Source organism: Thiothrix lacustris DSM 21227, from assembly GCF_000621325.1.
Lineage (GTDB): Bacteria > Pseudomonadota > Gammaproteobacteria > Thiotrichales > Thiotrichaceae > Thiothrix > Thiothrix lacustris.
In genome coordinates this window covers 1-55,372 of sequence record NZ_JHYQ01000029.1, presented here as the reverse complement: position 1 = coordinate 55,372, position 55,372 = coordinate 1, and the positions used below count along the sequence as shown (strand labels likewise).

The 55,372-nt window shown below is 51.9% G+C and carries 53 protein-coding genes and 1 rRNA gene; 32 read left to right on the top strand and 22 right to left on the bottom strand.

Features of this window, described 5'->3' with window-relative positions; all coding sequences use genetic code 11:
• The first annotated feature begins 1 nt into the window (after position 1).
• Together Q394_RS23115 and Q394_RS0114185 are read left to right on the top strand one after the other, a co-directional pair.
• Positions 2–139, top strand: a complete 138-nt coding sequence (locus tag Q394_RS23115) for a transposase (protein ID WP_084260302.1) — start codon at positions 2–4, stop codon at positions 137–139.
• Between the two features lie 189 nt (positions 140–328).
• Positions 329–820: an SEL1-like repeat protein gene (locus Q394_RS0114185; protein WP_028489848.1), complete on the top strand. Its 492-nt coding sequence runs from the start codon at positions 329–331 to the stop codon at positions 818–820.
• A 6-nt stretch (positions 821–826) separates the two neighbouring features.
• Here Q394_RS0114185 and hisH read toward each other — a convergent pair whose 3' ends face one another.
• From hisH to Q394_RS0114150, 7 genes are all read right to left on the bottom strand, one after another.
• Positions 827–1,465 (bottom strand): imidazole glycerol phosphate synthase subunit HisH, encoded by a 639-nt coding sequence (hisH, locus tag Q394_RS0114180; RefSeq protein ID WP_028489847.1) that lies wholly within the window; start codon positions 1,463–1,465, stop codon positions 827–829.
• Positions 1,465–2,058: an imidazoleglycerol-phosphate dehydratase HisB gene (gene hisB / locus Q394_RS0114175; RefSeq protein ID WP_028489846.1), complete on the bottom strand. Its 594-nt coding sequence runs from the start codon at positions 2,056–2,058 to the stop codon at positions 1,465–1,467. The genes hisH and hisB overlap by 1 nt, the downstream gene beginning before the upstream one ends.
• 91 nt (positions 2,059–2,149) lie before the next feature.
• On the bottom strand, positions 2,150–2,917 hold the full coding sequence (locus Q394_RS0114170) for a hypothetical protein (RefSeq protein WP_028489845.1): 768 nt from the start codon (positions 2,915–2,917) through the stop codon (positions 2,150–2,152).
• A gap of 10 nt (positions 2,918–2,927) precedes the next feature.
• On the bottom strand, positions 2,928–4,097 hold the full coding sequence (locus tag Q394_RS20505; RefSeq protein WP_051543461.1) for an ABC transporter substrate-binding protein: 1,170 nt from the start codon (positions 4,095–4,097) through the stop codon (positions 2,928–2,930).
• Positions 4,090–5,064 (bottom strand): PQQ-dependent catabolism-associated beta-propeller protein, encoded by a 975-nt coding sequence (locus tag Q394_RS0114160; RefSeq protein ID WP_028489844.1) that lies wholly within the window; start codon positions 5,062–5,064, stop codon positions 4,090–4,092. Before Q394_RS0114160 ends, Q394_RS20505 begins: the two co-directional genes overlap by 8 nt.
• A 73-nt stretch (positions 5,065–5,137) precedes the next feature.
• A complete protein-coding gene (gene ubiD / locus Q394_RS0114155) occupies positions 5,138–6,601 on the bottom strand; it encodes a 4-hydroxy-3-polyprenylbenzoate decarboxylase (RefSeq protein ID WP_028489843.1) in 1,464 nt (487 codons plus the stop codon).
• Between the two features lie 135 nt (positions 6,602–6,736).
• Positions 6,737–7,231, bottom strand: a complete 495-nt coding sequence (locus tag Q394_RS0114150) for a cache domain-containing protein (RefSeq protein WP_028489842.1) — start codon at positions 7,229–7,231, stop codon at positions 6,737–6,739.
• A 184-nt stretch (positions 7,232–7,415) separates the two neighbouring features.
• Between Q394_RS0114150 and Q394_RS0114145 the strand changes: the two genes are divergently transcribed.
• The 4 genes from Q394_RS0114145 to gdhA are packed head-to-tail and all read left to right on the top strand — an operon-like array spanning position 7,416 to position 11,609.
• Positions 7,416–8,351: a prenyltransferase gene (locus tag Q394_RS0114145; protein WP_028489841.1), complete on the top strand. Its 936-nt coding sequence runs from the start codon at positions 7,416–7,418 to the stop codon at positions 8,349–8,351.
• A 7-nt stretch (positions 8,352–8,358) separates the two neighbouring features.
• A complete protein-coding gene (truD, locus tag Q394_RS0114140) occupies positions 8,359–9,411 on the top strand; it encodes a tRNA pseudouridine(13) synthase TruD (RefSeq protein ID WP_028489840.1) in 1,053 nt (350 codons plus the stop codon).
• Between the two features lie 12 nt (positions 9,412–9,423).
• A complete protein-coding gene (locus tag Q394_RS0114135; RefSeq protein ID WP_038141628.1) occupies positions 9,424–10,257 on the top strand; it encodes a putative RNA methyltransferase in 834 nt (277 codons plus the stop codon).
• A gap of 14 nt (positions 10,258–10,271) precedes the next feature.
• Positions 10,272–11,609, top strand: coding sequence for an NADP-specific glutamate dehydrogenase (gene gdhA / locus Q394_RS0114130; RefSeq protein WP_028489838.1), 1,338 nt, complete (start codon positions 10,272–10,274; stop codon positions 11,607–11,609).
• A 167-nt stretch (positions 11,610–11,776) separates the two neighbouring features.
• On the opposite strand, the gene Q394_RS0114125 is transcribed toward gdhA, so the two are convergent.
• The 3 genes from Q394_RS0114125 to Q394_RS0114115 form a co-directional block, all read right to left on the bottom strand.
• Positions 11,777–12,154 (bottom strand): diacylglycerol kinase, encoded by a 378-nt coding sequence (locus Q394_RS0114125; protein ID WP_028489837.1) that lies wholly within the window; start codon positions 12,152–12,154, stop codon positions 11,777–11,779.
• Between the two features lie 2 nt (positions 12,155–12,156).
• Entirely contained in the window at positions 12,157–12,690 is a 534-nt protein-coding gene (locus tag Q394_RS0114120; RefSeq protein ID WP_028489836.1) for a phosphatase PAP2 family protein, read from the bottom strand.
• Between the two features lie 110 nt (positions 12,691–12,800).
• On the bottom strand, positions 12,801–13,616 hold the full coding sequence (locus tag Q394_RS0114115) for a DUF2189 domain-containing protein (protein ID WP_028489835.1): 816 nt from the start codon (positions 13,614–13,616) through the stop codon (positions 12,801–12,803).
• 121 nt (positions 13,617–13,737) lie between these two features.
• Here Q394_RS0114115 and Q394_RS0114110 point away from each other — a divergent pair, with 121 nt between their 5' ends.
• From Q394_RS0114110 to Q394_RS0114075, 8 genes are all read left to right on the top strand, one after another.
• Complete coding sequence (locus Q394_RS0114110; RefSeq protein ID WP_028489834.1) at positions 13,738–14,544, top strand: TatD family hydrolase; 807 nt, start codon at positions 13,738–13,740, stop codon at positions 14,542–14,544.
• Positions 14,545–14,743: 199 nt separating this feature from the next.
• Positions 14,744–14,962, top strand: coding sequence for a hypothetical protein (locus Q394_RS0114105; protein WP_028489833.1), 219 nt, complete (start codon positions 14,744–14,746; stop codon positions 14,960–14,962).
• Between the two features lie 113 nt (positions 14,963–15,075).
• Complete coding sequence (locus Q394_RS0114100; RefSeq protein WP_028489832.1) at positions 15,076–17,166, top strand: type I restriction-modification system subunit M; 2,091 nt, start codon at positions 15,076–15,078, stop codon at positions 17,164–17,166.
• On the top strand, positions 17,163–18,368 hold the full coding sequence (locus tag Q394_RS22025) for a restriction endonuclease subunit S (RefSeq protein WP_084260487.1): 1,206 nt from the start codon (positions 17,163–17,165) through the stop codon (positions 18,366–18,368). The genes Q394_RS0114100 and Q394_RS22025 overlap by 4 nt, the downstream gene beginning before the upstream one ends.
• A 58-nt stretch (positions 18,369–18,426) precedes the next feature.
• Positions 18,427–18,828, top strand: coding sequence for a hypothetical protein (locus Q394_RS0114090; protein WP_028489831.1), 402 nt, complete (start codon positions 18,427–18,429; stop codon positions 18,826–18,828).
• Entirely contained in the window at positions 18,821–19,246 is a 426-nt protein-coding gene (locus Q394_RS0114085) for an HNH endonuclease (RefSeq protein ID WP_028489830.1), read from the top strand. The genes Q394_RS0114090 and Q394_RS0114085 overlap by 8 nt, the downstream gene beginning before the upstream one ends.
• Positions 19,247–19,369: 123 nt before the next feature.
• Complete coding sequence (locus Q394_RS20495; protein ID WP_084260486.1) at positions 19,370–19,795, top strand: endonuclease domain-containing protein; 426 nt, start codon at positions 19,370–19,372, stop codon at positions 19,793–19,795.
• A 37-nt stretch (positions 19,796–19,832) separates the two neighbouring features.
• Positions 19,833–23,168: a type I restriction endonuclease subunit R gene (locus Q394_RS0114075; protein ID WP_211248819.1), complete on the top strand. Its 3,336-nt coding sequence runs from the start codon at positions 19,833–19,835 to the stop codon at positions 23,166–23,168.
• Here Q394_RS0114075 and Q394_RS20490 read toward each other — a convergent pair.
• From Q394_RS20490 to Q394_RS0114050, 5 genes are all read right to left on the bottom strand, one after another.
• Complete coding sequence (locus Q394_RS20490) at positions 23,165–25,228, bottom strand: hybrid sensor histidine kinase/response regulator (protein ID WP_084260485.1); 2,064 nt, start codon at positions 25,226–25,228, stop codon at positions 23,165–23,167. The genes Q394_RS0114075 and Q394_RS20490 overlap by 4 nt on opposite strands.
• 13 nt (positions 25,229–25,241) lie before the next feature.
• Complete coding sequence (locus Q394_RS21620) at positions 25,242–26,939, bottom strand: glycoside hydrolase family 26 protein (RefSeq protein WP_028489828.1); 1,698 nt, start codon at positions 26,937–26,939, stop codon at positions 25,242–25,244.
• Positions 26,940–27,031: 92 nt separating this feature from the next.
• Positions 27,032–28,807 (bottom strand): N-acetylglutaminylglutamine amidotransferase, encoded by a 1,776-nt coding sequence (locus tag Q394_RS0114060; RefSeq protein WP_028489827.1) that lies wholly within the window; start codon positions 28,805–28,807, stop codon positions 27,032–27,034.
• Positions 28,808–28,858: 51 nt separating this feature from the next.
• A complete protein-coding gene (locus Q394_RS0114055) occupies positions 28,859–29,974 on the bottom strand; it encodes a helix-turn-helix domain-containing protein (protein ID WP_028489826.1) in 1,116 nt (371 codons plus the stop codon).
• On the bottom strand, positions 29,967–30,569 hold the full coding sequence (locus Q394_RS0114050; RefSeq protein WP_028489825.1) for a hypothetical protein: 603 nt from the start codon (positions 30,567–30,569) through the stop codon (positions 29,967–29,969). Before Q394_RS0114050 ends, Q394_RS0114055 begins: the two co-directional genes overlap by 8 nt.
• A gap of 233 nt (positions 30,570–30,802) precedes the next feature.
• Between Q394_RS0114050 and Q394_RS0114045 the strand changes: the two genes are divergently transcribed.
• The gene (locus Q394_RS0114045; RefSeq protein WP_028489824.1) at positions 30,803–31,054 is read left to right on the top strand and encodes a type II toxin-antitoxin system Phd/YefM family antitoxin; all 252 of its coding nucleotides are present in this window, start codon (positions 30,803–30,805) and stop codon (positions 31,052–31,054) included.
• Entirely contained in the window at positions 31,051–31,305 is a 255-nt protein-coding gene (locus Q394_RS0114040) for a Txe/YoeB family addiction module toxin (protein ID WP_028489823.1), read from the top strand. The genes Q394_RS0114045 and Q394_RS0114040 overlap by 4 nt, the downstream gene beginning before the upstream one ends.
• A gap of 33 nt (positions 31,306–31,338) precedes the next feature.
• Here the strand turns inward: Q394_RS0114040 and Q394_RS0114035 are convergent, their stop codons facing one another.
• Positions 31,339–32,463 carry a peptidase associated/transthyretin-like domain-containing protein gene (locus Q394_RS0114035; protein ID WP_156946881.1) on the bottom strand — a complete coding sequence of 375 codons (1,125 nt, stop codon included), beginning with the start codon at positions 32,461–32,463 and terminating at the stop codon, positions 31,339–31,341.
• Between the two features lie 140 nt (positions 32,464–32,603).
• Here Q394_RS0114035 and Q394_RS0114030 point away from each other — a divergent pair, with 140 nt between their 5' ends.
• The 11 genes from Q394_RS0114030 to Q394_RS0113980 all read left to right on the top strand — a co-directional run bounded on the left by Q394_RS0114030 (position 32,604) and on the right by Q394_RS0113980 (position 46,584).
• Positions 32,604–33,293 (top strand): ABC transporter ATP-binding protein, encoded by a 690-nt coding sequence (locus tag Q394_RS0114030; protein WP_038141626.1) that lies wholly within the window; start codon positions 32,604–32,606, stop codon positions 33,291–33,293.
• A gap of 26 nt (positions 33,294–33,319) precedes the next feature.
• Complete coding sequence (locus Q394_RS20480; RefSeq protein WP_211248818.1) at positions 33,320–34,504, top strand: PDC sensor domain-containing protein; 1,185 nt, start codon at positions 33,320–33,322, stop codon at positions 34,502–34,504.
• 1 nt (position 34,505) lies between these two features.
• The gene (locus Q394_RS0114020) at positions 34,506–36,911 is read left to right on the top strand and encodes an ABC transporter permease (protein ID WP_028489820.1); all 2,406 of its coding nucleotides are present in this window, start codon (positions 34,506–34,508) and stop codon (positions 36,909–36,911) included.
• Positions 36,901–38,010, top strand: a complete 1,110-nt coding sequence (locus tag Q394_RS0114015) for a lipocalin-like domain-containing protein (protein WP_028489819.1) — start codon at positions 36,901–36,903, stop codon at positions 38,008–38,010. Before Q394_RS0114020 ends, Q394_RS0114015 begins: the two co-directional genes overlap by 11 nt.
• A 110-nt stretch (positions 38,011–38,120) precedes the next feature.
• Positions 38,121–38,705 (top strand): superoxide dismutase, encoded by a 585-nt coding sequence (locus tag Q394_RS0114010; protein WP_028489818.1) that lies wholly within the window; start codon positions 38,121–38,123, stop codon positions 38,703–38,705.
• Positions 38,706–38,899: 194 nt separating this feature from the next.
• On the top strand, positions 38,900–39,958 hold the full coding sequence (locus tag Q394_RS21615; protein ID WP_051543459.1) for a glycine-rich domain-containing protein: 1,059 nt from the start codon (positions 38,900–38,902) through the stop codon (positions 39,956–39,958).
• A gap of 98 nt (positions 39,959–40,056) precedes the next feature.
• On the top strand, positions 40,057–41,286 hold the full coding sequence (locus tag Q394_RS21610) for a LuxR family transcriptional regulator (RefSeq protein WP_028489817.1): 1,230 nt from the start codon (positions 40,057–40,059) through the stop codon (positions 41,284–41,286).
• A 196-nt stretch (positions 41,287–41,482) separates the two neighbouring features.
• A complete protein-coding gene (locus Q394_RS0113995; protein WP_028489816.1) occupies positions 41,483–42,676 on the top strand; it encodes an aspartate aminotransferase family protein in 1,194 nt (397 codons plus the stop codon).
• A complete protein-coding gene (gene argF / locus Q394_RS0113990) occupies positions 42,673–43,623 on the top strand; it encodes an ornithine carbamoyltransferase (protein WP_425426774.1) in 951 nt (316 codons plus the stop codon). Before Q394_RS0113995 ends, argF begins: the two co-directional genes overlap by 4 nt.
• Positions 43,620–44,444: an exodeoxyribonuclease III gene (locus tag Q394_RS20465; RefSeq protein ID WP_051543458.1), complete on the top strand. Its 825-nt coding sequence runs from the start codon at positions 43,620–43,622 to the stop codon at positions 44,442–44,444. Before argF ends, Q394_RS20465 begins: the two co-directional genes overlap by 4 nt.
• Positions 44,389–46,584: a patatin-like phospholipase family protein gene (locus Q394_RS0113980; RefSeq protein WP_028489814.1), complete on the top strand. Its 2,196-nt coding sequence runs from the start codon at positions 44,389–44,391 to the stop codon at positions 46,582–46,584. The genes Q394_RS20465 and Q394_RS0113980 overlap by 56 nt, the downstream gene beginning before the upstream one ends.
• 37 nt (positions 46,585–46,621) lie before the next feature.
• On the opposite strand, the gene Q394_RS0113975 is transcribed toward Q394_RS0113980, so the two are convergent.
• The 3 genes from Q394_RS0113975 to Q394_RS0113965 are packed head-to-tail and all read right to left on the bottom strand — an operon-like array spanning position 46,622 to position 48,470.
• Entirely contained in the window at positions 46,622–47,182 is a 561-nt protein-coding gene (locus Q394_RS0113975; protein WP_028489813.1) for a YceI family protein, read from the bottom strand.
• Between the two features lie 22 nt (positions 47,183–47,204).
• Positions 47,205–47,756, bottom strand: a complete 552-nt coding sequence (locus tag Q394_RS0113970; protein WP_028489812.1) for a cytochrome b — start codon at positions 47,754–47,756, stop codon at positions 47,205–47,207.
• Entirely contained in the window at positions 47,757–48,470 is a 714-nt protein-coding gene (locus Q394_RS0113965) for a pirin family protein (RefSeq protein ID WP_038141624.1), read from the bottom strand.
• A 104-nt stretch (positions 48,471–48,574) separates the two neighbouring features.
• Between Q394_RS0113965 and Q394_RS0113960 the strand changes: the two genes are divergently transcribed.
• Positions 48,575–49,465, top strand: coding sequence for a LysR family transcriptional regulator (locus Q394_RS0113960; protein ID WP_028489810.1), 891 nt, complete (start codon positions 48,575–48,577; stop codon positions 49,463–49,465).
• Here the strand turns inward: Q394_RS0113960 and Q394_RS0113955 are convergent, their stop codons facing one another.
• From Q394_RS0113955 to Q394_RS0113945, 3 genes are read right to left on the bottom strand one after another with little or no spacing between them, the layout of a single operon-like run.
• The gene (locus Q394_RS0113955; protein WP_028489809.1) at positions 49,466–50,068 is read right to left on the bottom strand and encodes a DedA family protein; all 603 of its coding nucleotides are present in this window, start codon (positions 50,066–50,068) and stop codon (positions 49,466–49,468) included.
• Between the two features lie 47 nt (positions 50,069–50,115).
• Positions 50,116–51,537 carry a PhoH family protein gene (locus Q394_RS0113950; protein ID WP_028489808.1) on the bottom strand — a complete coding sequence of 474 codons (1,422 nt, stop codon included), beginning with the start codon at positions 51,535–51,537 and terminating at the stop codon, positions 50,116–50,118.
• 20 nt (positions 51,538–51,557) lie between these two features.
• Positions 51,558–52,031 carry a peroxiredoxin gene (locus Q394_RS0113945; RefSeq protein ID WP_028489807.1) on the bottom strand — a complete coding sequence of 158 codons (474 nt, stop codon included), beginning with the start codon at positions 52,029–52,031 and terminating at the stop codon, positions 51,558–51,560.
• A gap of 115 nt (positions 52,032–52,146) precedes the next feature.
• Between Q394_RS0113945 and dapA the strand changes: the two genes are divergently transcribed.
• From dapA to Q394_RS0113925, 4 genes are all read left to right on the top strand, one after another.
• Complete coding sequence (dapA, locus tag Q394_RS0113940) at positions 52,147–53,028, top strand: 4-hydroxy-tetrahydrodipicolinate synthase (RefSeq protein ID WP_028489806.1); 882 nt, start codon at positions 52,147–52,149, stop codon at positions 53,026–53,028.
• Positions 53,029–53,048: 20 nt separating this feature from the next.
• Positions 53,049–54,167, top strand: a complete 1,119-nt coding sequence (gene bamC, locus Q394_RS20460; RefSeq protein WP_051543457.1) for an outer membrane protein assembly factor BamC — start codon at positions 53,049–53,051, stop codon at positions 54,165–54,167.
• Positions 54,167–54,931 carry an MBL fold metallo-hydrolase gene (locus Q394_RS0113930; protein ID WP_211248817.1) on the top strand — a complete coding sequence of 255 codons (765 nt, stop codon included), beginning with the start codon at positions 54,167–54,169 and terminating at the stop codon, positions 54,929–54,931. The genes bamC and Q394_RS0113930 overlap by 1 nt, the downstream gene beginning before the upstream one ends.
• Before the next feature lie 364 nt (positions 54,932–55,295).
• Positions 55,296–55,372: ribosomal RNA gene (locus Q394_RS0113925) — 16S ribosomal RNA — on the top strand; the annotation flags it as partial.

The following is a 55,372-nucleotide window of genomic DNA, read 5'->3' as shown; positions in this document are numbered from 1 at the left end:
CGTGTTTGGGAACTTGCGCGGCAACAAACGCCTGCACCGCTTCACCTTGCGCAGCAAAGCCAAAGTGGACGGGCAATGGAAACTGTTTTGCCTGATGCACAACCTCGAAAAGCTGGCACATTACGGGTATGTCGCATGAAGGGGGAAATGATGCTGCCAAACACGCAAAAATGCACCGTATTGAGCGTATCAGGTGGCATTCAGGGCGTTATGGGGAAGCAGGAAGTCGGCAACGCTGAAAAAAACGCCCGGTCGTTTGGGATGTTCAAAAAAATGACTGCCCGATCTGGATGGGATGATCAGATTCGGGTTTTTCTACACCCTCGTTATGAGAATTACCCGTTTTTGGATTATCCAAATCCTCATTATCGCATCACTATTTAGTATCCTGATCGGTAGCTACCTGTTTTCGTTTGGCTGGTTTGCCAATAAACCCACGCTGGAGCAACAGGCTGAATTCAGCCCGCCAGCCAGCGTTGCACTAACCGAACCCACACCTGCTCTGGCACCAACACGGAGTGCAACATGCAGCACAGCAGAGGGAATTCCCTCGCTAAGCGACATTGAGGACAGTTTGGGCAGTCATGATACGGAACGGCAAGCAAGCTGTTTCAGCTTCTTACAAGCCGAAAGCATGGCAGGCGACAAGGGTGCGGAGTTGTGGCTGGGGCGGGCATACCATAATGGCTGGGGTGTAGCGAAAAATCTGGCAGAAGCCGCCAACCATTATCAACAGGCAGCAACGGCTGACGACGCCGCTACCCGTGATTCTGCTCGGCAATGGTTGTTACAGTTGCAGCAAGAACAGCGGCAACCTTAACCAGCTTTAAACCTGCCAGTTAACAAAGTTTTCCAGCAGTTTCAGGCCATCATCGGCGGACTTTTCAGGGTGCGCCTGAATCGCGAACACATTCTCGTGGGCAATCGCTGACGCATAGCTGATGCCGTATTCGGTAGACCCGGCAATCAGATCCGGCGTTACTGGCTCGACGTAGTAGCTGTGCACGAAGTAGAAGCGTGCCCCGTCGGGGATGCCTTTCCACAGCGGGTGTTCCATCTGCTGCCACACCTGATTCCAACCCATTTGCGGAATCTTCAGACGCACACCGATTTCCTGATGCACGGTGCCGAAATAGCGCACGTTACCTTCATACACACCGAGGCATTCGATACCGCTGTTTTCTTCGGAATGCTGCATCAACACCTGCATTCCCATGCAAATGCCGAGGAAGGGTTTGGTCTGGATGACTTCGCGCACCACGTCCGCCATGCCACGGGTTTCGAGTTCGCGCATACAGTCACGCGCCGCACCTTGCCCCGGAAACACCACTTTGTCGGCTTGCAGGATCATGTCAGGGTCAGCGGTAATCACCACGCTGGCAGATGTTCCGGCAGCGTGGGCGACGGCGCGTTCCACCGAGTGCAGGTTGCCCATGTTGTAGTCGATGATAGCGATTTTTTGCATTACAGCGACCCTTTGGTGGATGGCATGATGCCCGCCATGCGCGGGTCGAGTTCCAGCGCCATGCGCAGCGCCCGCCCGAAGGCTTTGAAAACGGTTTCGGCAATGTGGTGAGAATTGCGCCCTTTGAGATTGTCGATGTGCAGCGACACTAACGCGTGATTCACAAAGCCTTGGAAAAACTCGTAAAACAAATCCGTTTCAAAAGAACCAATGCTGGAACGGGGGTATTCCACCTGATGTTCTAGCCCCGGTCTGCCGGAAAAGTCGATAACCACGCGGGAAAGCGCTTCATCCAACGGCACATAGGCGTGCCCGTAACGGCGGATGCCTTTCTTGTCGCTGACGGCTTTCGCAAAAGCCTGCCCCAAGGTAATGCCGATGTCTTCGACACTGTGGTGGTCGTCGATGTGCTTATCACCCTTGCATTCGATGTCGAGGTCGATCATACCGTGGCGGGCAACCTGATCGAGCATGTGTTCGAGGAAGGGGATGCCGGTGTCAAAGCGGGCTTTGCCGGTACCATCGAGGTTGATGGTGACGCGGATTTGGGTTTCGAGTGTGTTGCGTTCTACGCTGGCGGTACGTGCGGTCATAGCTAAACCTGTAACAGTGAGTTTGCCCAGATTCTAACACAGTGGGTGGCTTGCTCTCTATGTTGCGTAGTGACCCACGTGATGCCAATCATTAAAACTCGTAATTCACGCGGGTAAGCAGGCGTTGTCCATCGGTATTCCCCATGCCGAAACCGATAGCTGTCCCGACTTCCAGCCCCTTGGCGGGTTTCCAGAAAATGCCCTGTGTTAGCTGCTGTTCTTCTTCGCTCCAGTTGTATTCGCCCGTCACCACTTTATTGCCGATAGTATGAAATACCGCCAGATTAGCAAAACCTTCATTTTGCCCCGCGCTGCGTTCATTACCGATTTGCAGAGATGCTTGAGTGTTACCCGCTTTATCCAACTCACGTGCTACAGTGACGGACATTTCATCGCTATCGCTGAATTCTTCAGCGTCGTCGTCCGCCATCACTTCCGCATCATCGTTGGCAAAAGTGTGTTCGTAACCTAGCGCCACACTGGTTAATGAATCACCAATGTGCATCCAGCCTTTTTTCAGTCCCACCGATGTATTGCCTTGTCCGCTGATGTTCTCTTCCGCATCATCCTTGGGCTTGATGTGCAGGTAAGGCATATGTTCCAACGCAATTTGTACACTGTTGGTGATACCATATTCCAAACCAGTGGATAACTCAGTGGTTTTGTGTGCGTCATCGTTGGTGAAATCTGTACCCACGCTCACTTGCCACTCACCCGCTTCCTGCATAAAGACCGATTCCGTCTGGAAAAAGTCATTCAGTGGCTGTGGGATTTCCATCAGTGCATCGTCATCAGCAAAAACAGCAGGGCAAAGCAAGGCACTGATCAAGCTAACCAGTACAGTACGTCGTTGATTCATTGGAACTCCTTTAGAATTTGCAGGTACTATCATGCTCGTCAAAGCCAAGAGTGTCGAGGTTGTTTTTTTCGTGCAGAAATCCTGTGACTGGAGCGCGTTCTATGACCCAATTGTGGGTTGAGAGCAGCAAGGGTTGGCGGAGTTGGTGATCCCACGGGCGAAAACTGCTGGCACTGCCTTTTGCACCATCCAATGTGGTGTCATTAGCGGTGAGGAAAGCCCGCAGCTTGTTGAAATCATCCCCGTTGGTTTGCTGAACAGCCGTGGCAATGGTTTTGACCGCGATCCACGCTGCCCAGTCGGGGTCGCTCATGCGGCGCGAGGCGATTTTTTCGAAACGTTTCTCCACTTGCGGTGCACCGTGGCGTTGCCATGCCCAGTTCCATGCCAAGGCATTCAAACCCTCTGATCCTATCACCGGGCGTGGTAGCAGGGTTTGGTAGGCAGCATTACGGGCAAATTCACCTTGGCTATCGGCGATATAAACGGCATCGTAATCAGCAGCACCTGTTAGCAGGGCAATATTGTTTTTGTCGCGTTCACGCGGGTCATTGCCCAGCACAAACGGGCGTTTGGCAACGATTTTTGCACCATAACGCTTGGCAGCCCGCTCGAATGCAGCGGTAAGCAGTTGGTCGGCGGGGTTGCTACCTTCCAACACCAGTACTTCCTTCCACTGGTGGGCGACCAGGTATTGCACCAGCGCATCTGCTTGCATGGCGTGGTTGGGTAGGGTGTGGAACACATTCGCCTGACATTGCGCTTGCCTCAAGCTGTCTTCAGGCGCAGAGACGTTGAAAAACACTACATCCTTGCCTTTAAACGCCGTGGCAACCTCACTTAAGGTTGTGGCGGGTAAATCGGTGAGGATAAAGCGCACACCTTCGCCTTGCAGGGCTTCAAGCTGTTTGATCAGATCGGCAGAAGTGGTGGCTTCGGCCGGTTCCAGTGCAAACTGGATGCCCGCGTTTTGCCCGTGAAATTTTACTTCCTTGAGCGCTACTTCCGCACCTGCATAAGGGCGGCCTAACGCTTGCCCCAGAAATTGTGCGGTGAGGTGTTTGTCGTCGTAACGCGGGTCATCGCTTTGCTGGGCATAGCCAATGGTGAGGGTCTGTTCAGCCCATACCGAGGTGCAGGCTAGCCAGCATAATAGTCCGTAAAGGCAAGCCTTAATCATCGACCACTACCATGTAAGGTACACGCCCTACGGGAACTGATTTGGTGACTTTACGGTCGTCAACCTTGACGATGGATACATCATCGCTCAAGCCGTTGGCGACAAACAGCAGGGATTCATCCTGATTCAGGGTGGCATTCCAGGCGCGTTCCCCGACAAGAATGTAGGTTTCTACCTTGCGGGCGGCAACATCCACGACGGCTACCCGGTTGGCTCGCCCAATGGTGACGAACGCGGTTTTGCCGTCTTTAGTCATGCTAATCCCGACAGGAGTAATGTCTTCCTTGCGGAAGCCTTCGGGGGCGAAGGTGAGTTTGTCTTTCACGGTATTGCTGGCGACGTCAATGATACTGGCGGAAGCATCCAGCTCGCTGGTGACCCACAGTTCCTTGCCGTCGGGGCTAAGGGCAAAACGGCGCGGGCGTTCGCCGACTACGATAGCGGCTTTGGCTTCGCCGCTGGCAGTGTCGATAACATGGACAGTGTTGGCCACTTCTGAGGTGACGTACACGGTTTTGCCATCAGGGCTAGCGAGTACACCTTCCGGCTCTTCACCGACTTCCACGGTTTTGGTCATTTTTTTGCTGGTAAGGTCGATTATGCCTAATGCGCCATCGTCTTCCAGTGAGATGTACAGGGTTTTATTGTCGGGGCTGATGTCAAAGGCTTCAGGGTCTTCGATGTCTGCAATTTTATCGGTGACTTCCAGTTTCGCAACATCGATGATGTCGATGCTTTCACCCTCACCACAGGCGGCGTATAGCAAGGTTTTATCAGGATTGAACTGCAAGTGGCGCGGGCGCTTGGATGTTTTTATATCTTTGATTTTTTCAAACGTTTTGCCATCCAGCACCGTGACGATATGGTCATCTTCGCTGCTGACGAATAGGTAGCCGGTATTTTTGGCAAAGGCGGGGCTGCTTGCCAATAAGCTGAACGATAATAACGATAGGGGAAAAAGTTTCACATTGTCCTCCTCAACAGTGACGCTCTAGGCGCACTGTAAGAGGAGGTTGGTTGGAAAAAGGTTGGTTGGGGCGTTAAATACCCAGATCCTTCCACATCCCATCCACGCGGGTTTTCACGGCTTCATCCATCACAATCGGGGTTCCCCACTCGCGCGTGGTTTCGCCCGGCCATTTATTGGTCGCATCCATGCCCATCTTCGAGCCTAAGCCGGAAACGGGCGAGGCGAAGTCGAGGTAATCAATCGGCGTATGTTCGATCAGCGTGGTATCCCGCGCCGGGTCCATGCGCGTGGTCATTGCCCAGATCACATCTTCCCACTTGCGGGTATCCACATCGTCATCCACCACAATGATGAACTTGGTGTACATGAATTGGCGCAGGAATGACCATACACCCATCATCACCCGCTTGGCGTGCCCCGGATACTGCTTCTTGATGCTCACCACGGCCATGCGATAGGAACAGCCTTCCGGCGGCAGGTAGAAATCCACAATTTCCGGAAACTGCTTCTGCAAAATTGGCACGAAGACTTCGTTCAATGCCAAGCCCAGAATCGCCGGTTCATCCGGTGGACGCCCGGTGTAAGTGCTGTGGTAAATCGGGTCTTTGCGGTGGGTAATGCGCTCGATGGTGAATACCGGAAAGCTATCAATCTCGTTGTAATAGCCAGTATGGTCACCATAAGGCCCTTCGGGAGCCATGTCATCGGGGTAAATATGCCCTTCCAACACAAATTCTGCCGACGCTGGAACTTGCAAATCCGCACCGATGGCTTTCACCAACTCCGTGCGCGAACCGCGTAACAAGCCTGCAAACGCATACTCGGACAGCGTATCCGGCACGGGGGTCACTGCACCCAGAATCGTTGCCGGGTCAGTACCAATCGCCACTGCCACCGGAAACGGTTTACCCGGATTGGCTTGCTGGAACTCGCGGAAATCCAGCGCCCCGCCGCGATGCGACAGCCAGCGCATAATCACGCGGTTTTTGCCGATCACCTGCTGGCGGTAAATGCCCAGATTCTGGCGCTTTTTTTCTGGCCCTTTGGTAATTACCAAGCCCCACGTAATCAAGGGCGCGGCATCCCCCGGCCAGCAATGCTGGATCGGCAGTTTGCTCAAATCCACCTTGTCACCTTCGACCACTACCTGTTGGCAGGCGGCTTTGCTGACCACTTTCGGTGCCATATCCAGCACTTTGCGGAAAATGGGCAGGCTGTTGAAGGCATCCTTAAAACCTTTCGGCGGGTCAGGCTGTTTCAGCAAGGCCAGCAGTTTGCCGACTTCGCGCAAGGCTTCGGTGGATTCCTCACCCATGCCCAAGGCGACGCGGCGTGGTGTGCCAAACAGGTTGGCCAGCACGGGTATGCGGTGTCCTTTCGGATTCTCGAACAACAGGGCGGGGCCACCGGAGCGCAGCACGCGGTCGGCGATTTCGGTCATTTCCAGATACGGGTCGACTTCGACGGTAATCCGCTTCAGTTCACCCATTTTTTCCAGTTGTTGGATAAAGTCGCGCAGGTCTTGGTATTTCATGGGAAGGATAATAGCGGAAATGTTGGGCGGGCGGCTATGGGCTTATCGGAATCAGGGGTTTGAAAAAAATTTACCCAAAAAAAAGGTTACAGGCGTAACGCGCTGTAACCCAATTATCAGATTGAGTAAATGTTATTACTTGGCAGCAGGAGCTGCTGCTTCAGCAGCATACGCGCCAACGCCACAGAAGAAGCCTTTGGTGTTTTTGATCACGTAGCTTTTCTTGGCTTTCAGTTCTTCAGTAACAGGGTAAGGCCACTTGTAGTCAACCCAGCCTTTGCCTTCAGCAGATTTGGCAGTCTCAACCATTTTCTCAAACAGTTTGTCGCCGTATTTGTCGAAGCTCAGTAGGTTTTGGCCAACCAGTTCTGGTTTTTTTGGATGAGAAAGCATTTTGCCTTCCAAATCCATGCAGAATACGTACAGGTCTTTGTCCTGGAAGCCACCGTCTGCTTTGGTGAAGGTGTCGAAGGCTGCTTCGCCGCTTTTGTCGACTTCGCCCATGGCTTTTTCGCTCATGGCTTGTGCTTCTGCTTCAGTGCCCATTGCTGGGGCAGCAGCGTCAGCAGCGAAAACATTCAGGCTGAAAGCCACCAGTGCAGTACCTAGAACGTAGCTTAATTTTTTCATTTACAATCTCCTCCATTTAACCAACAACACAAGCCGCTCACCGTTGGGGTGTTCCTCTAGCGCCTTGTACATGAATGCGCACTTAATTTGCACATCGGCCGATTGTAGACAATTATGACTAATAATGGCAATGTTTTAGTGTAAAAATTATTACTTTGTCGACAAAATTGGATTTCTAAAACTAATGACACAAGAACCTGACCTGATACGCTTGAGTAATCCCTTGCTGCGTTACTGGCTGGCAACCCGTCCGGCTTTCCTTGCCGCCAGCTTGATTCCCGTGCTGATTGGGGTGGCGGCAGTCGTCCATCAAGGTGGAAAAGTCAGCTTTTTACTGCTGTTGTTGACCTTGCTGGCGACAGCTTTGGTGCATGGCGGGGTGAATGTCCTGAATGATTACTACGACGATGCTAATGGTACGGATGGTTGTAATACCCAGCGGGTGTTTCCTTTTACCGGGGGCAGCCGCTTTATCCAGAACGGGGTGTTGAGCGCCGGGGAAATGCTGGTGTTCGGTGCGTTGCTGCTGACGGTGGCGATATTGCTGGGGATCGCCTTGGTATGGATAAGCAGCCCGGATTTGCTGTGGATCGGTGTGGCGGGTTTGTTGTTGGGTTGGGGATATTCTGCCCCGCCATTACGCTTGAACAGCCGGGGATTGGGGGAACCTGCCGTGGCCTTGGGGTTTGGCATCCTCACCCCGCTGGGGGCATGGTTGGTGCAAACCGGGGAAGTGGCAATGTACCCGGTGCTGATCAGTGTACCTGCTGCCTTGTTGGTGATGAATATCTTGTTCATTAACCAATTCCCTGACCGTGAGGCGGATGCGGCGAGCGGTAAACACCATTGGGTGGTGCGTTTGGGTGTCGGGCAAGCGCCGTTGGTGTATTTGGTATCGGTGGCGTTGGCGGCCAGCATTGTGCTGTTGCTGGTGAGTACCGCCCTGTTGCCATTGTGGTCTTTGCTGAGCCTGTTACCGTTGGTGCTGGCGTTCAAGGCGGGGCTTAGTTTGCGTGACCATGCCGCTGAACCCGCTTTGCTGGAACCGGCGATTAAAATGACCATCGCCAGCATGATCTTGCACGGGCTACTGTTAAGCCTCACCCTCTGGCTGGTATAGTTCCCACATGAATCAAACCCCATACGACACTTCAGGCTTTCCGACAGCCTACCCCGCGCCCTTAACCGGGCATTTTCGCGTCTTGCCCGCTGATTTTATCGTGGATGAGCAAATGGACTTTGCGCTTTCCGGCGAAGGCGAGCACTTGTGGTTGCAGGTCCGCAAAACGGGCGCAAACACCGATTGGGTAGGCAACCAGCTTGCCCGTTGTGCCGGTATTTCGGGCAAGGATGTGAGTTACGCCGGGCTGAAAGATCGCCATGCGGTCACAACCCAGTGGTTTAGCCTGCAACTGCCGGGCAGGGATGACCCGGACTTTGCCGCCTTACCGCCTGAAATTGAAATCCTCGCCCAGTCGCGCCACGACAAGAAACTGCGCCGGGGGGCGCTCAGTGGCAACCGTTTTAGCCTGACTTTGCGTCATTGCACTGGCGATTTTGCCGAAGCGGCTGCCCTTTGTCAGCAAATCAGCCAGCAGGGGATTCCCAACTATTACGGCGAACAGCGTTTCGGGCACAACTTTGGCAATTTGCGCAAGGCGGAACGGTGGTTTGCGGAAGGCATCGCTCCCAAGCAGCGTACCCAGCGTAGCCTTTACTTGTCGGCGGCGCGTTCGTGGATGTTTAACTACATTCTGGCGGAGCGGGTGAGAACGGGGACGTGGAATCAGCGTCTGCCGGGTGATGTGTTTATGTTCGAGGGTGGTAATGCGTGGTTTGCCGATGATGTGGCGGATGCGACCATTCAGCCGCGTTTGGATGCGCTGGATATTCACCCCACCGGCGCATTGTGGGGGCGGGGCGAGCTGGATACCCAAGCGCAAGCCCGCGAATTGGAAGCGGCGCAAACAGCGTTGTTCCCGGTGTTCTGTGCGGGGTTGGAAAAGCAGGGTTTGAAGCAGGAACGCCGTGCCTTGCGTATCAAGGTGGGTGAGGTCGGTTTTGAGGTGCTGGATGCGGAAACCGTGCAGCTTTCCTTTGAGCTGCCGCCGGGGTCTTATGCCACGGTGTTTATGGAGCAGTTGGGGACGTTTACGTCCAAGTCTGTGCCATCACGCTAGGGGAGGCTGAGCATGACTTCAGGTGTTTGGCGTTGCCCGCTGTGCCACGAGCCACTCAGCCTTGTGGGGCGCAGTTTTGTGTGTAGTAACCGCCACAGTTTTGATCAGGCCAAAGAGGGCTATGTCAATTTGTTGCCGGTCAATCGTAAGCATTCTGCCGACCCCGGTGATAATAAGGAGATGCTGGAAAGCCGCCGCTATTTTTTGCAACAGGGTTTTTACGCGCCTTTGGCGGAGGCCTTGGCTGTGGCGATCCGCGAGTATTTTCCTGACAGTGCTGAAGCTTTAGATGTGTTGGATGCTGGTTGTGGGGAAGGTTATTACCTCAGCCAACTGGCGCAGCACCTCGGCGATAATACGCAGTTTATTGGGACGGATATTTCACGCGCGGCCATGCGCTTGGCAGCGAAACAATACCCGGCGATGCAGTTTGCGGTAGCTTCCAGCTTTGATCTGCCGTTGGCGGATGCCTCGGTGGATGTGTTGGTGCGGGTGTTTGCGCCTGCTTCAGAGGCTGAGATTGTGCGGGTATTGAAGCCGGGCGGGCTGTATTTGTGGGCTTACCCGGCGGCACAGCATTTGTTTGAATTACGCCGCCTGATTTACGATGACCCCAAGCCGCACACGGTGGAGGATTTGCCGCCGATTGTCGGGATGCGCGAAGGTACGCCCTTGCAGGTGCGTTACGCTGTGAGCTTGCCAGATCAGGCGAGTGTGGCGGCATTACTCAAAATGACGCCGTATTATTGGTCGGCGAGTGCAGAAAAACAGGCACATTGTCAACGCTTGCAAACGCTGGATTTGACGGTGGATTTTGCCGTCAGCGTGATGAAAAAAGTGTCATAGGCTTAGGGGGAAGTATGAGTAGTATTCAGGATGTGATCGAGGGGGTGGTGCGCCGTAATGCTGGCGAACTGGAGTTTCATCAAGCGGTTAGCGAAGTGCTGGCATCATTGGAGCCAGTGCTGGAACAGCGTAAAGATTTGCGGGATGCACGTATTTTGCATCGCTTGGTGGAGCCGGAGCGTCAAATCCTGTTTCGGGTGCCGTGGGTGGATGATGCCGGGCTGGTGCAGGTGAATCGCGGTTTCCGCATCCAGTTCAATAGCGCGATTGGCCCTTACAAGGGCGGGCTGCGTTTTCACCCTAGCGTCAATGCCGGGATTTTGAAATTCCTGGGGTTTGAACAAGTGTTCAAGAATGCGCTGACCACCTTGCCGTTGGGCGGGGGGAAGGGCGGCGCGGATTTCGACCCCAAGGGCAAGTCGGATGCAGAGGTCATGCGTTTTTGCCAGTCATTCATGACCGAGTTACAACGCCATATCGGGGCGGATACGGATGTGCCTGCGGGTGATATTGGGGTGGGTTCGCGTGAAATTGGCTTTTTATTTGGGCAATACCGCCGCATTCGCAACGAATTTAGCGGTGTATTGACGGGCAAGGGCGTGGGCTGGGGTGGTTCGCTGATCCGCCCGCAAGCCACCGGGTATGGCTTGGCTTATTTTGCTCAGGAAATGCTCAATACCCGTCATGTCAGTTTGGAAGGTAAAATCTGTGCCGTCTCCGGCTCAGGCAATGTCGCCCAATACGCGGTGGAAAAGATCAACGAATTGGGTGGTCGGGTGGTGACCTTATCCGATTCGTCCGGGGTGGTTTATGACCCGGAGGGGATTGATGCCGAAAAACTGGCATGGGTGATGACACTCAAGAATGTGCGACGTGGGCGCATCAGTGAATACGCCGCCACGTTCAAGGTTGAGTATTATGCGGGGCAACGCCCGTGGATGATTCCGTGTGATTGCGCGTTTCCCTGTGCCACCCAAAACGAAATTAACGCGGAAGATGCCGCAACCCTGTTGGCAAACGGCTGCACGCTGGTGGCTGAAGGTGCCAATATGCCGAGTACCCCGACGGCGATTCAACAGTTTCAGGCGGCCAATATCCTGTTCGCGCCGGGCAAGGCCGCCAATGCCGGGGGCGTGGCAACCTCTGGTCTGGAAATGAGCCAGAATGCACTGCGCATGAACTGGTCGCGGGAAGAAGTGGATGCTAGATTGCATGGTATTATGATCAAGATCCATCAGGATTGTTACAACACCGCCGCCGCGTATGGTCAGCAAGGCAATTACGTGGCGGGCGCGAATATTGCGGGTTTTCTGAAAGTAGCCGATGCCATGTTGGCGCAAGGGGTGATTTGAAAGCAGCGTTTGGGAGCAGGACACCTCTTAAAGAATCCCCTTGGAATCCTTGTGGAATGAACCTATGTTAAGCATATGTTATTCTTATACCAATCTGGAGCGTCCGAATAGAAAGTGGCGGATATTCTGGGTGAGCGTGTCAGGTATCCCGAACTCAGGTGCATTCATCAATTAATTATGTTCCAGAGTTCCATCCCGATCACGATTACCCATAACAATATAGATACGCCGACCGCCGCCGCAGCAATGTCTTTAATGACTTTGATTTTTTCATTGTGCTTATCTTCGACAAAGTCGCAGATTGCTTCAATTGCACTGTTGAACAGTTCTGCCATGAGCACCAAGGTGGTGGCTACCAATACCATGAGGAAATCCACCCAACCCCTGAAGGCAAATGCCACGATGAGTACAATGATCGACAGCACGAGTTTGTAGGTGACACTGAAATCGTATTTGACCGCGTAACTCAAACCGGATAGCACGGTGCGGAATTTTCGCAAGGGGTGATAACCCGCATCTCCAGTACCGAGGAACTTATTTTTCATGGCTAAACCTTTGGCAACAACATAACACGTAATAACAACGCAGAAGCAATCCCCAGCAGTGCGCCGACCAGCACATCACTCGGCCAATGCACTTGTAAATACAGCCTGGACATCATCACTGTGATCACAACACCCGCTAAGATAATGCCGCCACCGATTCGCAGCGTCGGCGGTAACAACAGCCACAGTGCCACAAAAAAGGCAGCGGCCTGCGCTGAATGCGCACTGGGAAATGCCGAATCCATTGGCAAAGCGGTCAAGGTATCAAACAACGCCGGGCGTGGACGCTGAAACCACGCTTTGAGCGCAAAAGCCAACGCACTTGCCAGCAGTAAGGCCGCAGGCAAATACATGCTGTGTAACGATAGCGCAGGAGCGTATCCTAAACGCCACATCACGATAACACTCAACACACTCAGCGGCACTAACAACCACAGCGACCCCAGCCAAGTAACCGATGCGAAAAAATGATCAAGGTAAGGGGTGCGCAAACCGTGGAAAATAGCCAAGATATGGCTATCCAAGACGTTTAGCATGTTATGTTTCCTGCCAATCCAGAGAAGAACCCCCTACCGAAAATACCGCATTAAGTCGTATTTCATGGTAGGGGGCGTGTGTGATACAAGGGGGGAGTCAGTGCGGTCGTTTACGCATCCTTCACCATATCGCGGTAAGCGTGCCAACTCGCATGGGCAATCAAAGGCATCGCAATGATCAAGCCGAGATCAAAGGTCGCAATCCCCAAGCCAATCACAACCGTAATGGTGAGCGCCCACAACAGCATGGTTAAGGGGTTTTTCTGTACGGCACGGATACTGGTAGCCGCCGCTGTCACAATATCAACCTTACGTTCCAGTAACATGGGGGCTGTCACCACACCTGTCATGAACGCAAATAACGCAAACAATAGCCCGACGCTGAAGAAAGCCAGAATAAACATCCAGCCCTGTTCCATGGTGACTAAGGCATTCCATAAACCGGCGTAACCTTCTATATCGACGGACATTTGATTAAAGAAAATACCCGTGATGACGGCGGATAAGCGTACCCAAAAGACCATTATCATTCCCAGTATCACGGCATATAGCCCAAGGCTGATAGCGTTTTCCTGGATACTGCTGAGGGATGACCAGAAACGCGGGGCTTGCCCTTGCTCCAGTTGACGACTCAAGCCATACAAGCCTAAGGCAAGGAAAGGGCCGACCAGCAAAAAGCCGGTGCTGGCCGCCACAAAAAACGCTGGATTAGCGGCTGAAACCATGCTCATGAGGATGCCGACTAAGGCAAAGATAACCCCGTAAGTTAAACTGGCGGAGGGGTTCGCTTTAATATCTGCCCAGCCTTGCCTCAACCAACGCATAATCGCAGCAGGTTCAACGTGTTGGACGGGGTAACTTGTGAATAATTGTTCGGCATGAGGAGCGGTAGAAACGCTAGCCGATTTACTGGCGATCTGTGTCATGATAAACCTCCTTTGAGAACGCTTGACTTTATAATACCCTAGTATTTTACTAGGGATTGAGCTTAATTTAGTGCAGAACATTCTCAACTACAACAAACCCTTATAGAAATACGGAAAAGTTATGTCCAAAAAACGCGAAATCCCGGTCTTTGACCACCCGATCATCGAAACCCATTGCCATCTGGATTATCTGGAAGGCGAGGCGCTGGATGCTGCGTTGCAGGCCGCCCGTGCGGTGAATGTTGAACGCATCATGACGATTGCCGTTTCACCCGATAACCTCGATAAGGTGATGGCGTTGACGCAACAATACCCGCAAGTTTGGGGCACGCAGGGCATTCACCCACACGACGCCAATGATTATAGCGATGCTGTCGATGCGCAAATCCGCGCCAATGCTTTACACGCCAAGATACTGGCGGTTGGCGAAATCGGGCTGGATTACCATTATGACTATTCCGATCGTGCCAAACAGCGAGATGCGTTTGAGCGCCAGTTACAGATTGCGATTGATCTGGAACTGCCGATCGTGGTGCATACCCGCGAGGCCGACGAGGATATGGAAGCCATCTTGCGCAATTTCGTCGGGCAAATGCCCAAGCGCGGGGTGATTCACAGCTTTACCTCTGGGCAGGCGCTGGCGGAATACTGTTTGAGCGAAGGTTTCTGCTTGGGTTTCAATGGCATTAGCACGTTTAAAGCGGCGGAAAATGTGCGTGAAATCATTGCGCTAACGCCAGTCGAACAAATCCTGTTTGAAACCGATGCGCCGTACCTTACCCCGATTCCTTACCGTGGGCATAAGAATGAACCGAAGTACCTACCGTTCATTGCGGAGCATGTGGCATTGGTGAAAGGTGTGCCACTGGATACCTTATTACCGCAGGTGTGGAAGAACAGTGTGGAGGTGTTTTTTGCTGGGCATTGAACCCGTGGGCTTGTGTTGTAAAAAACACAAAATTAGTTGTAAAAATCACAAAATCAAATGAACCTAATTTGATCACCCTGCGACTTACTTAGCGCTTTTTGTGACTTTTCTTGCAAAAACAGAATCCAAAAGCAGACATTGCTTCGTAATGTCTTAACAACGCCGAAACCCATTGTGATTTTGTTGAAGGAACTTTGCCATGTTGAAATTTGCTCTGATCGCTACCGTCTGCTTGCTGCCAACGTTCGCTATCGCTGCTGACCATAATGCAACTGCTCCAGCGGCTGCAACGGCTAGCCACAGTTTGCCGGTGATTGTTAAAAATGAAGTAATCGACTTTAATTTGTGTCGTTTGTCTTTTGAGAATGGCACATCACAAAATGTTAGCTGCGCGTCTGGCAAGGAATCTAGCCACTAAGACGGCGATTGTGTGGTGGTCATGGGGCTAAGTTCAAACATGGCGTAGGTTCAATACGTTGGGGGCTTAATCCGGTTATAATCGCTCCTCGCCCATTGACCGGAAGCTACACCTTGAACCAAAAGCAAATCAAAGCCCTCGAAACGCAATTGTGGGATAGCGCCAATTCTTTACGCGCCAACTCGAAGCTCACCGCTGCGGAGTACAAAGACCCGTTGTTGGGCTTGATTTTGCTGCGTTATGCGCAGAACCGTTTTGAGCAAGCCAAAGTACGGCTGGAAGCTAATCTGCCGCCACTTGCGCCCGGTCGTACTCGCAAAGAACCTACCAAAAATCAATTCTTGAGTGAAGGCGCGATGCTCATTCCGCCACAAGCGCGTTATGACCACCTTGCAGCGTTGCCGGAAGATGAGTCCATCAGCCAAGCGGTGAACACCGCGATGGCGCTGATCGAAGCAGAATACCCAAATCTGGATGGCGTGTTGCCAAAGAATTACCACGAGCTGGGCGAAAAAGGGCAGAGTGAAGCGCTGCTGCGGGAATTGATCCGCGTATTTAATCAGGATGCGGTGAAAGGGCTGACCGGCGATGTCTTCGGGCGCATTTACGAATTTTTCCTGATGAAATTCTCGATGGATGGCGCGGGGGCGCAGGAAGGTGGCGAGTTCTTCACACCTCCGGCGTTGGTGCAATTGATTGTGAACTTGATCCAGCCTGATCATGGGGTGATCCATGACCCTGCGTGTGGTTCGGGCGGGATGTTCGTACAAACCGGGCATTTCCTAGAGGAAAACCGTGGGTTGAAGTCCATCAATGCCGCGATCAAATGTTATGGCACGGAATTGAAGTCCAATAACGTGCGCTTGGCGAAAATGAACCTCGCGATTCACGGGCTGGAGGGCAAGATTGCTGAGAACAACAGCTTTTACGCTGACCCGCATGATCTGGTGGGGCAATGCGATTTCGTGATGGCGAATCCGCCGTTCAATGTGAAAAAAGTCGATAAAGACCGCCCCTATGTAAAAAACGATCCACGTTTGTTCGGCAAGGTTGAGGTTGAAAACGCGGATGAGGACGCGGAGAAGAACAAAAAGCCCGTGCCGCGCCTTGGCATCCCCAACGCCGATAATGGCAATTATTTGTGGATTCAGTATTTCTACCATTACCTGAATGCGAAAGGGCGGGCGGGGTTCGTGATGGCGAGTTCCGCTACCGATGCGGGCAATAGCGAAAAGCTGATTCGCCAAGCCTTGATCGAAACGCAGGCGGTGGATTGCATTGTGTCGGTGGGGAATAACTTTTTCTACACGCGCTCGTTGCCGTGCCATGTGTGGTTTTTGGATAAGGGCAAGCGGGCGGAGAACAAAGACAAAATCCTGATGATTGATGCGCGGAATACTTTTCGTGTCGTCACCAATACCATCAACGACTATTCGCCGGGGCAGTTGGTCAACTTCAGCGCGATGATGGAGGCGTATCGTGGTAAAGCGGGGGCGATTTGTGAGGCGGCGGAGCAGCATGAAACCAATATTGCGGATGTGGCAACCACGTTGCTGGCGGAAGCGGAAGGGTTGCGGCGGGCGTGTTTGGGAGTGTTGAAAGAAGAATCCCCCCTGGGTGAAAGTTTGGCGTGGGATATTGCTGAATTGCAGGCTGAAATTATTGTTGATGAGGCGCTGACGTTGGCAAGTAGTCGCGCTTTGTGTGGCGTGTTTGAACAGCCCGTTGCGGTGTTGAGTGGCTTGTTGGAAGGCTATCAGGCGCAATGGGAACAGGCGCGTAAGGCGTTTGCCGCGTTGGAAAAATCCGCGCAAAACACCGATGACAACAAGGCGTTGAAGAAGCAACTGGACGCGCAAGGCAAACAGTTAAAAGCCTTGTCCGTTTTGATCAAGGGCTATTTTGAGAAAAACAGCGAAGAGCTGGCGAGCTTGAAACAAGCGGTGAAGGATTGGCAGGCGTTGGAAGACTATTTCCCGGATGGTGTGTATCGGGATGTGGAAGGCTTGTGCAAAATCGTCGATTTGGCGGAAGTTGCCGCGAATGATTACAGCCTTACGCCCGGTCGCTACGTCGGCTACACCGTCGATGTCAACGCAGCCTTCGACTACCAAAAACGGATGCAAGAAATCCATGCTGAACTTGCCAATCTGAATCAACAGGCAAATAGCCTTATGTCATTTATCCAAGGTATAGATTTATGATTGAAAGTCATTCGGAAATAAATCTAGGCAGTGTAATAAGTACATTGAAGGGAAATGCTTTTAAGAGCAAGGATTACGCTGAAAATGGATTTCCCTTAATAAGGGTCTCTGATTTCACAAGTAACTCAGTTAGTAAGCAAGCCATTGTTTATGTTCCATATGAGGTGGCGGAGAAAAATTTAAAATATCAACTAAAAACTGGTGATATTTTAATTCAAACAGTTGGTTCTTGGCAGCATAATCCGGCATCAATCGTTGGAAAAGTTGTCAGAGTTCCGAAGAACTTAGATGGCGCATTACTTAATCAAAATGCTGTTAAATTAATTCCATCTCCATTGATTAATAAAGCATTTCTTTATTATAGATTAAAAGATGAATCATTTAAGTCGCATGTTATCGGTTGTGCGCAAGGTGCAGCTAACCAAGCCAGTATAACTCTTTCAACAATTAATGCTTTTCTGTTCTATTTACCACCGCTGCAAACACAGCGAAAAATCGCGGCGATTCTTTCGGCTTACGACGATCTTATCGAAAATAATCTGCAACGTATCAAGCTCTTGGAAGAAATGGCGCAAATCACCTACGAAGAATGGTTTGTTCGGATGAAGTTTCCGGGGCATGAAACCGCGCAGTGGGATAAGGCAACGGGATTGCCGGAGGGGTGGGCAAAGATACCATTAGGCAATATGATGATCTTTCATTATGGCAAAGGCTTAAGAAGCCATGAGAAAAGAGAAGGCAACGTACCTATTTACAGTTCTGCTGGTATTTTTGGCTACCATGATACAAGTTTGGTTGATGCGCCCGGTATTATTGTTGGCAGAAAAGGTAATGTTGGCTCAGTATTTTGGAGTCAAGAGCCTTTTTTCCCGATGGATACAACTTACTACATTGAATCCAAGGAGTCGCTTTACTTCGCTTATTTCGCGCTCAAAAGTGTAGAATTTATTAATAATGATGCCGCTGTGCCGGGATTAAATAGAAATGCTGCGTATGCCATGAAAATAATATCACCTGTTTCTGAACTCATCGAACGCTTTGAAGAGAAAGTTAAGCCTGCTTTTGTAACCATCTTTAACTTGAAAAAACAGAACGAGTTATTGCGGGAGGCGCGGGAGATTTTGTTGCCGCGTTTGATGACGGGGGTGATTGACGTGGATCAGGTGGAAGTGCCGGAGGCGTTGTTGGCGCGGGTGGCGTAACACTCCATAAATTACCTATGCTACACTTTTGCTATCTAATCACCATAGGTAACAGACCATGCCGACGGTTCAAATAACAACACAAGCCTCTACTGAAGAGCTATTACGCAGCGTTGCCTCATTGCCTGCTGCCGAACTTGAGCAATTTGTCACCCGCGTACTAGCACTACGTGCGCGGTTGAAAGCACCCACTATTCCCGATCAAGAAGCGAACTTATTACGCAACATTAACACCGGACTCTCCGCTACCCAGCAGCAACGTTTCGCAGACCTCAATCACAAGCGTCAGGAGGAAACCTTGACCGACGAGGAATACCAAGAGCTGTTGCTATTGATCGAGGAAATGGAAACAAAAAACGTAGAGCGAATTCAAAACTTAAGCCTGTTAGCGCAATTACGGCAAGTTTCACTCACGACTTTGATGCAAAATCTCGGTATTAAAGCGTTGCCTTATGCCTGATCAACGTGTCACTAACCAGATCCGCCAGCAAGTCGGTGATCGCGCCAAAGGCTGTTGTGAGTATTGCCTAAGCCAAGTACAGTTTTCCCCACAGGCTTTTAGCGTGGAACATATTTATCCACGCTCAGCCGGTGGCAAAACACAGTTGGATAACTTGGCGCTTGCTTGCGCGGGTTGTAATGGGCATAAGTACAACAAGACACAAGCCTTTGATCCCATTACTAATGAACTGGTCGCATTGTTCCACCCGCGTCAGCAACAGTGGGCGGAGCATTTTACATGGAACAAAGACTGCACCGTGATTATCGGTTTAACGCCAACCGGACGCGCTACCGTTGAGGTATTGCGCTTAAATCGTCCTGCACTACAGAATTTGCGAGAGGTTTTATACCCTGTGGGCAAACATCCTCCTGAATAATGTGCCGGAGGCGTAGAAAGCCCCCCCATCCCCAACCCTTCCCCCGCAAGGGGTGAAGGGAGCAAGAGGCGCATTTTGTCAGTGTGTGTTGCATGGCAAGACAAAGTTGCTGACACTGGCAGAATGGAAAGACAAAACAACAAAATTCACCGTGACCTTGCCCGTAATTTACGCAAGAACATGACAATGCCAGAACAACAGTTGTGGGATGTTTTGAGAAAACGCCAACTCGACGGCTACCGTTTTCGCCGCCAAACCGTATTAGGGCGTTATATCGCTGATTTTGTTTGCTTGGAAGCACGCTTAGTGATCGAGTTGGATGGCAATCATCATCACGAGCAGCAAGGTTACGATCGCGAACGCGACAACTGGATGCAACAACAGCAGTTTCAGGTGCTGCGTTTCTGGAATCACGAAATCTTGAGCCATCAGGAAGCCGTCATACAACAAATTCGCCACGCTCTCCAAAAGCAGTCGCAGCACCTCTTGCTCCCTTCACCCCTTGCGGGGGAAGGGTTGGGGATGGGGGAGAAGTTCGGAGTGGGATGACTAAGGTATGTCGTGAATTAGAGTGAGGTGAGAGGGTTTGCAAGGCTTAAGCCGCTATCATTCCTCGCAGGATGCCGATAAAATCACCGTATTCAGCAACCTTGGGCAAGGCTGCACATTACTGGGGGCGGGCATGAGTTACGAATATTCCGAAGACAAAGCGGTGGAAGACCCTGCCGAAGAGATTTTGCTGGACTTGCATTGGCAGGTTGTCACCGCATGGACTGAGCCACTTTCCAAACTACCCGACCGCAGCGACGGCTTATTAGGTCGTGCCAACCTTTCCGAAGTCATCTTGTACCGCCACCTGATGACTGCGCTCAAAGCACTCAACCCCGGCTTGCCTCACGCAGCCTACCAAAGCGCGATTGACCAAATCCAACAAGCCGAAGCCGGAAAAAAGCTGGCGGACATCAACAAAACCAAACACGCGCTGTTCATTCACGGGGTCGAAGTCAGCTACCAAGACGCGGATGGGGCGCTGCAAACCCAAAAGCTCAAGGTATTCAACTTTAACCAGCCAGAACAAAACCACTTTCTGGCGGTGCGCCAATTAACCATCAAAGGCGCGTTGTACGAACGCCGCCCGGACATTATTGGTTTCGTGAACGGCATTCCCTTGGTGTTTTTTGAGCTGAAAGCCCCCGGTGTGGCATTGCGTAATGCCTACGATCAGAACCTCACAGATTACAAAGGCGGCAAAAATCACGATGGCGCGATTCCAGAACTGTTTCACCACAACGCTTTCATTATCCTCAGCAATGGGGTGGATGCAAAAGTCGGCACGATCACCAGCCCGTTCAAATTCTTTCAGGAGTGGAAGCGTTACGAAGAAGATGACGAAGGTGTTGTCGATATCGACACTATGATTCGCGGCACGTGTGAGAAGGGGCGTTTGCTGGATTTGTTCGAGAACTTCCTGTTATTCGATGGCGACGGTGACGACATGGCCAAGATCATGGCGAAAAATCACCAGTTCCTCGGCGTGAACAAAGTGCTGAATCAAGCCCGCAACATTGCCGACCTGCAAGGCAAACTCGGCGTGTTCTGGCACACCCAAGGGTCGGGCAAGTCGTATTCGATGGTGTTTATGTGCCAGAAATTGCTGCGCAAATTCGGTGGCAGTTACACCTTTTTGCTGGTGACAGACCGCAGCGAACTGGAAAATCAGCTTTATGACACCTTCTCCAGTTGCAAAGCCTTGCCCACTCAATTACCCAAACGCGGGGTACGCGCCAAAAGCCGCGAACATTTACGCGAATTGCTCACCGAAAACCACCGCTACGTATTCAGCCTGATTCACAAGTTTTCCATCGACCCGAAAAAGGAAACGGCGTACCCGCTGATCACCGAACGTTCTAATATCATTGTGATTTCTGACGAAGCTCACCGCACCCAAGGTGGCACGTTTGCCCGCAATATGCGTTTTCAGGCGATTCCCAATGCGTCGTATCTAGGGTTCACCGGCACGCCGCTGATTGATGAAGAGGTGGAAATCACCAAGAATATTTTCGGGGATTACGTGTCGGTGTATGACTTCAAAAAGGCCATTGACGACTACGCCACACTGCCGTTGCGTTACCAAAACCGGGGTGAAAAACTGGCATTGAACAACCCCAAGCTCGATGAACGCATGAGTGCCATCATCAACGCTGAAGAATTGAACGCGGATCAACTCGCCAAACTCAAGCGTGAATTTGCCCGTGATTACCCCATCCTTACCGCTGAAGATCGCTTGAAGAAAATTGCTAAAGATTTGGTGTGGCATTTCAACGAACGCGGTTATCAGGGCAAAGCCATGTATGTGGCTTTGGATAAACCCACCGCCGTGCGCATGTACAACTTGATCATGGAACATTGGCCTGAGTATGTGCAGACACTCGAACAGCGCCTAAAGCACGCTGAGGATGAGCAACAAGCGCAAAAACTCAAGCGCCAGTTACAACGGGTGCAAACCACCGAAGTGTGTGTGGTGGTCAGCCCTGAACAAAACGAACTGAAAAGATTCGCGGATTGGGGTTTGGATATTCAGCCACACCGCAAAAAGATGGTTGAGCGTGATCTGGAAACCGAATTCAAAGACGATGACAATCCGTTCCGCTTGGCAATTGTGTGCGCGATGTGGATTACGGGGTTTGATGCGCCGTGTGTGTCAACGGTGTATCTGGATAAACCCATTCAAGGTCATACCTTGATGCAAACCATTGCCCGTGCCAACCGCGTGTACGACGATGAAAAAGAAAACGGCCTGATCATTGATTACGGCAATGTCTACCAGCAATTGGAAAAAGCCTATGCCGTTTACGGCAAAAGCGGCAAAAACACGGGCAAGGGTACAAAAGGCGGTGGTGATAAGCCAGTTGAGAAATTGGAGGAAATGGAAACTGAGTTGCGCAATGCGATTCTGAGCGTGCGCAATCACCTACAAGAAGTTGGCTTTGAACTGGATACGTTGGTGAATCCTCCCAGTATATTGCACAAGTTAGCCAAGCTGAAAGAAGCGAGGAACGCCGTATCGCTGAATGAAACCACCCGTACTAAGTACGAGTTTTACGCCCGCGACGTATTCCGCAAATACAGTGCGCTTTGTCTAGAGCCATTGGTGAAACCTTACACGCCCGAATTCAACGCGATTGAAGCTATCTACGACCAGCTTAACCAGAAAAAGGCTGCGGTTGATATTACTGCCGTGATGCGCCGCTTGCAGCAGGAGGTGAACTTGAGCGTTACCACCTTGGACAGCGTGGGCGAAAATGAACGCCCAGATGATGATTATGTCGATCTCAGCACCTTGGATTTCGACAAATTACGCGCAGCGTTTGCCCAATCCACTGAAAAGAACACCGTGGTGTTTGACCTGCAACAAGCGATAGCACAACGGTTGGCGCAAATGATGCGGCAAAACCCTACCCGTTTGGTTTTTTACGAGAAATACCAAGCTATTATCCAAGCCTACAACGATGGCAAAGACCTACAGGCCGTGCAAAAAGCCTTTGATGAGCTGAATGTTTTCCTGAAAAAAGAGCTTACCCCAGAAACCGAACGCGCCATGCGTGAAGAGCTGGATGAGGAAACGCTGGCCATTTTTGATCTACTCAAAAAGCCAATGCTCAGTCTTGAGGAGCGCAAAAAGGTTAAGGAAGTCGCCAAAGAAACCCTCGACATCCTTAAAGCCGAGAAATTGAGAATTGAACGCTGGCGTGAAAGCACACAAGTTGCTGCGCAAGTGCGGGTAATCATTGATGAGCGCTTGCAGTGGCTACCGGCTGACAGTTATCCCGATGATGAGCTGGATCTCAGAGGCTTTCAGGTTTATCAGCATGTCTACAGCCATTACCAAGGGGGTGGGGTGAGTGCTTACGGGCAGTTTTAAGCCGTTGCTACCTGATGCTGCAACCAATAACCCAATTTTTCGCGTAACTGCGCGACATTGAGCGGTTTGCTAAGGTAGTCATTCATGCCTGCGGCGAGGCAATCCGCACGAATTTCTTCTGCGACATCGGCACTCAGGGCGATAATGGGGATGGGTTGGGCTTCATTGGCTTCAGCCTCCCGTTTGCGGATGGTACGGCTGGTTTCTTGCCCTGTCATACCCGGCATATGCAGATCCATTAAGATAAGGTGAATAGTTTGCTGTTCCAATACCGCGAGCGCCTCTGTGCCATTGTCGGCAAGAATCACGTCTAAGCCCAGTTCTTCCAGCCATAAACGCGCCACTTCGGCATTGATAGGGTTGTCTTCGACCAGCAATACCCGCCCCGCCAGAGTGCTATGGGTGGATGTTTGTTGCGGCGCTTCCGGTAATGGTGGCGTAAGCGCGTCGGCAAGCGTAAATGGCAATGTAAAGTAAAAGCGGCTCCCGACGCCCTGCTGGCTACTCAGTTCCAATTGGCCACCCATTAGCCCCACCAAGCGTGCTGCAATGGGTAATCCTAGGCCTGTGCCACCGAACCGCCGCGTCGTTGAGCCGTCTTCTTGGGTAAAGGCTTCAAAGATGCGTTGTTGGGCATTTTCTTTGATACCGATGCCCGTATCCCTGATGCTGAATTGGACAAGTATTTGATTTTCATGACGCTGTTGTAGGCAAACATCCAGTGTTACGGTGCCACTGGCCGTGAATTTGATGGCATTGCCGATCAGGTTAAACAGCACTTGGCGTAAGCGGTGGGCATCGCCTTGTAGCTTGGTCTTGTTTTGTAGTGTTGTATGCAACGTTAGGTAAAGCTGCTTGCTGGTCGCTTGTTCAGTTAATAACTCAATAATCTCTTCTGCCAGTATTTGCAGGTCAAAGCTTTCTTGCTGTAGCTCAATTTTATTGGCTTCGATCTTGGAAAAATCCAGAATGTCTTCAATAACGCTGAGTAAGTGTTTGCCTGAAGTGGCGATAATGTCGGTGTAATGGTGCTGGTTTTTGGTGAGTTCGGTCAGTTGCAGGAGTTCGACCATGCCTAATACACCATTCATTGGCGTGCGAATTTCATGGCTCATTACGGCCAGAAACTCGCTTTTGGCTTTACTGGCAGCTTCGGCAGCTTCTTTGGCACGTTGCAGTTCCAGTTGGGCGTGTTTACTGTCGGTAATATCGACCACGCTCCCTACTAGGCGCAAGGGGTTGCCATCATCATCCCATTCCACCACATTGCCGCGATCCCGTACCCAGATAATGCGGCCGTCTTTACGGCGCATTTGGTGCTCGTGGAAATACGCGCCTTTGCCTTGTAGGCATTGGTCAATGGCTGCCATGACATCGGCGCGGTGTTCTTCCAACAGTAGGCCAGTGAAATCTTCCAGCGAGTGTTCGATTTCGTCGTTAGGAAACCCAAACAATTCACACCAGCGGGCATTATTGAACAGGTGATTGGAACCGACGGGCCAATCCCAAATGCCTTCAGCCGTCGCTTCTAACACGTGTTTCAGGCGCTGTTCGCTAGCTTCGGCAAGGGTGCGTGCCTCGTACAAATCCGTAATATCACTGGCAAGAATGAGTAAGTTTTTGGTGCCATCCACGCGTATAATCGGTTTTTTTAGCGATTGGTAATGGCGTATTGCCCCCGTGTGAGCATCAGTGGATTGCTCCATGACGACACAGGTTTCACCTGAATTTAATATGGCTTGTACATCCTGCTGATAGGCTTCGACCTGTAGGGGATTAGGGTTGAAGTCACTGTCATCTTTACCCAGTAACTTATCTGGTGTCGTGCCATACAGTTCGGCTAGGCTACGATTGCCGAACAGGAAATGGCCTGCTTCGTCCTTGAGAATAATGACTGTCGGACTTTCATCAACAATCGTGCGTAATAAGTTTTCCCGTTCTAGCGTTTCTTGCTGGCAGCTTGTTTGACGGTGTTGCTGTCGCCACAGCAAGTAGGCCATGATTCCCATAGCCATACCGGAAAGACAGACAATGCTAAGCAGGTAGCTTAGTGGAACCATGGTTTAATACTCATTAGTATGATTGAGGCTGTTGACTGGCTGGAACATACATACCGCCAAAATACTCACTGTTATTAACGGCTGTCCCGTAGGCCGCAGCCCCAGTGTGGCCAGTGCCGTTGAGTGCCCAGTGCAGGGTTTTATCCTGATTGAACCACAAGAGGGCGCGGATACGTGGAAAGCTCAGCTCTATGCTGGTAAACATATCGCTTATCCAAGCTTCTTTGCTTTCATCTGCATCGCTGTTATCCCCATCTAGCCCTGCCGTAGGGTTAGGCAAATCGCTGGCTTCAGCGGAGGCAACTTCGGCTATCATGACCGGTTTGCTGGGGTACTGTGTGGTCAATAGGTTATAAGCAGGTTCGACCAATTGACTGAAGCTGCTCCAACGCGAATATTTCATGTTACTACCCCAGTTATAGATGTCGATAGCAGTCCAATCCACATAGGCATCTCCAGGGTAGTAGCGTGTGGGATCATTAATATCATCAAAGCTGAAGTTATTCATGCACCATACCCACTCCACATTTTTCACCTGAGCGGCGTTGAAAAGATCATGAATGTGCTGCCATGCCAGCCGGTAATTCTCAGGATCATTGCCCCAAGCGTACCATTTGCCGTTGAATTCATGGCCAAAGCGTATCAGCAACTGCGGTTGTTGATCGGTTGGGTAATTGGCTTGCCAAGTTTCTAATCCGGCAATCCAGGTATTGATGTAGGTATCCCACTTACCCGCGACGATAGCGGGCAGCAGGTTGGTCATGGGTTGGCTTTGCGATTCTGGCATCCACGTAATCAGTGGGGTGGCATTACGGCTATAGGTTTGTTGGGCAAGTACGCCGAGGCTTTGCCAGTTACTATCAAACGTGCTGAAAATATTGACTAAGCTGAGCGGCGTGTTGGTGTCTGCATTAAACTGATCGATTATTTGCGTATTCCATGCATCCCCCGGAATATAAGCGCCTAGGGCGACACGTGATTGACCGCTGAAAGGTTTGAGCGTCAGTTTGATGGTGTCCGTAGCGCTGTTGCCCTGAGAGGTTTGTACGGTCAGGGCAAAGGTCAGTATTGTATCTTGACTAACGGCCGGTGTTTGTAGGCGTAGGGTGGGGGAATTGGCATCCATTAGGGTAGCCTGTATTCCAGTGTTATCTGTTTGTTGCCAGCGATAGGTCAGGGGCAGTTTCTTGCCACTGGCATCATAAGCGCTTGAACCCTCGTTGTACCCCTTGCCGGATAGGTTGATTGTGCTGTTTGCATTCACCATCTGGTCGCCACCGGCATTGGCAATCGGCCAGCTATTTGACCAGTAAGTGAGTTTGACCGTTGCCGGGAGGGATGTCAGGTCGCCATCAGTAGCCGTAAACGTGAAGCTGTCTACGCCGATGTATTTGATGGTAGGCGTATAGGTGAAAGTGCCCGGCTTATTACTCACAGGGCTAAGTTTGCCATAATGTGGCTGGCTGGTAATGGTGTAACTCAGGGCATCATTATCGGGATCAGTCGCGTTGACTGTCAGGGTTTGTACGCTGTTATAGGTCAGGGTTAACGGGGTACTGTTGGCGACAGGTGTCCGATTATCTGGAGTGGCAAGGTTTTGATCGGACGTGATATTGGCGTCCGAGTTAGGTAGGTTGGTAGCGCCACCGCCGCCGCAAGCGGTCAACAGGTGGCTAATAAAGAGTAATACGGTCAATAGTTGTATGCGCATAACTTGGTCAATCTTCTGTGTTTTTATTATAATTAGACTTTAACGTATTTATTTGTGATTGATCAATTCGTCATGATGTGTGGTTAGTCACTTTAGAGATTCTGCCGCTGCAACCACATCTCCAACGCCGCCATGTGCCACAGCTTACTGCCCTGAATCCGCGTTAAGTGTGCCTCGGGTGAGGCCAGCACTTTGTCGATATAGCTACGCTGATACAAACCCCGTTCGCGACACGCTTGCGAATCCAACAAATCGCGCATCATATCCAGAAATTCGCCGCGTACAAACTTGAGCGCAGGCACGGGGAAGTACCCCTTGGGGCGGTCGATCACGCTATCCGGCACGTGCCCGCGTGCAATCTGTTTCAGCACATATTTGCCGCCGTCGCGCAGTTTCAATTCAGTCGGCATTTGCGCGGCGAGTTCCACCAGTTCGTGGTCGAGGAACGGCACGCGAGCTTCCAAGCCCCATGCCATCGTCATGTTATCCACGCGCTTGACTGGATCGTCGACGATGAAGGTGGTGGTGTCGGCGCGTAATACCGCATCCAGCGTTTCTTCCGCATCGGGCGATTCCAGCAGTTCGCGCACCAATTCGCTGGTGTAATCGCGGGTCTGGAACGGGGTTTGCAGCATTTCTGCCATTTCAGAATGGTCGCGGTCGAAATAATACGGAGCGAGGCGTTGCAGCATGTCGGGGTGGGTCGAGGCGTGCGCTTGCGGATACCAGAAATAGCCGCCGAAGACTTCATCCGCGCCTTGCCCGGATTGCACCACTTTCACATGCTTGGATACTTGTTCGGAAAGCAGGTAAAAGCCAATCGCATCCTGCCCGAACATCGGTTCCGCCATATTTTCCACCGCTTCCGGCAGGCGCGACAGGGTTTGTTCGTTGGGGATGTGGAATTTGTGGTGGGTGGGGTTGAAGCGTTCTACCACCGCGTCGGAATATTCGTATTCGCTGCCTTTTTCTTCCGGCTGGTCGTCGAAACCGATGGTGAAGGTGCGAATGTCTTTGATGCCAATTTCGGCGAGCAAGGCGACCAATAGGCTGGAATCGAGGCCACCGGAAAGCAGCACGCCCACGGGTACGTCGGCGATATTGTTGCGGCGGCGCACGGCGGTTTTTAACGATTCGTGTATTGCGTCGATCCATTCCTGTTCGGTGCGCGGCTCGGCGGGGCGACGTGCCACCAGATTCCAGTAACGTTTCAGCTCTTGGCGTCCGTCAGCGTGGATGGTGAGGCTATGCGCGGGTTGCAGCTTGCGGATGCCGTTCAGCACGGTGCGTGGGGCTGGCACAACGGCGTGTAGGGAAAACAGGTTGTGGATTGCCAGCGGGTCGAGGCTGGTATCAATCCCCGGCGTGGTCAGCAGGGCTTGCGTGTTGGAGGCAAAGCGGAAACGTTTGCCGTCGGCGGCGTAGTACAGCGGCTTGATGCCCATGCGGTCACGTGCCACGAATAGCGTTTTCTTGTGCATGTCCCAGATGGCGAAAGCGAACATGCCGTGCAGGTGTTTGGGCGCGTCTTCGCCCCATTCCGCGTAGGCTTTGAGGATGACTTCGGTATCGCCTTCGGAGAAGAAGTGGTGGCCTTTGGCTTTCAGTTGCGCCCGCAGTTCGGGGTGGTTGTAGATCGTGCCGTTGAACACCAGTGCCAAACCCGATTCCGCGTCGACCATCGGCTGACTGGATTTGTACGACAGGTCGATGATTGCTAGGCGGCGATGCCCAAACATTAAGCCACCGTCGGAAAAGCTGCCTGCGTGGTCGGGGCCACGCTTTTCGAGCTTCGCCATCATGCTGTTGAGGTATTTCAGTTCGGGGAGTTGCCCGTCGAGGCGTAGTTCACCGCAAATTCCACACATTTTTTGAATTCCGAGTTAAATAATCATATATTAATTTAGAAAGATCAGATTCTATCGGGCAAGAGATAAGCTTCTGACATTATTATGCTTTACTTGTTTTGATAAATCGAAGCCAGTTAATTGAGCAATGATTTTCTCAGAAATTCCAAGTTTTTCAGCGATCCCATAAATTGAAATATTCATGTCTTGATATAAGATATCCAATGCTGCCGATAATATTTCTGGATGCTCATTGGGTATTTTATCATCGAAGTGCTCTGTTTTTGTTTGTCCACTTTTATTTAAATAGACATTGGCGCTTCGAAATTGCTGTGCTGTCAACAAACCAAGATAGTATGCTCTATACATAATAGCTCTAACACTCATCTTCCAGCGTAGTTTCAGAGCATAGACTTTATCCCAGTTTATTCTAATGTTGCCAACACAACCGTGAAACTCCCTTATGAATGCTGCACGTGGAAAGAGGAATGCACTTGCAAAAGCATTTGCTTCAGATTCAGTTTTTGAACAGCCTGTTTCTACACCCTGATGCAGAACTATATGGGCAGTTTCATGTGCTAAATCAAAGCGCATTCTGCATATGCTTTCCTTGGCATTATTACGAACAATAATAGGTCTGTTTCTATTTATTGACAAGGCATCTACCTTATCTGAAACACCATCAAAACATGTAATTACAGCACCTGCATTTTCCAAAACTCTAATCATATTTGAAATAGGAGCATCATTTCCTAATCCCCAGTATCTCCTGCATTCTTCAGCAGAACGTTCTATATCTTCTGCTGTTAGTACATTCGAAATATTGATATCAGGAAAGTCAATATGAGGTAACTCTAGATTTCTATCGAGAATATGTACTAATTGCTCAAAAATGGTTCCTAATGCAAGCACCCTATTTGAAAGGTTCACGGGCGTAGTTCTTCTCTTTCTAAAGTGGCATTGCTCAGGCTTTACATCATTTGCCAATGGTATGTAAAAAAATTTTTGAGTTACATGTAAAACTTCAGCAATAGCCGCTAATGTATCATCTGCGGGTTGCTTAATGCCACTTTCTAATTGGTGAATAAATTGCCTGCTAACAATAACTAAATCGCCTAACTCTTGCTGAGTTAGACCATTCATTAATCTTGCCAGTCTTACTTTTTCGCCAAAAAATTCTTTATTCATTTTTTATTGCATCATCCTTGAATATTTTTGCTCTTAAACGATTAGCGGCTGAGTCAAGCTCAATACCATCAGATGGCATGTGGTTTACATCAGATATTAATGTGATAGAACCACGAATAGGAATTTGCCAATTGATAACAATTTCCCCTATCTCCGTATAGCCAACAAAATAAGCGCGTTCAATCAATCCTTTAAAGTTTGCATCTAAAATACAAAACCAAATTAGCTCATTGTCTGAATTTTTAGGGTGAAAAAGCTCAATTTGATTGAGTGCTTCGGGTGAGCGTAATAATTTCCCTGATGGTAGTTTTTCTGGTTCTCCTTTCCAAAATCGAACAGGTATCGAACCTACTTTGAGCGTAAATCTTCTATCTTCTGTTAGAACACCTAACCATTCAAAACCTAGTTGTCCAGCTTTGTCTATGCAGTGGCTTCTTGAGCACTCGTATGCCCTGAAGCCTAAAGATTTTCTCGTATCACCGAGTTCTGGGTTATGTAAATCAACAACATCAGCCCTCACCTCAGCTAGCATATTTGCAAGCTGGATCAGTCGTTCTTGTTGAAGATCTGGGTTAACGTCCCATGGGTTCATCATGCTTTTTTACCTTAGTTGTGTCGCATACGCATATAGATAGTGTATCTGGATGATAGTATGCTTTTTTGTTATTTTGTCAACCATTGTTATATTTGTAAATCGAGTTATGAGGTTGCAACTAGATTCTCCAGATAGGCGTTGATGATCAAGTTATGAATTTGCACTTTGATATTGTGTTGACTATACATCTAGCCTATAGTTTACGTACATTATCACGTACAGGTTGATTGACCATGAACGCCATCTCCTACACCGCTGTGCGAGCGGAACTCGCCAAAACGATGGATCGGGTCTGCGAAGATCACGAACCCATCATCATTACCCGCAACCGCGAACAAGCCGTCGTCATGATTTCGTTGGAAGATTACAAAGCGATGGAAGAAACCGCCTATTTGTTGCGTAGCCCAGCTAATGCCAGCCGCTTGCTGGAATCCATTGCTGAATTGGGGCGTGGGAATGGGCAAGCGCGAGAGTTGCTGGAATGAGGATAGTTTTTTCATCCAAAGCGTGGGAAGACTATTTGTACTGGCAGCAAGCCGACAAGAAAATCCTGAAACGCATCAATGAGTTGATCAAGGCGATTTCCCGCGAGCCATTTGAGGGTATCGGTAAGCCCGAACCGTTGCGGCATGGCTTGTCCGGCTATTGGTCACGACGGATCAATGATGAACATCGCTTGGTCTACAAGGTGGAAGGTGAGGATTTACTGATCGCTATGTGCCGCTACCATTATTAAAGATGTCGGGCTAGCTAAAGCCCGACAGTTTCTTTAATTCGTCAAATGTTTCTGCAATTCTTCCTGCAACTTCTGCATCAGCATGTCTTCGACATTTTGGGGTTGCTGCTGCTGTTGCTGGAGGTTATCCATTGGTGGCATTTGCGGCTCTGGCGCTTGGCTTTGCCCGCTTACACCTCGGATATTGAAGGTGTGTGTGCTAATTTGTCCCGGTTGTACAGTTAGGGATTTATAGCCTTGAAATCCTTGGAAATCAAAGCTGACGACAAATTCTTGTGAGGGCAGTGTAAATTCTGCTAGCGAAACATTATTGACCCGCTTAACCACGCTGCCATCGAGCTGGGCAATCGTAAAGTTTACCTTGATAGGGCTGCCATCATCCGCAGAGAGTGCAACGACACGTAGTCTTCCTTCTCTTTGGCCGGGTTGTTGTGAGGGGCTGGGTGGAGCACGCGTGATCGGTGGTGGTGCAACAGGTGCGGGGGCGTTGCTAGCAATGGCTGGCAACGGGAAAATTTCGTTGACTACTGCACCATCCGGTACGTTGATATTGCGTGATAAGCTGCCATAGCCTTCCGCCCGTACCGTGATTTTGTATTTGCCGGGTTTGAGGCTAAACACCGCTTTGTTGGTGTAAGTGGCCTTGTCGATATTCGCGCCATTGGTTTGCTGCACGTAAACATTAGCCTTGAGGGTTTTACCGTTCTCGGTCTGGGCGACGATTTCCAGTCTGCCGGTTTGGCCTACGATAGGTTGTTGCACGGGTTTAGGTGGCGTAGTTGGTGTTGGCGTAGCAGCAGGTGCTGTGGTGACATCAGGGGTGGAGGGTTCTGGTGCTGTCCGCGTGGTGGCGGCAGGAGGGGGTGTTTCCTCGGTAGGCGTGCTGGTGGGGCTTGGCTCTTTGGTCTCGGGTTCGCCGACCAGTTCAACCTTGGTATCGTCTTCCACCGGCTTGTCGTTTTGTGGACTTGTTAGGCGTTTGTTGTCCGTCAGGGTGTCGGGTGAGGGCAGATTGGCATTGGGCATGAGCATGGGTTGTTCCCAACCGTCGGCGCTGGGGGGGGCGTTTGCTGGGTCGGTGGGTAGCAGGCTTTTGATTCCCAGCAGGGCTAGGACGATCAATAAACCGCCCAATATGAATTTTGTCATTCCGCTCATGTCGCTTCTCGTTCATCATCAATGTGGGGAGGATAGCAGAAAGTTTCTGCTTGCCCATTCCATTGATGGGCTGAAAGGTATTTTACCGCCGCTGGTGTTCCGTGTTACACCTGCTTTTTCGACTTTAGGGACGGACTGTTATGTTGTTACAGGCAACACACCTTCATTATGCTTATCCTGAGGCAGGCCGCGAGCACACCGTGTTGCGCGATGTTAGCCTGAGTTTGCAAGCAGGTGAACACGTGGCCTTAGTCGGTAGCAGCGGCTCGGGTAAGTCTACTCTGTTGAACCTGTTGGGGGGAATTGATGTGCCTGCGACAGGGGATATTTACCTCGCGGGGAAGTCTCTGTCGCGTTTGCAAGAGCCGGAATTGACCTTGTTTCGCCGCCAACACATTGGGTTTATTTACCAGCAGTTCAATCTGATCCCTACCTTGACGGTGGCGGAGAATATTTTGTTGCCACTGGCTTTGCTGGGAATAGCGGCGGATGAGCAGCAGCAACGTTTACAGCATTGGCTGGAAGCGGTGCAATTGCCGACCCGTGGCGCGGCGTTTCCCGATCAGTTATCGGGTGGGGAACAGCAGCGCGTGGCGATTGCGCGTGCCTTGATTCACCGCCCCGCATTGGTGCTGGCGGATGAACCGACCGGGAATCTGGATGCAAAAACCGGCGCGTTGGTGTTGGATTTGCTGTTTTCATTGGCAGATGCGGCGCAACAAACGCTGCTGGTGGTGACGCACAGCCGTGCCGTGGCGGAACGTGCTGGGCGTATTGTGGTGATGGTGGATGGTTGCTTGCAGACAGGTGAGCAAGCCTTGGCGTGGTAAGGCCAAACAAGAAAACGAGGAATTTTATGACATTAAATACATTGCAACATTCGATCAATGCGCACCGTGCCTTGCTGTCGGATTTATTAGGCACGGCACTCAGCGATTATGCAGGCAGAATTTTGCCACATATCGGTGAGTCTGAGCGTCTGGATGAGTGTGTGCGCCGGGTATTCGGTACGCTGGACTACTGTAAGTACGTGTACGTGCTGGATGCCAATGGGGTGCAAATCAGCTCGACCGCCAACCGTTATGGCGTGGATGCTGAGTCGCGCGGGCGTGACCGTTCTGAGCGGCCTTACATGCAGCACATCAAGGATGCGAGCGTTGATTTCAATTTGTCGGAAGCCTATATCAGCCGTAATAAAAAGCGTCCGTCGGTGACGGCAATCCAGACGATTCGCGATGAGCAAGGGCAGCGCGTCGGGTTTCTGGGGGTGGATTACGATTTGCGCGAATTGCCGCATTCGGACGTGATTTACGAAGAACCCAGCCAGTGGCGGCAAATCAAGGGCGACCCGGCCATTCGCAGCGGTTTGTTCGCGCAGCAGCGGGTGGAAAGTGTGATGGATCGGCACATGGATACGGTGATGTCGGTACACGAGGCGCTGGTTCTGGATCAGGGCGTGCATCATTTTCAGGTGCACTTTTCCAGCAGCCGTACCACGATCTGGCATCGGGATGACCCGTATGTGTACCGTCTCTTGTCCAATGAAGAATTGATTGACCCGAATATTTGCTTGGCTTACCCGCGCCGCCCGTATTTTGAACGTGCCATTGTGCCCAAGGTGGATGTGGGTAAAGTGTTGCATCAATTCAAAGCCTTACGTTTTGCAGATGAGACCATTTACTTGCGCTCGGCTTCGCTGAATATTGTGAATGGGAAGGTGGGGCTGAATTTTTCCTGCGATGGTACGCATTATTTGGGGTATGACGAGTTTCTCGCGAAAGGGTTAGATTTCTGGTTTGGTGCAGATGATTTCCCACAAGCGGTGGTGCCTGCCGAGCCATTGGATAAGCCGCAATTGGATCATGTGGTGGAAGAAATTGCAGGCACAGGCTGTATGAAAGTCAACAAGGTGCTGTATGCGCTGGAAAAGGGCGATACCCCAGCACGCTTGGAGGCTTTCACCCCGGAGGAGCGTGATTATATTTACCACGAGCTTAAGTCGGTGATGGATGTGTACGACGGTGGCGTGTGCAGTATTTGACATGACTAGCAGCTTATTGACCCGTTCCAGTTGGCGGTTTTTCACCCGGCATCCCTGGCAGTTGTGGCTGACGCTGTTGAGCATTGCCTTGGGTACGGCGGTGATTCTGGCGGTGGATTTAGCCAACCAGAGTGCGGGGCAATCGTTCCGCCAGTCGGTGAATGTGTTGTCGGGGACGATGACGCACGAAATCACGGCAGTGCGTGGCACTATTCCCGATGATTTTTACCGGCAGTTGCGGGTGGAATGGGGTTATCGGGATGCAGCACCGGTGGTGGAAACCACGCGGGAGCGCGATGGGGTGGCGTATACCTTGCTGGGCATTGATCCGTTTGCCGCACCATTGCAGCAGGCGGCGGGCATGAAGGTGTCCAGCGAGGAAGCGCGGCGCTTGTTGAATGAGCCGGGGGCGATGCTGGAAGTACGGGCAGGTTTGCTGGTGACGGATATTGCCACGGCGCAAGGGGCAACACCGGGGCTTACCCGCATCGAGCTTACCCTTAGCGACGCCCAAGCGGCGGCCTTGCAAGCGCGTTTGCCGCCTTCCCTGAAGCTCGACTCTTTTGCTTCTCGCCAGCAGGTGTTTGCTCAGATGACGCAAGCGTTTAGCACCAACTTGCTGGCGATGAGTTTGCTGGCGATGCTGGTGGGGGCGTTTCTGGTGTACAACACCATGACGTTTTCGGTGTTGCAGCGGCGTTCGGGTTTTGCGATTGCGCGGATGGTGGGGGTAACGGGCGGGCAGTTGTTCCGTCATTTGTTGCTGGAAGCCGTGGTGTTGGGGGTGGTTGGCAGCGCTTGCGGGGTGGTGTTGGGCGTATTGCTGGGGCAGGGTTTGTTGGTGCTGGTGACGCAAACCATTAGCGATTTGTACGTGAGCGTGCGGGCGACGGATTTGTTGCTGACGCCAGCCTTATTGCTTAAAAGTGTGGGGATTACTTTGCTGGCGGTGTTGGTGGCGACGCTGGCTCCGGCCTTGGAGGCGGCGCGGGTGTCGCCAGTGCAGGTGCAGCGCCAGTCGACGCTGGAACAGGCGGGGCAGCGTGCCGGGGCAGGTTTAGCTTTGCTGGGTGTGCTGTTGATGTTGGCGAGTGGCGGCTTGATTGCGTATTCCGGTAAGCAGTTGGTGCTGGGGTTTGTGGGGCTGTTTTTGCTGATTGTGGGGTATGGTTTGGTCGTGCCATTGGTGTTGCGTTTTGCTTTGCGGGGTTTGCAGCGGGTGCGGGTGTTGCAGGCTTCCTTGTTGTGGCGCATGGCAGTACGTGGGGTGCAGGCGAGTTTGAGCCGTACCAGTTTGGCGATTATTGCGCTGACGGTGGCAGTGTCGGCAACGGTGGGGGTGAGCATTATGATTGGCTCGTTCCGCACCAGTGTGTCGGATTGGCTGGAAATGACCTTGAGTAGCGATTTGTATGTGTCGGCCACTTCAGAAGAGGCTTCGCGGGTGGATGGCGCGTTGAATCCGGCGTGGTTGGCGCGGGTGCAAGCCTTGCCGGGGGTGAAGGCGTTAAGTACTGGGCGCACGGCGCGGCTGACGGTGGAAGATTTCCCGATGCCGGTGCTGGTCTTGCAACCCAGTACGCACAGCGGGCGCGGTTTTGCGTTTCTGGAGGGCGATGCGGCGGCGATCTGGCAGCGTTTTCTGGCGGGCGAAGGTTTGCTGGTGTCGGAGCCGTTTGCGTACCACCAAGGCAAGCGGCGCGGCGATACGGTGCAGGTGACGAGCGAATTGGCGGGTAAGGTGAGGTTGCCGGTGTTGGGCGTGTTCCGCGATTACAGTGCAACGCAGGGCATGGTGGTATTGCCGCGCCCCTTGTACGAGCGTTATTGGGCGGATCGGGGGATTTCTTCGATCGGTATCCAAGTGGCTGAGGGGGCGGATGTGGCGGTCATCAAACGCCAGTTGCAGGCTTGGGCGGGGGAGTTGCAGCAGGCGGGGCAGCCGTTGGTGGTGCGTTCTAACCGCGATATTCGGGAGTTTTCCTTGCAGGTGTTTGACCGCACCTTTGTGATTACCAATGTGTTGCGGGTGTTGGTGATTATGGTGGCGTTTGTCGGGGTGTTCAGTGCCTTGATGGCCTTGTTTCTGGAAAAGGGGCGTGAGTTTGCGATTTTGCGGGCGACCGGGTTTACCCCACCGCAGTTGCAGCGGCTGGTGATGGGGCAGGCAGCCTTGATCGGTTTGCTGGCGGGGCTGTTGTCGTTGCCGCTGGGCTGGCTGATGTCGGTGGTGTTGATCGAGATTATTAACCAGCGTTCGTTTGGCTGGACGATGCAAACGCATGTGTTCGCGCTGGTGCCATTGCAGGCGATGGCGCTGGCGATGGTGGCGGCCTTGTTGGCAAGCCTTTATCCGGTACGGCGGATTGGACAGGCATCGGTGCGGGAGGGGTTGGATGGGCGTTAGGCTTGTTCTATTGGCTATGTTGCTGTTGGCGGGGTGTAGCAAAACACCCGAACCGGCGGCACTTGACCTGAATGCGGCGTTGGGCGGGGTGGCCGATGCTGGTTTCACCCGTGCGCTTGCCCCACGAACTTTTCAGTTTCCGCAAGACCACGCGGCACACCCGGATTTCCGTAATGAATGGTGGTATGTGACCGGGAATGTGCATACTGACTCGGGGCGACAGTTTGGCTATCAGGTCACGCTGTTCCGCATTGCGCTGTCGCCGGACAAGCCCGTTAGCCCGTCGGCATGGGCAACGAATCAGGTGTGGATGGCGCATGTGGCGCTGACCGATGTGCAAACCGGCGAGCATTTGCACGACCAGCGGTTTGCGCGGGGAGCGCTGGGTTTGGCGGGGCAGTCGTTGCAACCGTTCCGGGTGTGGCTGGAAGATTGGCAGATCGTCGGCGATGGTGCGGGGGAATTTCCGTGGGCAATTGCGTTGAAGGCTAAGGATTTCACCCTGAATTTGCAGTTACGCCCACAAAAGCCGCCCGTGTTGCAAGGCAATCAGGGCTTGAGCCAGAAAAGCAGTGAGGCGGGCAATGCTTCGTATTATTACTCGCTGACGCGCTTGCAGACTTTGGGTGAAATCTATCGTGATGGGCAGCGTTTCACCGTCACCGGCGAATCGTGGCTGGATCGGGAATGGAGCACCAGTGCTCTGGGTAAGGATCAGGCGGGGTGGGACTGGTTTTCGCTGCAATGGCAGGATGGGCATGACCTGATGTTTTATCGGCTGCGCAATAAGTCAGGGGCAACCGATCCGTACAGTGCGGGCAAGTGGGTGTTGCCGGATGGTACGGCGCAAACGCTGGGGCGGGAGGATGTGACGCTGAAGCCATTACGTTACTGGCAGGCGCACAGCGGCGTGAAATATCCGGTGGCGTGGGAAATGCATTTGCCACAGCAGGGGCAGCATGTGCGCATTGAAGCTTTGGTGGATGATCAGTTGATGCAGACGGGGATTACCTATTGGGAAGGCGCGGTGAATATCCGCGATGTTGCTAGCGGTAAACTGCTCGGGCAGGGCTATCTGGAGATGTCCGGTTACGAATGAACGGGCGATGACAATTCATCAAGCGAACACAGGCTTATTGCACGCTTGCCCCAAAATGGCCTATCTTACGCCCTGACCAAAAATCTTAACCATCAGAGGAGTAACAACTCATGGCTCATACATTGCCAGAACTGCCTTTCGCAAAAGACGCCCTTGCCCCACACATGTCGGCTGAAACGCTGGAATTCCACCACGACAAGCACCATAACGCTTATGTCACCAACCTGAATAACCTGATTCCGGGCACTCAGTTTGAAAACATGAGTCTGGAAGAGATCGTGAAGTCAGCTCCAGCAGGCGGCGTTTACAACAATGCAGCACAAGTTTGGAACCACACGTTCTTCTGGAACTGCCTGAAGCCAAACGGCGGCGGCGCACCCACAGGCGCACTGGCTGCGGCGATTGATGCGAAATGGGGTTCTTTCGACGAATTCAAGAAAGCCTTCACTGCGTCAGCGGTTGGCAACTTCGGTTCTGCGTGGACTTGGTTGGTGAAAAAAGCGGACGGTTCTGTGGAAATCGTCAACATGGGTGCTGCTGGCACACCTTTGACCACTGGCGACACGGCGCTGCTGTGCGTTGATGTGTGGGAACATGCTTACTACATCGACTACCGCAACCTGCGCCCTAAGTTCGTGGAAACCTTCCTGAACTCACTGGCGAACTGGGATTTTGCAGCGAAGAACTTCGCGTAAGCGTTAGTCTCACGTATGCAGTAAAAAGCCGGGCTTGTCCCGGCTTTTTTGCGTCTGTGGACACTACGTAGGTAGTCTAGTCATGATTACTTACGTGTTTATGGTGAGTGCATTACGTATTAATTATTATGTTTTTCAGTTAGTTATCTGTGTAAAACAGGAGGTGTATCTCAAGCCGATAACGGAGGTTTACCATGAACACTACTTTTCCTGTTGCGTTACAAGATCATCCTGAGTGGGTGGATTTATACCAACGTCTACACGCTTTTCAGGTCAGTACCTATGAGGATGTGCCACTGGCATTTCTGGGGAAGCTGGCGCGGATGAATGGCTGGACGGTCGCTTATACCGAACGGGTGTTTACTGAATATAAGCGTTTCTTGTTTCTCACCATGACGGCTGGACATTTTGTTTGCCCCTGTGAAGCGGTTGATCAAACGTGGCATTTTCACCTGATTTACACAGAATCCTACTGGCAGGATTTGTGCGGCACAGTATTGGGTAAACCGTTGCATCATATTCCTTCTCGTGGTGGGCTGGATGAGCGCAATGCTTTCTACCGTGACTACGCAGAAACCTTAGCGAGTTACGAACACTGGTTTGGTGAAAAGCCACCGGCAGATATTTGGGAATCCCCCGGTGAGCGCTTACGTGACACGCCTTACTTACGCTTGGTGAATACCCGTACTCATGGGGTGATCAAGCGCCTGATAAACAAGGGTTCAGTGCATCATGGTTGGGTACGTAAAGGGCTGTGGTTCGGCACGCTGGGGTTGGCGGGATTTATTGGTGTTACGCAGGCTGGTGATATGCCAACCCTAGAGGATGTTGAGGTGGCAGCAATCTGGCTGATGCCCTGGCTGATTCCGCTGATTATTGTTTTGTGGAGCTTGTATGGGGTAGTCAAAGCTGTGTGGAATGATCCATGGGGGTGTTTGTTGCCACTGGCTGGCTTTGGAGCATTCTTTATATCCTTTTTCTTTTTGGGTGGATGGAGTTGGATTTTGTTGTTGATAGGCGTGATTTCCTATGCTGCTTGGAGTAATCAGCGTTGCCCGCAGTGCAAGGCTCGGCATGTATTTAAACCAACGGGGGTACAGAATAAGGATGCGCAAGAAGCAGAGCATCAGTGTAGTAGCTGTGGTTATACCGCATGGATTTCCACACGTAGCAGTAATGGCGGCGGCGGTGGCGGTGACGCTGACGGCGGCTGCGGCGGAAGCGGCGGAAGCGGCGGCAGTGGTGGTGGTTAATTGATGGTAATTTGAATCACAATAGGGTGCTGGGGTGCTTATTATCCGCTAGATAGACTAAACTTCTAGCGGATAATCGGTTTCAACAGGAGCAACCAATGGGGCAGTATCGTACTCTGAAGCTTGGTGTGTTGGGCGTGATGATGTTGGGTAGCAGTGTTACGGTAAATTCAGCTGTGGTGCCAGAAAAAGTAGTGTTTGGTTACAGTATGGATGGCTGGCCGGTAAGTTCATCTCATTGGGTGCAAGGGGAAACTGCGGGTATCGGTGCGGGGTTTTGTGCCGATTTATGGGATTATCTTGAAGAGAATGGTTACTCGCTGGACTGGAAAGAGTTGCGGTTTGATACGCGCTTTGTAGCTTTTGCTGAAGGCTTGCATGGCAGAGCGGGTATTGAGTGTGGGCCAACTTCTCGTACCCCTGAGCGGGAAGCGCTGCTACAGCCTGCTGATGGTCGGTTCAAAGGGGTATTTTCACAGCCATTTGCCGTGACACCGACCAAGTTATTGCTGAGAAACACCAAGCTAGAGACGTTTTATACGAATCCAGCCTCGATCAGGATTGGCGTTCTGCAAGCCAGCGGGGATGTGTCATTACCTGTAACAACTACCTCACTGCTTGCTAAAGTATTTCCCACTGCACAAATCAAGCCGCTGGCCAGTCGTAAAGAGGCTGTTGAGCGTTTGCTGGAACCCGTTGAGGCAGAGAGTGCCTTGGATGCTTACGCCAGCGATGAAATCTTGTTGAATGGTATTCTGATGAATCCTGCTGAGATACCCCAAGAGGTACGTGATCAATACACGATTGAGCCACCTTTTGGCGGCTTTTCGCGGGAAGAATACGCCATTATTGTTTACAACAATCCTGCTCTACTCGAAAAAGTGAATGTTTGGCTGACATTACCCACCAGTTTGGCGGCAGCCGCCAACTTGCAACCAGAAATGGATACTTTCACGCGCCTGTTGGTTTGGTTGAATCGTACCGACCATTTGGTTAAAGCTCGCTTGTCACTCACCGTGATAGCGTTATTGGGTGCAATCAGCATTCTGTTGTTCATGGGGCGCTCGCGGCTGCGGGTAAAATCATTGAGGGCGCAAACCTCCGAGGAACCTTCCGCTGTTCCCGCTGAAACCAATACCCTGACCCCTCAGCAGTTGCGTGTTGCGCGTTTATGGGCAAATGGCCATCAGGCGGGAGTGATTGCCAAAATGTTGGATATTGGTTCATCCCGCACGGTTGAAAGCCATGTGAGAACCATTTACCAAAAAACAGCGACAACTAATCGAACTGAGTTGCTCAAAAACCTTCAAGAACGTGATCTGCTTTAGTTCGCTTTAATCAGCTCACGACAGGTATTTGACCCCTGAAAAATCCGCCTGACAGAAAGCGCTTGACAAGGCACTAATTTGGTGATTGACAAGCGCAAGTCGATTGCCTATAGTCTTCGGCTTTCTCGCAAAGGCAGCCTGTCTGGGCTGCCTTTCGCATTTTTGGCTGTTATGGCTATTTTTTGGAGGTTTTGCCGTGACTAATGCAGTAATGCCGACGTATGCACGTTTGCCGGTCACTTTCGCGAAAGGCGAAGGTGCTTTCCTGTGGGATACCGCAGGCAAACAATACTTGGATGCCCTCAGTGGCATTTCCGTTTGCAACGTTGGTCATGCGCGACGCGAGGTGGCAGATGCCATTTGTGCGCAAGCCCATGAGTTGTTGCACACCTCCAATCTGTATCAGATCGAACACCAGCAGGCGTTGGCAGAAAAGCTGTGTGCGTTGTCCGGTTTCGAGAACGTGTTTTTCGGCAATTCCGGTGCGGAAGCGAACGAAGCCGCCATCAAGATTGCGCGTCTGTATGGCCATAATAAAGGTGTCGAAATCCCCACGGTGGTGGTGATGAGCAATGCCTTCCACGGGCGCACCATGGCAACCGTGACCGCGACCGGCAACCCTAAGGCGCAAGCCGGATTTGGCCCTTTGGTCGAAGGTTTCGTGCGCGTTGAATACGGTGATGCCGATGCGGTAGCCGCTTTGGGCAGCAACCCGAATATCGTCGCGGTGCTGGTCGAACCCGTGCAGGGCGAAGGCGGTATCCGCATTCCGGCAGACGATTATTTGCCACGTTTACGCGCTATCTGCGACCAGCACGATTGGCTGCTGATGGTGGATGAAATCCAGTCCGGCATGGCGCGTACCGGCAAGTGGTTTGCGTTCCAGCATTCTGGCATTCAGCCGGATGTGATGACGCTGGCCAAAGCGCTCGGCAATGGCGTGCCGATTGGTGCGTGTCTGGCGGGTGGTAAAGCGGCCAATGTGTTTGGCCCCGGCAATCATGGCTCGACGTTTGGCGGTAATCCGCTGGCGTGCCGTGCGGCGCGTGCCGTGATTGGCGTGATGGAACAAGAAAACCTGCCAGCCCGTGCGGCTGAGTTGGGTGAATACTTCCTGTCGCAATTCCGCGCAAAACTGGCGGGTGAGACAGGTGTACGCGAGATTCGTGTGAAAGGTTTGATGGTGGGAGTGGAACTGGAACGTGATTGCGGCGAGTTGGTGAAACAGGCTTTGGAGAGTGGTCTGTTGCTCAATGTTACGGCTGGCAATGTTATCCGCTTGTTACCACCCTTAATCATTACGCACGAACAGGCCGATCACATAATAACTATGGTAACTGCATTGGTGCAGGCATTCTTGCACCCCGCTGCTGGAGAGAGACCCTCATGACAACGATGAATAATAAACCTGTCAGGCATTTTCTGACGTTAACTGACTTTACTCCGGTTGAATTGATCAGCCTGATTGGTCGTGCCATTCAACTCAAGGCGATGTGGAAACGTGGGGAAACCCATGAGCCGCTGCACCTGCGCACCTTGGCGATGATTTTCGAGAAATCGTCTACCCGTACCCGCGTGTCGTTTGAAGCGGGCATGACCCAATTGGGCGGGCATTCCATGTTCCTGTCGCCCAACGATACCCAGTTGGGGCGGGGTGAGCCGATTGAAGATTCTGCGCGGGTGATTTCGCGCATGGTCGATGTGGTGATGATCCGCACCTTTGAGCAGGAAAAAGTGGAGCTGTTTGCGGCGAATTCCCGCGTGCCAGTCATCAACGCGTTGACGGATAAATTCCACCCTTGCCAGTTGTTGGCGGACATGATGACGTGGATCGAACAGCGCGGACTGCCCAACGGCAAAACCGTGGCGTGGATTGGCGATGGTAATAATATGTGCCATTCGTGGATGAATGCGGCGATGCTGTTCGGCTTCCACTTGAATGTGGCTTGCCCGGAAGGCTACGACCCGGACGGGGATGTGATCTCAGCAACGGCTGGGCACGTGACCTTTTTCCGTGATCCTAGCGCAGCGGCCAAAGGTGCGGATGTGGTGGTCACGGATACGTGGGCAAGCATGGGTCAGGAAGCGGAAAAGAAAATCCGTGAAACAGCCTTCGCCGGGTATCAAGTCACCACCGACATGATGCAACTGGCAACGCCGGATGCGCTGTTTATGCACTGCCTGCCTGCTTACCGTGGCATGGAAGTTTCTGCTGAAGTCATGGATGGTGCGCAAAGCGTGGTCTGGGATGAGGCCGAGAACCGCTTGCACGCCCAGAAAGCCTTGTTGGAAGTGCTGCTGTGCGGTTTCCCGGAAGGCACTTCTGAGGCGGCATGAGAATAATTTCAGCCAACACCAACGGCATCCGCTCTGCGGCGAAAAAAGGCTTCTTCGAGTGGATGAAGCAGCAGCAGGCGGATGTGGTGTGCATTCAGGAAACCAAGGCGCAAATCCATCAACTGCAAGAAAACCCCGCGCTGTTTTTCCCGGAAGGCTACCATTGCTATTACCATGATGCCATCAAGAAAGGCTACAGTGGGGTAGCGCTTTATTGCCGTACCCAGCCGGATGACGTCATCATGGGGATGGGCAATGCGGAATTCGATGCGGAAGGCCGTTACATTGAAGCGCGTTTTGGCAAACTGAGCGTGATTTCCTTGTACTTGCCTTCCGGCTCGTCGAGTGAAGAGCGTCAGCAAGCCAAGTACCGTTGCATGGATCATTTTCTGCCGTTGATGGAGCAGATGAAAGCCTCCGGGCGTGATTACATCATCTGCGGCGACTGGAACATTGCCCACCAAAACATCGACATCAAAAACTGGAAGGGCAACCTGAAAAATTCCGGTTTCTTGCCGGAAGAACGCGCTTGGCTGGACAAGTTGTTCGGTGAGGTCGGCTTTGTGGATGGTTTCCGTGAAGTGAATCAGGAAGCCGAACAGTATACGTGGTGGTCAAACCGTGGGCAGGCGTGGGCAAAGAATGTCGGTTGGCGGATTGATTACCAAATTCTTTCGCCATCACTGCAAGGCAAGGTGAGCGCAGCGGCGATTTATAAAGATGAACGCTTCTCCGATCATGCGCCGCTGAGCTTGGATTACGTGTATGAAATTCCTTGTCAGTCTGTTGTTGCTGCTAACGCTGGGTCTGTCACCGGCTAACGCGGATACCGAGCCTCGTCCCAAAATCGGTTTGGTGCTGGGCGGCGGCGGGGCTGCCGGGGTAGCGCACGTCGGTGTGCTCAAAGTGTTGGAAGCCAACCATATTCCCATTGACGTGATTGCGGGCAATAGCATGGGCGCGATTGTCGGCAGTTTGTATGCCTCCGGCATGAGTGCCGATGACATCGAAAAAGTGGTGCACGATCTCGATTGGATCAATCTGTTCCGCGACGACCCTTCTTACCAAATCAAATCGTATGACCAAAAGCAGCAGAGCGCGGATTTTTTCAGTGCCTTCAGTTTGGGTGTGTCCAAGGATGGGGTGAAACTACCCGGCGGCCTGATTGACGGGCAGCGGCTGATGTTTGAGTTGCGCCGCTTGCTCAAGCCGGTGGATCGGGTCACTGACTTTGACCGTTTGCCGATTCCGTTTCGGGCGGTGGCCACCGATATCCGTACCGGCGAAACCGTGGTATTGAAACAAGGCAATCTGGCGACAGCGGTACGTGCCAGCATGTCGATTCCGGGGTTGTTTGCACCCGTGACTATCGACAACCGTTTGCTGGTGGATGGTTTGGTGTCGAACAACTTGCCGGTGGATATCGCGCGGCAAATGGGCGCTGACATTGTGATCGTTTCCAGCATTCCGCCTGAAGCCAACCGCAAGCTGGATTCGGCGCTGGACATCAGTTTGCAGTCGATGGATTTGCTGATGCGCAAGACCAGTGATACGCAGTTGGCGAGCCTGACGGATAAGGACATTCTGATCCAGCCGCCGGTGGGCGATATTGGCAATCTGGCGTTTGACCGGGTCGCTGAAACCATTCCGCGTGGCGTACAAGGGGCGAATGCAACATTAGGGGCTTTAAAGAAACTGGCCGTATTGCCGGAACAGATGCCGCGCCGCGCCAGTGTCCAGCCCAAGACAGTGGGTCGCCCGATCAAACTGGCACGGGTACAGCTTGAGAATGAGTCATCCTTGAGTGATAAGCTGGTGTTGCAAAAACTGGGTATCCAATCGGGTGAGGTACTCGACGACCAGCGTTTGCAGGCGGGGTTGGACAGAGTGTACAGCTTGGGGTATTTCAGTCTGGTAGATTACCACCTGACGCCACGCCCGGATGGTGATTACGATCTCAAGGTGATGGCACGCAAGGCTGACCAAGGCGATCAGCGGATCAGTACCGGGTTTGCGTTGAGCGATGACTTTAATGGCGACACCGGGTATCAGGCTGGGGTGAAATACGTGCGCAAGGGTTTGACAACGCAGGGGACGGAGTTGCGCCTGCAAGGGGTGATCGGCGAACGCATTCTCGCCAAAGCCGAATTGCACCATCCCTTGCAGGATGGCAAGGAAACCTTTGTCGCTCCCAGTGCGTGGTATCAGGAACGCGATGCCAGCATTTTGCAAGGCACACAACAGGTGGCAGAGTTGCGGGCGAGTGAAGGTGGGGCGCAGTTCGATGTGGGGCGTGCCCTGGGTAATAATGCCGAAGTCCGTGCTGGGGTGTTTTACCAGCACATTACGCCGGAGGTGAAAACCGGCACGCTGACTTTACCCGATGACTCGCTGGCTGAGGCGGGAGTAACCTTGCAATATCAGTCGGATACACTGGATTCGGTGAATTTCCCCACCAAGGGCGGGCGGGTGACGGCTGCATATACGCAGGGTATTCAGGAGATGGGGAGCGATACGGATTTTTCTCGGATTGAACTGAAAGGTGAGCGGGTTTTGAGTCGCGATAAACACCGTTTGATCGTGAGTGGGCAGGTCGGTGCCAAGGCCAATAACGATGATGGCTTGGTGTTCAGTGCCAGTAATGCGAGCGGGGATTTGCAAACCGGGCGGTTGTCATTTGTCGATAATGACCAGTTGGTGGGTAATTATACGCTGGATGGTTCCTTGACCTATATGCGTCAGCTTGCCGAAATACCGCAGGTAGCCAAAGTGCATGTGGGGGCGTCGGTGGGTGGCAGTCAGGCGTGGCAACAAGCGAATGAGGTGAGCCTGAGCGATTTACGGGCGACTGGTTCAGTCTTTTTGGGTGGGGAAACACCGATTGGCCCTGCATTCATCGGGGTACGCAAGACCGAAGGCTTTGATCATGAAGCTTATTTCAATTTTGGGCGGGATTTTTAAGAGAGATAGGGCGTGATCGCTCACGCCCTAGTACTTCTTATTTCTTCACGCCTTCTACCGCCAGAATCATCTCGACTTCTTTAGAGGCAGGCCCCAAATCTTTCTCGATGCCGAAGTCTGCCAAGGCAAACTTGGTGCTACCCTCAAAGCCTCGGCGGAAACCACCCCACGGATCAGCGCCTGCGCCAATTTCTTTCACGTCAATCGTGATCGGCTTGGTGACACCGTGCAGGGTCAGGTTGCCTTCCAGCTTGCCGCCGCTGTATTTTGTGCTGACGAATTTGGCTTCCGGGAATTTTTTCACGTCCAAAAAATCTTCCCCGCTCAGGTGCTTGTCACGCTCGGCGTGGTTGCTGTTGACGCTGGTGGTGTCGATGGTCACTTCGACCTTGGTGTCTTCCGGCTTGGCTTCGTCGTAGCTGAAGTTGCCGCTGAACTTGTCGAAACGCCCGTACAGCCAGCTATAGCCCAGATGCTGGATGCGGAACTGGATGGAGGCGTGCATTCCTTCGGTGTCGATAGTGTAGTCGTCCGCATACGCGGCATTGCCTGCCAGTAAACCGAGGGTTAGCAGTGAGCTTGCGATAATGGTTTTCATGAGGTTCTCCCAATGTTTGGTATTAACCTTTGCCCAACATGCGGGTCAAGGTCTTGTCTTTCCAGTAAAAATGGTGGATGAGTGCGGCGAGTGCATGTACACCCACCAGAAAAATGAACAGGGTGGCGACGATTTCGTGGATGTCGCCCGCCAGTTCACCGCGATCCTTGTCTGCGGGCAAGAGTGCGGGTAGCTCGAACAGGTCGAACACATTAATGCCATGCCCTTTCGCGGTGGAAATCAGGTAGCCACTGATAATGATCACGACCAGCAGGCCATACAAGGCGATATGCCCTAATTTGCCTGCGAGATGGGTGAGGTCAGGCGCACGGCTTACAGTGGGCAAAGGGCGCGGTTGGGCATAAACCCAAGCTAGCCGTACCAGCAGCAAGCCCGCCAACAGCACACCCGTGGCTTTATGCAAGGTAGGCAGGGTGTGGTACAAGCGGTCGTAATATTCCAGATCGACCATGTAAGTGCCGACGCAATACATGCCAATCAGTGCCACCGCCATCAGCCAATGCAGCAGGATTGAAACCCAGCCGTAAGCCTGTGGTGAATTTCTCAGTTGCATTTATTCCCTCGCTATGGGCAAATCAAATACCAAAAACTCTGCCGTTGAATCGCTGGAAAAGGCGAGTTCTAGCGGTGTTGCTTCGGGTATGGCTAAAGCATCCCCAGCCTGTAGGGTCATACCGTTTAGTATCAAGCTGCCGCGTGCCACATGTACATAAACCGCACGCTTGTCCGGTTTCGCCCAATGAGCGGTTTCCCCGGCTGCCAGAATGCTGGCGTACAAACAGGTGTCAGTATTTATGTTCAGTGAACCGTCACGTCCATCCGGCGTTACCAGTAATTGTAGTTTGCCACGCCGTTGCTCTAGCGGGAAATGCACTTGCGCATAACCGGGTTGGATACCCGTGACAGTCGGTAAGAGCCAGATTTGCAGTAAATGTACAGCCTCTGTTTCAGAATGGTTGAATTCCGAATGCAAAATGCCGCGCCCGGCACTCATGCGTTGCACATCGCCGGGGCGGATGGCGCTGCCATTGCCGAGGCTGTCTTTATGCGACAACGCGCCTTCCATCACGTAAGTGACGATTTCCATGTCACGATGCCCGTGCATCGGGAAGCCACCTTTTGCGGCTACCCAGTCTTCATTGATCACCCGTAGCGATGAAAAGTTCATGCGAGCAGGATCGTGGTATTCGCTGAAGGAAAAGCTGTGGCGGCTTTCCAGCCATTCATTTTTGAATGCGCCGCGTGAATCTGCGTGGATGTGTTCCATGATGTGCTCCTGATAACTTGTCTTTACTTGAGTAGCAGGATAATGTTTAATCTTATTTTGATAAAGTCATTATTATTACATTAACTATAAACAAGAGGTTGATAATGAGCCGTCTGGAATACATGGGTAATTTTGTCGCCATCGTTGATGGTGGCAGCATTACTGCCGCTGCTGACAAGCTGGAATTGACTGTTGCCGCTGTGAGCAAGCGCTTGAAAATGCTGGAAACGGAGTTGGGGGTGCGCTTGCTGACCCGCAATACGCGCCAGCTTTCCCTGACGGAAGCTGGGCAATATTACTACCAACATTGCCGTGAAATTCAGGAAGAGGTTTCGCGGGTTGATCAGCATTTGCTCGCTATGCAAGGCACGTTGAGTGGCTCGTTACGCATTAATATGCCGATGACCTACGGCAAAGTGCGTTTGTCGCACTGGCTGATCCGTTTTTTGCAACAACACCCAGATATTCACCTCACTGCGCATTTGGATGATGCTTATACCGATGCAGCGAATGGCAATTACGACGTAGTGATCCGCATTGGGGTGCTGGAAGATTCACGGCTGGTCGCCCGTAAGCTGGAAAATGTTTACCTGATGCCGGTGGCTTCCCCGGCTTACCTGCAAGCTCAGGGTATGCCGCAAACCCCTGCTGATTTGGCGCACCACCAGTGTTTGCATTACACCAATGTTAGTCACCGTGAAGGCTGGACTTTTTATGATGAGGTCGGCAAGGCGCATAACGTGCAGATACGGGGGCAACTGTGCGCCAATAATGGCGAAGTACTGAAACAGGCGGCGATAGCGGGGATGGGAGTCGTCATGCTACCCGATTTTGAATTGATCGACGCGCTGGAAAAGGGTGAGTTAGTACGCATTCTGCCGGAGTACTCCGCACAAACCATTTCGGTCTATGCGGTTTACCCTAGTCGCCAGTTTTTGCCCGAAAAGACACGGGCATTGGTGGACTTTTTGATGCAGTCCTTACAGGTGGCGTAATTATGCCGGGCGGCGTTTCTGCCAGAAATAATAGCCAACTAGCACCATCGCGACGAAGCCTAGGACACTAGCAGTGATCAGTAGCTTGTTTTCCTCAATCAGCGCTTGATTGCCACCGATGAAATAGCCAAACAGTGCCAATACCAGCGACCACAGCCCCGCGCCTAGTACGGTATACAAGGCGAATTTCGCCGGATTCATCCGGGTGAGGCCAGCAGGTAAAGAGATCAGGTGGCGAATCCCTAGCACCAAGCGTCCGGTAAACGTGGAAATAGCGCCGTGCTTGAGGAAAAACGTATCCGTTTTTTGCAGCAAGGCGGGGCGCACGAAAAAGTATTTGCCGTACTTTTCCAAAAACGGGCGTCCCACCCACAAGGCGAAGGCATAGTTGATGGATGCACCCACCAAACTACCAAAAGTGGAGGCCAACACCACCAGGGTCAAGTCCATTTTTCCTTGGTGTGCCAACATGCCTGCGGGGATAACCACCAATTCACTCGGTACGGGTAATACGGTTGATTCCATCGCCATTGCAATGAAAATACCCCAATAACCCCATGCTTCAACCGTAGCGAGTACCCAGTTGATAAAATCGTGCAACATATCAAACCCTTTTGTTGTTCCCTGAGCGTAGTCGAAGGGATATTTAATTAAAGATGATCAGAAGCGTAATCCGCCAGACGTGAACGTTCGCCGCGTTGCAGCGTGACATGCCCGCCGTGTTCCCAGCCCTTGAAACGGTCTACCACATAGGTCAAGCCTGACGATGTTTCGGTCAGGTAAGGCGTATCAATTTGCGCAATATTGCCCAGACACACTACCTTGGTTCCCGGCCCTGCACGCGTAATCAGGGTTTTCATCTGTTTGGGTGTCAGATTTTGCGCTTCGTCGATGATGATATAACGATTCAGGAAGGTTCGACCACGCATAAAATTCAGAGATTTGATCTTGATCTTGCTCATCAGGAACTCATCCGTGGCGTTGCGTCCCCATTTGCCACCGTTGGTCGGTTGGGTCAGCACTTCGAGGTTATCCATCAATGCACCCATCCACGGAGCCATTTTTTCCTCTTCCGTACCGGGCAAAAAGCCGATGTCCTCGCCGACAGGCACGGTGACGCGGGTCATGATGATTTCTTTGTAAAGCTGCTCGTCGAGTAATTGTGCCAAGCCTGCCGCCAGTGTCAGCAAGGTTTTGCCTGTACCGGCCGCACCCAGCAGGGTCACGAAGTCGATGTCAGGATCCATGAGTAGGTTCAGGGCAAAGTTCTGCTCGCGGTTTCGCGCGGTAATGCCCCACACGGCATGGCGTGGTTCGGTGAAGTCACGGGTGGTTTCAATAACGACGTGATCAGCGGTTTTTTTGCGCACAATGGCCTGAAATGGCTGATCCCCCGGTAGGGCGAGGAAATGCCCCGGTAGCCATTCTTGTGTCAGGGGGCCAAACAGTTTGTAGAAGGTATGCCCGTGTTCCTTCCACGATTCCATCTCCTTATTATGCGCTTCCCAGAAATCCGCCGGTAGTTCGTGGAAACCGGTTGGTAGCAGGTCGGCATCATCCAGCACCTGGTCGTTGAAATAGTCTTCGGCTTTCAGGCCGACAATCGTGGCTTTGATGCGCAGGTTGATGTCTTTGGAAACCAGAATGACATCCCGTTCCGGGTATTTATCCCGCAAACTCAGTGCAACGCTGAGGATGGTGTTGTCCGGCGAATCACCGGGCAGCCCGGTCGGGGCAGGGGCGTTTAGTGCTTCGGTCTGGAACATCAGCTTGCCGCTGGGTGCTTTGCTGCCGCTCAGTAGCGTATTGCCAGCCAGTGGTACGCCTGCGTGGATGGATTCAGTACCGGCAGCCGAAATCAGGTCATCCATGAAGCGGCTGACTTGGCGCACGTTGCGAGCGACTTCGGAGACGCCTTTTTTGCTGTGGTCGAGTTCTTCCAACACCACCATCGGTAGGAAAATATCATGTTCTTGAAAGCGGAACAGGGCGGTAGGGTCGTGCATCAGCACATTGGTATCGAGGACAAACAGGCGTTTTTCGTGTGTATGGGGGGCTGGTATCGGACTCATGTTACTCCTAGGGGTCATGATTAGGATAATGCTTGCGCCGCCGTCAGCACGGCTGCCACATGGTTTTTGACAGAAACCTTCCGCCATTCATGGCGCAGGATGCCTTGTTTGTCAATCAGGAAGGTACTGCGTTCAATGCCGCGTACCTGTTTGCCATACATGTTTTTCAGTTTGATGACATCGAAGCATTGGCAGGCTGTTTCTTCCACATCCGCCAGTAGCTCAAACGGAAAGGTCTGTTTTGCTTTGAAATTCTCGTGCGATTTCAGGCTGTCGCGGGAAATGCCAAAAATCACTGTATCCGCTGCCTGAAACTGGGGGTAGGCATCGCGGAAGTCCTGACCTTCTGTGGTACAGCCGGGTGTGCTGTCCTTAGGATAAAAGTAGAGGATGACATGCGCCTTGTCTCGAAAATCAGACAGACGGAAAGTCAGGCCGGATGTGGCTGCCAAGCTAAAGTCGTCAACAGGGTTGCCAAGGGTCGGTGTGGTCATGATAGGTTCCTTTTTAGACACGTCTTTCAATGCGCCAAGCGCGGCAATATGGTAATGCTTGTGTTTCATTACCCGCCTCAGTAGTATGCTGTCAAATCATTTTTTGGAGGCTTGCATGTTTCGCGGCAGTATGGTGGCACTCATTACCCCGATGACAGCTAACGGGGATGTGGATGAGGCAGCGTTGGAAGCCCTGGTGGCGTTCCATCTGGAAAATGGCACTGATGCCATTGTAGCTGTGGGCACAACTGGCGAGTCGGCAACCTTGGATTACAAGGAACACCGGCATGTCATGAAACGTGTGATTCAACTGGTGGCAGGTAAGATTCCGGTCATCGCCGGGACAGGTTCTAATAGCACGGCAGAAGCGATTGAAATGACGCAAATCGCCATGCAGGACGGTGCAGATGCCTGTTTGCTGGTCACGCCTTACTACAATAAGCCGACGCAGGAAGGTTTGTATCAGCATCATAAGCTGATCGCCGAACGGGTCGCGATTCCGCAAATCCTCTATAATGTACCGGGTCGGACAGTCTGCGACATGTTGCCCAGTACCGTTGAACGCCTTGCGGCTATTTCCAATATCGTCGGTATCAAGGAAGCCACTGGCAATTTGGATCGTGTCACGGAAATCCAGCAGCGTTGTGGCGACAGCATCGACATTTACAGTGGCGATGATGCGACTGCGATGGAGTTAATCCTGATGGGCGGCAAGGGTGATATTTCAGTTACGGCTAACGTTGCCCCCAAAGCCATGCATGACATGTGTGCGGCGGCGTTGGCAGGTGATCGGGAAACCGCCAGCCGTATCAATGCGACGCTGGAAGATTTGCACCGTGACCTGTTCCTCGAACCCAACCCGATGCCAGTTAAATGGGCATTGGCGCAGATGGGTTTTGGGGATGAGCGCGGCATACGTTTACCGCTGGTACCTTGTTCTGATGCCATTAAGCCCCAATTACTGGCAGCCATGCGTAAAGCCGGTATTGAGTGTTAGTTTTCTAAACGGAATAGACAATGAGTCCCATGAATATTCTTCCTCTGTCACGTTCAGTGGTAGTTCTTGGTTCAGTGCTGGCCTTGTCGGCTTGCTCTGGGTTGAACATTGATTCAGTCGGCGAACGGGTGGATTACAAAAACAATAAAAGCATCAATTCGCTGGAAGTACCCCCTGATCTGAGTGCGCCGGATTATGATTCGACGTATGCCACTATCCCCGGTGGCTCGGTCAGCGCTGCTGCCTTGACAAGTGGTGAGGTGCAACGTGATAACCGTGTGGTGTTGCCGACGAACCCAGGGATTCAGCTTATGCGTGAAGGCAATGTCCGTTGGCTGCAGGTAGGTGCACCAGCGGAAGCCGTCTGGCCAAAGTTACAAGAATTCTGGAGCACGATGGGGGTTGATATTAAGCGTGATGAGCCGAGAGTTGGCATCATGGAAACCGATTGGGCAGAAAATAAAGCGGAAATTCCCCTCGACTTTATTCGCAAAACCATTGGTAAGGCGTTTGAAGGGGCGTATGACGCAGGTAGTCGTGATCGCTTCAAAATTCGTCTGGAGCGTCCAGCAGCACAAGCTACCAATATTTACCTGAGCCACGAGCGTGCTGAAGAATCAGTAAGTGGTACGGGGACGAAATGGCAATACGTGCCTGCCAGACCAGAGTTAGAAGCTGAAATGCTCAACCGCCTGATGGTTTTCCTGCAAGGTGGTGATGCTACGGCAGCTACAACGCCGACGGCAGCGACGCCTAAGCAAGCTGCTGTATCGGCGGCAATGGTTGCACTGGATGGTGGTCAGCCAGCATTGGCGGTCGGTGGTACTGCGAATGATGTCTGGATTCGTTCTGGTGTGATGCTAGGGCGTATTGGGATGAGTATTGAAGGCCAACAACGTGCTAATGGTATTTACCTTACTTCTTATAGTGGTGGCGCTGATGATGGTAAGCAGGGCTTCTTTGGTCGCCTGTTTAGCACTGACAAAGATGCGCTGAAAGTTGGTAGCAAGTATCAGGTGAAAATTGCTGATGCAGGTAACCGTAGCCTGATCACTGTCAGTGATGCTGGGGGTAATCCTCTTAAGCCTGCCGTTGCTACTGCTTTGCTGGAACGCCTCAAGTCTGAATTTGAGCGCTAATGTTGCGTTTTGCTTCCCTCGGTAGTGGTAGCAAAGGCAATGGAGCACTGATCGAGTCCGGCAAAACACGCCTTTTGCTGGACTGTGGTTTTAGTCTTAGTGAAACTGAACGACGTTTGCACCGTTTGGGGTGCTCGCCCCAATCCCTTACTGCCATTCTTGTTACCCACGAACACGGCGATCATGCTGCGGGGGTGGGGCGGCTTTCACGGCGTTACAACATCCCTGTATGGCTAACCGTTGGTACCTGTCATGCCATGCGTGACGTCAAGTTTGCCGAAACCCGTTATATTAATGTTCATCAGGCACTGGAAATTCAGGATTTACAGGTCACGCCATTCCCGGTTCCTCATGATGCCCGTGAACCCTGCCAGTTTGTATTCAGTAATGGTAATCACAAGCTGGGGATTCTGACGGATGTGGGAAGTCATACGCCGCTTATTCTGCAAATGCTTCAGCGGCTAGATGCGTTAATGTTAGAGTGTAATTATGACGCAACATTGCTGGCTGGTAGTGCTTATCCACCTTCATTAAAGGCACGGGTTGCTGGACGTTATGGGCATTTGGATAATAAACAATCAAAACATTTGCTGGAGCAGCTTGACTTAAGTCAATTGCAACATCTGGTTGGGATGCATTTGAGTGAGAATAACAACCTTCCTTCTTACGCGTATCAGGCGCTTTGTGAAGGAGTCGGTTGTGATAAAAGCTGGATTCAAGTTGCAAATCAAGCGGATGGCATAGATTGGCTAGAGATCCGATAAAAGCTTTCAAAAAAGTTTCATAAAAGCAGTTGACGGGCTGAACGTGGCCTGTATAATGCGCCACTCACTCAGGGCAGAAACGCTCTGAAACGAAAGCAGAATCAGTAACTTAGGTCATTATTCAGCTTTCGGAATCAACGAAAAGTTTTTGAAAAAGTGTTTGACACGAACTTCGAAAGCCTTTAAGATTCGCCCCTCGCTGCTTAGAGAGTAGCGCGCAGATTAACAAAAGAAGCCAGAAAACTTGTGTGGGGGCTTGCGATTGTGTTGAAAGGCACAGAAGCAAGCAACCATTGAGTTCACGTTAATATATTTTATACGTAATTTCGATGGATTTGCTCTTCAATTTCAAAAGATGAAGATTGAACTGAAGAGTTTGATCCTGGCTCAGATTGAACGCTGGCGGTATGCTTAAGACATGCAAGTCGAACGGAATCTTCG

Bases quoted from the DNA above. Each gene is read 5' to 3' on its own strand.
- Q394_RS0114030 (WP_038141626.1), top strand. From the start codon at position 32,604: ATGTTGTTACAGGCAACACACCTTCATTATGCTTATCCTGAGGCAGGC.
- Q394_RS0114035 (WP_156946881.1), bottom strand. From the start codon at position 32,463: ATGAGCGGAATGACAAAATTCATATTGGGCGGTTTATTGATCGTCCTA.
- Q394_RS20465 (WP_051543458.1), top strand. From the start codon at position 43,620: ATGAGAATAATTTCAGCCAACACCAACGGCATCCGCTCTGCGGCGAAA.
- Q394_RS0113945 (WP_028489807.1), bottom strand. From the start codon at position 52,031: ATGACCACACCGACCCTTGGCAACCCTGTTGACGACTTTAGCTTGGCA.
- Q394_RS0113965 (WP_038141624.1), bottom strand. From the start codon at position 48,470: ATGGAACACATCCACGCAGATTCACGCGGCGCATTCAAAAATGAATGG.
- Q394_RS22025 (WP_084260487.1), top strand. From the start codon at position 17,163: ATGATTGAAAGTCATTCGGAAATAAATCTAGGCAGTGTAATAAGTACA.
- ubiD (WP_028489843.1), bottom strand. From the start codon at position 6,601: ATGAAATACCAAGACCTGCGCGACTTTATCCAACAACTGGAAAAAATG.
- hisH (WP_028489847.1), bottom strand. From the start codon at position 1,465: ATGCAAAAAATCGCTATCATCGACTACAACATGGGCAACCTGCACTCG.
- Q394_RS20480 (WP_211248818.1), top strand. From the start codon at position 33,320: ATGACATTAAATACATTGCAACATTCGATCAATGCGCACCGTGCCTTG.
- Q394_RS20505 (WP_051543461.1), bottom strand. From the start codon at position 4,097: ATGATTAAGGCTTGCCTTTACGGACTATTATGCTGGCTAGCCTGCACC.
- Q394_RS0114055 (WP_028489826.1), bottom strand. From the start codon at position 29,974: ATGAATAAAGAATTTTTTGGCGAAAAAGTAAGACTGGCAAGATTAATG.
- Q394_RS0114185 (WP_028489848.1), top strand. From the start codon at position 329: ATGAGAATTACCCGTTTTTGGATTATCCAAATCCTCATTATCGCATCA.
- Q394_RS0114150 (WP_028489842.1), bottom strand. From the start codon at position 7,231: ATGAAAAAATTAAGCTACGTTCTAGGTACTGCACTGGTGGCTTTCAGC.
- Q394_RS0114040 (WP_028489823.1), top strand. From the start codon at position 31,051: ATGAGGATAGTTTTTTCATCCAAAGCGTGGGAAGACTATTTGTACTGG.
- Q394_RS0114090 (WP_028489831.1), top strand. From the start codon at position 18,427: ATGCCGACGGTTCAAATAACAACACAAGCCTCTACTGAAGAGCTATTA.
- Q394_RS0113975 (WP_028489813.1), bottom strand. From the start codon at position 47,182: ATGAAAACCATTATCGCAAGCTCACTGCTAACCCTCGGTTTACTGGCA.
- Q394_RS0114120 (WP_028489836.1), bottom strand. From the start codon at position 12,690: ATGCTAAACGTCTTGGATAGCCATATCTTGGCTATTTTCCACGGTTTG.
- Q394_RS0114115 (WP_028489835.1), bottom strand. From the start codon at position 13,616: ATGACACAGATCGCCAGTAAATCGGCTAGCGTTTCTACCGCTCCTCAT.
- Q394_RS0113960 (WP_028489810.1), top strand. From the start codon at position 48,575: ATGAGCCGTCTGGAATACATGGGTAATTTTGTCGCCATCGTTGATGGT.
- Q394_RS0114135 (WP_038141628.1), top strand. From the start codon at position 9,424: ATGACTTCAGGTGTTTGGCGTTGCCCGCTGTGCCACGAGCCACTCAGC.
- Q394_RS0113980 (WP_028489814.1), top strand. From the start codon at position 44,389: ATGAAATTCCTTGTCAGTCTGTTGTTGCTGCTAACGCTGGGTCTGTCA.
- dapA (WP_028489806.1), top strand. From the start codon at position 52,147: ATGTTTCGCGGCAGTATGGTGGCACTCATTACCCCGATGACAGCTAAC.
- gdhA (WP_028489838.1), top strand. From the start codon at position 10,272: ATGAGTAGTATTCAGGATGTGATCGAGGGGGTGGTGCGCCGTAATGCT.
- bamC (WP_051543457.1), top strand. From the start codon at position 53,049: ATGAGTCCCATGAATATTCTTCCTCTGTCACGTTCAGTGGTAGTTCTT.
- Q394_RS0114105 (WP_028489833.1), top strand. From the start codon at position 14,744: ATGTTGAAATTTGCTCTGATCGCTACCGTCTGCTTGCTGCCAACGTTC.
- Q394_RS0113930 (WP_211248817.1), top strand. From the start codon at position 54,167: ATGTTGCGTTTTGCTTCCCTCGGTAGTGGTAGCAAAGGCAATGGAGCA.
- argF (WP_425426774.1), top strand. From the start codon at position 42,673: ATGACAACGATGAATAATAAACCTGTCAGGCATTTTCTGACGTTAACT.
- Q394_RS0113970 (WP_028489812.1), bottom strand. From the start codon at position 47,756: ATGCAACTGAGAAATTCACCACAGGCTTACGGCTGGGTTTCAATCCTG.
- Q394_RS0114145 (WP_028489841.1), top strand. From the start codon at position 7,416: ATGACACAAGAACCTGACCTGATACGCTTGAGTAATCCCTTGCTGCGT.
- Q394_RS0114060 (WP_028489827.1), bottom strand. From the start codon at position 28,807: ATGTGTGGAATTTGCGGTGAACTACGCCTCGACGGGCAACTCCCCGAA.
- Q394_RS20490 (WP_084260485.1), bottom strand. From the start codon at position 25,228: ATGGTTCCACTAAGCTACCTGCTTAGCATTGTCTGTCTTTCCGGTATG.
- Q394_RS21620 (WP_028489828.1), bottom strand. From the start codon at position 26,939: ATGCGCATACAACTATTGACCGTATTACTCTTTATTAGCCACCTGTTG.
- Q394_RS0114020 (WP_028489820.1), top strand. From the start codon at position 34,506: ATGACTAGCAGCTTATTGACCCGTTCCAGTTGGCGGTTTTTCACCCGG.
- Q394_RS0113950 (WP_028489808.1), bottom strand. From the start codon at position 51,537: ATGAGTCCGATACCAGCCCCCCATACACACGAAAAACGCCTGTTTGTC.
- Q394_RS0114125 (WP_028489837.1), bottom strand. From the start codon at position 12,154: ATGAAAAATAAGTTCCTCGGTACTGGAGATGCGGGTTATCACCCCTTG.
- Q394_RS0113955 (WP_028489809.1), bottom strand. From the start codon at position 50,068: ATGTTGCACGATTTTATCAACTGGGTACTCGCTACGGTTGAAGCATGG.
- truD (WP_028489840.1), top strand. From the start codon at position 8,359: ATGAATCAAACCCCATACGACACTTCAGGCTTTCCGACAGCCTACCCC.
- Q394_RS20495 (WP_084260486.1), top strand. From the start codon at position 19,370: ATGGAAAGACAAAACAACAAAATTCACCGTGACCTTGCCCGTAATTTA.
- Q394_RS0114045 (WP_028489824.1), top strand. From the start codon at position 30,803: ATGAACGCCATCTCCTACACCGCTGTGCGAGCGGAACTCGCCAAAACG.
- Q394_RS0114015 (WP_028489819.1), top strand. From the start codon at position 36,901: ATGGGCGTTAGGCTTGTTCTATTGGCTATGTTGCTGTTGGCGGGGTGT.
- Q394_RS0114085 (WP_028489830.1), top strand. From the start codon at position 18,821: ATGCCTGATCAACGTGTCACTAACCAGATCCGCCAGCAAGTCGGTGAT.
- Q394_RS21615 (WP_051543459.1), top strand. From the start codon at position 38,900: ATGAACACTACTTTTCCTGTTGCGTTACAAGATCATCCTGAGTGGGTG.
- hisB (WP_028489846.1), bottom strand. From the start codon at position 2,058: ATGACCGCACGTACCGCCAGCGTAGAACGCAACACACTCGAAACCCAA.
- Q394_RS0114170 (WP_028489845.1), bottom strand. From the start codon at position 2,917: ATGAATCAACGACGTACTGTACTGGTTAGCTTGATCAGTGCCTTGCTT.
- Q394_RS0114110 (WP_028489834.1), top strand. From the start codon at position 13,738: ATGTCCAAAAAACGCGAAATCCCGGTCTTTGACCACCCGATCATCGAA.
- Q394_RS0114050 (WP_028489825.1), bottom strand. From the start codon at position 30,569: ATGATGAACCCATGGGACGTTAACCCAGATCTTCAACAAGAACGACTG.
- Q394_RS0114010 (WP_028489818.1), top strand. From the start codon at position 38,121: ATGGCTCATACATTGCCAGAACTGCCTTTCGCAAAAGACGCCCTTGCC.
- Q394_RS21610 (WP_028489817.1), top strand. From the start codon at position 40,057: ATGGGGCAGTATCGTACTCTGAAGCTTGGTGTGTTGGGCGTGATGATG.